55 protein-coding genes (1 of these 55 only partly in view) are annotated in these 56,466 nt (G+C 61.4%); 31 read left to right on the forward strand and 24 right to left on the reverse strand.

Annotation, left to right across the window (positions count from 1 at the left end; genetic code table 11):
• The first annotated feature begins 336 nt into the window (after positions 1-336).
• The 3 genes from NKJ84_RS18745 to NKJ84_RS18755 all read left to right on the forward strand — a co-directional run bounded on the left by NKJ84_RS18745 (position 337) and on the right by NKJ84_RS18755 (position 2,319).
• A complete protein-coding gene (locus NKJ84_RS18745; RefSeq protein WP_352507764.1) occupies positions 337-585 on the forward strand; it encodes a plasmid stabilization protein in 249 nt (82 codons plus the stop codon).
• On the forward strand, positions 582-995 hold the full coding sequence (locus NKJ84_RS18750) for a type II toxin-antitoxin system VapC family toxin (protein ID WP_352507679.1): 414 nt from the start codon (positions 582-584) through the stop codon (positions 993-995). The genes NKJ84_RS18745 and NKJ84_RS18750 overlap by 4 nt, the downstream gene beginning before the upstream one ends.
• Positions 996-1,239: 244 nt before the next feature.
• Positions 1,240-2,319 carry an AI-2E family transporter gene (locus NKJ84_RS18755; protein ID WP_352507680.1) on the forward strand — a complete coding sequence of 360 codons (1,080 nt, stop codon included), beginning with the start codon at positions 1,240-1,242 and terminating at the stop codon, positions 2,317-2,319.
• A gap of 145 nt (positions 2,320-2,464) precedes the next feature.
• On the opposite strand, the gene NKJ84_RS18760 is transcribed toward NKJ84_RS18755, so the two are convergent.
• Complete coding sequence (locus tag NKJ84_RS18760; RefSeq protein ID WP_352507681.1) at positions 2,465-3,457, reverse strand: Tim44 domain-containing protein; 993 nt, start codon at positions 3,455-3,457, stop codon at positions 2,465-2,467.
• A gap of 363 nt (positions 3,458-3,820) precedes the next feature.
• Between NKJ84_RS18760 and NKJ84_RS18765 the strand changes: the two genes are divergently transcribed.
• From NKJ84_RS18765 to NKJ84_RS18785, 5 genes are all read left to right on the forward strand, one after another.
• On the forward strand, positions 3,821-4,540 hold the full coding sequence (locus NKJ84_RS18765; protein WP_502895628.1) for a FadR/GntR family transcriptional regulator: 720 nt from the start codon (positions 3,821-3,823) through the stop codon (positions 4,538-4,540).
• Positions 4,541-4,552: 12 nt separating this feature from the next.
• Positions 4,553-5,758, forward strand: coding sequence for a mandelate racemase/muconate lactonizing enzyme family protein (locus tag NKJ84_RS18770; RefSeq protein WP_352507682.1), 1,206 nt, complete (start codon positions 4,553-4,555; stop codon positions 5,756-5,758).
• 39 nt (positions 5,759-5,797) lie between these two features.
• A complete protein-coding gene (locus tag NKJ84_RS18775) occupies positions 5,798-6,781 on the forward strand; it encodes a sugar ABC transporter substrate-binding protein (protein ID WP_352507683.1) in 984 nt (327 codons plus the stop codon).
• A 201-nt stretch (positions 6,782-6,982) separates the two neighbouring features.
• Positions 6,983-7,963, forward strand: coding sequence for an ABC transporter permease (locus NKJ84_RS18780; protein ID WP_023678771.1), 981 nt, complete (start codon positions 6,983-6,985; stop codon positions 7,961-7,963).
• Positions 7,964-7,965: 2 nt separating this feature from the next.
• A complete protein-coding gene (locus NKJ84_RS18785; protein WP_352507684.1) occupies positions 7,966-8,697 on the forward strand; it encodes an ATP-binding cassette domain-containing protein in 732 nt (243 codons plus the stop codon).
• A gap of 51 nt (positions 8,698-8,748) precedes the next feature.
• Here NKJ84_RS18785 and NKJ84_RS18790 read toward each other — a convergent pair whose 3' ends face one another.
• From NKJ84_RS18790 to NKJ84_RS18835, 10 genes are all read right to left on the reverse strand, one after another.
• Positions 8,749-9,747, reverse strand: a complete 999-nt coding sequence (locus tag NKJ84_RS18790; RefSeq protein ID WP_352507685.1) for a sugar-binding transcriptional regulator — start codon at positions 9,745-9,747, stop codon at positions 8,749-8,751.
• Positions 9,748-9,846: 99 nt separating this feature from the next.
• Complete coding sequence (locus NKJ84_RS18795) at positions 9,847-10,902, reverse strand: hypothetical protein (protein ID WP_352507686.1); 1,056 nt, start codon at positions 10,900-10,902, stop codon at positions 9,847-9,849.
• Positions 10,903-11,985, reverse strand: a complete 1,083-nt coding sequence (locus tag NKJ84_RS18800; protein WP_352507687.1) for an ABC transporter ATP-binding protein — start codon at positions 11,983-11,985, stop codon at positions 10,903-10,905.
• Between the two features lie 77 nt (positions 11,986-12,062).
• Positions 12,063-13,388, reverse strand: a complete 1,326-nt coding sequence (locus NKJ84_RS18805; protein ID WP_352507688.1) for an iron-containing alcohol dehydrogenase — start codon at positions 13,386-13,388, stop codon at positions 12,063-12,065.
• Entirely contained in the window at positions 13,381-14,907 is a 1,527-nt protein-coding gene (locus NKJ84_RS18810; protein WP_352507689.1) for a xylulokinase, read from the reverse strand. The genes NKJ84_RS18805 and NKJ84_RS18810 overlap by 8 nt, the downstream gene beginning before the upstream one ends.
• Before the next feature lie 65 nt (positions 14,908-14,972).
• Positions 14,973-16,502: an ABC transporter substrate-binding protein gene (locus tag NKJ84_RS18815; protein ID WP_352507690.1), complete on the reverse strand. Its 1,530-nt coding sequence runs from the start codon at positions 16,500-16,502 to the stop codon at positions 14,973-14,975.
• A 47-nt stretch (positions 16,503-16,549) separates the two neighbouring features.
• The gene (locus NKJ84_RS18820; protein ID WP_352455511.1) at positions 16,550-17,449 is read right to left on the reverse strand and encodes a carbohydrate ABC transporter permease; all 900 of its coding nucleotides are present in this window, start codon (positions 17,447-17,449) and stop codon (positions 16,550-16,552) included.
• Entirely contained in the window at positions 17,449-18,360 is a 912-nt protein-coding gene (locus tag NKJ84_RS18825; RefSeq protein WP_352507692.1) for a carbohydrate ABC transporter permease, read from the reverse strand. Before NKJ84_RS18825 ends, NKJ84_RS18820 begins: the two co-directional genes overlap by 1 nt.
• 324 nt (positions 18,361-18,684) lie before the next feature.
• Entirely contained in the window at positions 18,685-19,731 is a 1,047-nt protein-coding gene (locus tag NKJ84_RS18830; protein ID WP_352507694.1) for an NAD(P)-dependent alcohol dehydrogenase, read from the reverse strand.
• A 132-nt stretch (positions 19,732-19,863) separates the two neighbouring features.
• On the reverse strand, positions 19,864-20,703 hold the full coding sequence (locus NKJ84_RS18835; protein WP_352507696.1) for a hypothetical protein: 840 nt from the start codon (positions 20,701-20,703) through the stop codon (positions 19,864-19,866).
• Positions 20,704-21,229: 526 nt separating this feature from the next.
• Between NKJ84_RS18835 and NKJ84_RS18840 the strand changes: the two genes are divergently transcribed.
• Positions 21,230-21,496 carry an AbrB/MazE/SpoVT family DNA-binding domain-containing protein gene (locus tag NKJ84_RS18840; protein WP_352507697.1) on the forward strand — a complete coding sequence of 89 codons (267 nt, stop codon included), beginning with the start codon at positions 21,230-21,232 and terminating at the stop codon, positions 21,494-21,496.
• A complete protein-coding gene (locus tag NKJ84_RS18845) occupies positions 21,493-21,891 on the forward strand; it encodes a type II toxin-antitoxin system VapC family toxin (RefSeq protein ID WP_352507698.1) in 399 nt (132 codons plus the stop codon). The genes NKJ84_RS18840 and NKJ84_RS18845 overlap by 4 nt, the downstream gene beginning before the upstream one ends.
• A gap of 159 nt (positions 21,892-22,050) precedes the next feature.
• Here NKJ84_RS18845 and NKJ84_RS18850 read toward each other — a convergent pair whose 3' ends face one another.
• Entirely contained in the window at positions 22,051-22,842 is a 792-nt protein-coding gene (locus NKJ84_RS18850; protein WP_352507699.1) for a class I SAM-dependent methyltransferase, read from the reverse strand.
• Positions 22,843-22,985: 143 nt separating this feature from the next.
• Here NKJ84_RS18850 and NKJ84_RS18855 point away from each other — a divergent pair, with 143 nt between their 5' ends.
• From NKJ84_RS18855 to NKJ84_RS18865, 3 genes are read left to right on the forward strand one after another with little or no spacing between them, the layout of a single operon-like run.
• Positions 22,986-24,095, forward strand: coding sequence for an ABC transporter substrate-binding protein (locus NKJ84_RS18855; RefSeq protein ID WP_352507766.1), 1,110 nt, complete (start codon positions 22,986-22,988; stop codon positions 24,093-24,095).
• A complete protein-coding gene (locus NKJ84_RS18860; RefSeq protein ID WP_352507701.1) occupies positions 24,085-25,164 on the forward strand; it encodes a FecCD family ABC transporter permease in 1,080 nt (359 codons plus the stop codon). The genes NKJ84_RS18855 and NKJ84_RS18860 overlap by 11 nt, the downstream gene beginning before the upstream one ends.
• Positions 25,158-25,997 (forward strand): ABC transporter ATP-binding protein, encoded by an 840-nt coding sequence (locus NKJ84_RS18865; RefSeq protein WP_352507703.1) that lies wholly within the window; start codon positions 25,158-25,160, stop codon positions 25,995-25,997. Before NKJ84_RS18860 ends, NKJ84_RS18865 begins: the two co-directional genes overlap by 7 nt.
• Positions 25,998-26,083: 86 nt before the next feature.
• Here NKJ84_RS18865 and NKJ84_RS18870 read toward each other — a convergent pair whose 3' ends face one another.
• Positions 26,084-26,962 (reverse strand): GNAT family N-acetyltransferase, encoded by an 879-nt coding sequence (locus NKJ84_RS18870; RefSeq protein WP_352507704.1) that lies wholly within the window; start codon positions 26,960-26,962, stop codon positions 26,084-26,086.
• A 236-nt stretch (positions 26,963-27,198) separates the two neighbouring features.
• On the opposite strand from NKJ84_RS18870, the gene argE reads away from it, so the two are divergent.
• From argE to NKJ84_RS18895, 5 genes are all read left to right on the forward strand, one after another.
• On the forward strand, positions 27,199-28,323 hold the full coding sequence (gene argE / locus NKJ84_RS18875; protein WP_352507705.1) for an acetylornithine deacetylase: 1,125 nt from the start codon (positions 27,199-27,201) through the stop codon (positions 28,321-28,323).
• 16 nt (positions 28,324-28,339) lie between these two features.
• Entirely contained in the window at positions 28,340-29,263 is a 924-nt protein-coding gene (locus NKJ84_RS18880) for a 2-hydroxyacid dehydrogenase (RefSeq protein ID WP_352507707.1), read from the forward strand.
• 14 nt (positions 29,264-29,277) lie between these two features.
• On the forward strand, positions 29,278-29,634 hold the full coding sequence (locus NKJ84_RS18885) for a cupin domain-containing protein (RefSeq protein ID WP_352507708.1): 357 nt from the start codon (positions 29,278-29,280) through the stop codon (positions 29,632-29,634).
• Between the two features lie 172 nt (positions 29,635-29,806).
• On the forward strand, positions 29,807-30,850 hold the full coding sequence (locus NKJ84_RS18890; RefSeq protein ID WP_352507710.1) for a tartrate dehydrogenase: 1,044 nt from the start codon (positions 29,807-29,809) through the stop codon (positions 30,848-30,850).
• 18 nt (positions 30,851-30,868) lie between these two features.
• A complete protein-coding gene (locus NKJ84_RS18895; RefSeq protein ID WP_352507712.1) occupies positions 30,869-32,344 on the forward strand; it encodes an NAD-dependent succinate-semialdehyde dehydrogenase in 1,476 nt (491 codons plus the stop codon).
• Positions 32,345-32,476: 132 nt separating this feature from the next.
• Here the strand turns inward: NKJ84_RS18895 and NKJ84_RS18900 are convergent, their stop codons facing one another.
• On the reverse strand, positions 32,477-33,166 hold the full coding sequence (locus NKJ84_RS18900; RefSeq protein WP_352507713.1) for a haloacid dehalogenase type II: 690 nt from the start codon (positions 33,164-33,166) through the stop codon (positions 32,477-32,479).
• Positions 33,167-33,594: 428 nt separating this feature from the next.
• On the opposite strand from NKJ84_RS18900, the gene NKJ84_RS18905 reads away from it, so the two are divergent.
• Positions 33,595-34,971 carry an aspartate aminotransferase family protein gene (locus tag NKJ84_RS18905; RefSeq protein WP_352507715.1) on the forward strand — a complete coding sequence of 459 codons (1,377 nt, stop codon included), beginning with the start codon at positions 33,595-33,597 and terminating at the stop codon, positions 34,969-34,971.
• Positions 34,972-35,164: 193 nt separating this feature from the next.
• Here the strand turns inward: NKJ84_RS18905 and NKJ84_RS18910 are convergent, their stop codons facing one another.
• From NKJ84_RS18910 to NKJ84_RS18935, 6 genes are all read right to left on the reverse strand, one after another.
• Positions 35,165-35,491, reverse strand: a complete 327-nt coding sequence (locus tag NKJ84_RS18910; protein WP_352507717.1) for an HVO_A0114 family putative DNA-binding protein — start codon at positions 35,489-35,491, stop codon at positions 35,165-35,167.
• Between the two features lie 62 nt (positions 35,492-35,553).
• Complete coding sequence (locus NKJ84_RS18915; protein ID WP_352507718.1) at positions 35,554-35,904, reverse strand: ribonuclease toxin HepT-like protein; 351 nt, start codon at positions 35,902-35,904, stop codon at positions 35,554-35,556.
• Positions 35,905-36,006: 102 nt separating this feature from the next.
• Positions 36,007-36,327: a nucleotidyltransferase domain-containing protein gene (locus NKJ84_RS18920; protein WP_352507720.1), complete on the reverse strand. Its 321-nt coding sequence runs from the start codon at positions 36,325-36,327 to the stop codon at positions 36,007-36,009.
• Positions 36,328-36,558: 231 nt separating this feature from the next.
• Positions 36,559-37,035, reverse strand: a complete 477-nt coding sequence (locus NKJ84_RS18925; RefSeq protein ID WP_023718597.1) for an Lrp/AsnC family transcriptional regulator — start codon at positions 37,033-37,035, stop codon at positions 36,559-36,561.
• A 10-nt stretch (positions 37,036-37,045) separates the two neighbouring features.
• The gene (locus NKJ84_RS18930) at positions 37,046-38,119 is read right to left on the reverse strand and encodes a tartrate dehydrogenase (RefSeq protein ID WP_352507721.1); all 1,074 of its coding nucleotides are present in this window, start codon (positions 38,117-38,119) and stop codon (positions 37,046-37,048) included.
• An 82-nt stretch (positions 38,120-38,201) separates the two neighbouring features.
• Entirely contained in the window at positions 38,202-39,527 is a 1,326-nt protein-coding gene (locus NKJ84_RS18935; protein WP_352507722.1) for an NAD(P)/FAD-dependent oxidoreductase, read from the reverse strand.
• A 157-nt stretch (positions 39,528-39,684) separates the two neighbouring features.
• Here NKJ84_RS18935 and NKJ84_RS18940 point away from each other — a divergent pair, with 157 nt between their 5' ends.
• From NKJ84_RS18940 to NKJ84_RS18965, 6 genes are all read left to right on the forward strand, one after another.
• Positions 39,685-39,873 (forward strand): hypothetical protein, encoded by a 189-nt coding sequence (locus NKJ84_RS18940; protein ID WP_352507723.1) that lies wholly within the window; start codon positions 39,685-39,687, stop codon positions 39,871-39,873.
• A 432-nt stretch (positions 39,874-40,305) separates the two neighbouring features.
• Positions 40,306-41,970, forward strand: coding sequence for an ABC transporter ATP-binding protein (locus tag NKJ84_RS18945; RefSeq protein WP_352507724.1), 1,665 nt, complete (start codon positions 40,306-40,308; stop codon positions 41,968-41,970).
• Positions 41,971-41,993: 23 nt separating this feature from the next.
• A complete protein-coding gene (locus tag NKJ84_RS18950) occupies positions 41,994-43,664 on the forward strand; it encodes a peptide ABC transporter substrate-binding protein (protein ID WP_352507725.1) in 1,671 nt (556 codons plus the stop codon).
• Positions 43,665-43,746: 82 nt separating this feature from the next.
• Positions 43,747-44,697 carry an ABC transporter permease gene (locus tag NKJ84_RS18955; protein WP_352507726.1) on the forward strand — a complete coding sequence of 317 codons (951 nt, stop codon included), beginning with the start codon at positions 43,747-43,749 and terminating at the stop codon, positions 44,695-44,697.
• A gap of 32 nt (positions 44,698-44,729) precedes the next feature.
• A complete protein-coding gene (locus tag NKJ84_RS18960; RefSeq protein ID WP_352507767.1) occupies positions 44,730-45,608 on the forward strand; it encodes an ABC transporter permease in 879 nt (292 codons plus the stop codon).
• 102 nt (positions 45,609-45,710) lie between these two features.
• Positions 45,711-46,961: an NAD(P)/FAD-dependent oxidoreductase gene (locus NKJ84_RS18965; protein WP_502899792.1), complete on the forward strand. Its 1,251-nt coding sequence runs from the start codon at positions 45,711-45,713 to the stop codon at positions 46,959-46,961.
• Positions 46,962-47,102: 141 nt separating this feature from the next.
• Here NKJ84_RS18965 and NKJ84_RS18970 read toward each other — a convergent pair whose 3' ends face one another.
• Entirely contained in the window at positions 47,103-48,041 is a 939-nt protein-coding gene (locus NKJ84_RS18970) for an ornithine cyclodeaminase family protein (RefSeq protein ID WP_352507728.1), read from the reverse strand.
• A gap of 54 nt (positions 48,042-48,095) precedes the next feature.
• Between NKJ84_RS18970 and NKJ84_RS18975 the strand changes: the two genes are divergently transcribed.
• From NKJ84_RS18975 to fghA, 6 genes are all read left to right on the forward strand, one after another.
• Entirely contained in the window at positions 48,096-49,133 is a 1,038-nt protein-coding gene (locus tag NKJ84_RS18975) for a GNAT family N-acetyltransferase (RefSeq protein ID WP_352507729.1), read from the forward strand.
• A gap of 11 nt (positions 49,134-49,144) precedes the next feature.
• Positions 49,145-50,323, forward strand: coding sequence for an alanine racemase (locus NKJ84_RS18980; protein ID WP_352507730.1), 1,179 nt, complete (start codon positions 49,145-49,147; stop codon positions 50,321-50,323).
• Positions 50,324-50,379: 56 nt separating this feature from the next.
• Positions 50,380-51,654, forward strand: a complete 1,275-nt coding sequence (locus NKJ84_RS18985) for an NAD(P)/FAD-dependent oxidoreductase (protein ID WP_352507731.1) — start codon at positions 50,380-50,382, stop codon at positions 51,652-51,654.
• Entirely contained in the window at positions 51,651-53,105 is a 1,455-nt protein-coding gene (locus tag NKJ84_RS18990; protein WP_352507732.1) for an aldehyde dehydrogenase family protein, read from the forward strand. Before NKJ84_RS18985 ends, NKJ84_RS18990 begins: the two co-directional genes overlap by 4 nt.
• 279 nt (positions 53,106-53,384) lie before the next feature.
• Positions 53,385-53,603 (forward strand): hypothetical protein, encoded by a 219-nt coding sequence (locus NKJ84_RS18995; protein WP_352507733.1) that lies wholly within the window; start codon positions 53,385-53,387, stop codon positions 53,601-53,603.
• A 369-nt stretch (positions 53,604-53,972) separates the two neighbouring features.
• Positions 53,973-54,824, forward strand: coding sequence for an S-formylglutathione hydrolase (fghA, locus tag NKJ84_RS19000; RefSeq protein WP_352507768.1), 852 nt, complete (start codon positions 53,973-53,975; stop codon positions 54,822-54,824).
• 22 nt (positions 54,825-54,846) lie between these two features.
• Here fghA and pqqE read toward each other — a convergent pair whose 3' ends face one another.
• The 3 genes in view from pqqE to pqqC are tightly spaced (each overlapping or abutting the next) and all read right to left on the reverse strand, a layout consistent with a single transcriptional unit that may run on beyond the window.
• Positions 54,847-55,968 carry a pyrroloquinoline quinone biosynthesis protein PqqE gene (gene pqqE / locus NKJ84_RS19005; RefSeq protein WP_352507735.1) on the reverse strand — a complete coding sequence of 374 codons (1,122 nt, stop codon included), beginning with the start codon at positions 55,966-55,968 and terminating at the stop codon, positions 54,847-54,849.
• A complete protein-coding gene (gene pqqD / locus NKJ84_RS19010) occupies positions 55,965-56,261 on the reverse strand; it encodes a pyrroloquinoline quinone biosynthesis peptide chaperone PqqD (protein WP_352507736.1) in 297 nt (98 codons plus the stop codon). Before pqqD ends, pqqE begins: the two co-directional genes overlap by 4 nt.
• Positions 56,258-56,466, reverse strand: partial view of a pyrroloquinoline-quinone synthase PqqC gene (pqqC, locus tag NKJ84_RS19015; RefSeq protein WP_352507737.1) — the final stretch only. Its footprint extends 547 nt past the window's final position; the window shows 209 of its 756 coding nt (coding positions 548-756); its start codon lies off the right edge, out of view; the stop codon is at positions 56,258-56,260. The genes pqqD and pqqC overlap by 4 nt, the downstream gene beginning before the upstream one ends.

Consider the following 56,466-nt stretch of genomic DNA (forward strand, 5'->3'; position numbering starts at 1 on the left):
TCCGATGATCTGCTCTTCAGAGAAGCGGCTACGTTTCATGTCCTGGTCCTCTCGATGGGCCAGAACGAACTTCAAACCGGATTAGATCAGAGGGGCAAGGTCAAACTCGATCCGGCCGGCTCAGTCGCCGCATTCTTGGCTGACGGGACGAAGCACAACGCTATTGCGCGCCTCCATCAATCGGGTCGCCATGTTCGGCCTGACATTTTATCTTCTGTTTTATTTTCTCCGCGACCGCCAACATGCCCTGCAAAGATTGGCTTTGACATCAAGCCATCAGCAGCCGTCTTGCTAGCAGAGCGGATGAGCCTATATAACAGTGCCAAGGAGTCCGATATGGCCGAACCGCAACTCTCAGTCCGCAGCGCTAAGGCGCGTGATCTTGCACACCGGCTTGCCCGCCGTGAAAACCGCTCGATTGCGGACGTGGTCGAGCGCGCCCTCGAATCCTACGAGGTCCGCGAGGCCGGTCGCGAGCCTGCTTCTGCCTTCTATCTGCGTCTTTCAGCGCAATCCGGCACAGACATCGACCTTGAGGCGGTGATCCGTGAGAGTCGCCGGCCGAATCGAGGCGTCGAGCTTTGATCTTCGTCGATACCAACGTCGTTTCCGAAACGTTGAAAAAGACCCCAGACGAGGCAGTCATTGCCTGGCTGATCCGATACGATGCCGAACTCGCGCTTCCAACCGTGACGATTGCCGAGATCGCCTTCGGCATCCAGAAGATAAGACCGGATCAACGTGCCGAACGGCTGGACCAAGGGTTGGCCGACTGGCGCCGGCGTTTCGCAGACCGCATCTTCGGTCTGACAGAAGAAGCTGCGCTGGTTTATGGGGAAATTATGGGTGCTGCTGCTCGCCAGGGACGCGGCATGTCGGCACCCGATGGCATGATCGCGGCGATCGCTCGAGCAAACGGTGGCCGCCTCGCCACGCGCAATCTGACTGACTTCGAGACGGCAGGACTCGTTCTGACATCTCCGTGGGAGTTCTGAGACGTTTTCCTGTCGTCGCTTTTGTTCAAGCCCCATCTGCCAGTCACGAGCTGAAAGGCCGTCAAAGCGCAGGCGAGCGACATCAGGTTCGATTGCATGCCGTCAAAATCCCCTCAAGATCACCTCGAAGCGCCTCCTCGGCAGCCTCGCCGTAAGGCTCCCGCAACCGACGCTGCCCTTTTTTTGAGAAACCAATTAGGCTCGCTGGGCTTGCGAGACACCGAGAGGGGCTGATCTGAAACAGATGCCGGACGTGAAACAATTGAGATTGCTCGGCGTTCTGGCAGCCGCAGCGATCGGTCTATATGTCTGCTATCTGCTTGCGTGGCCTTTTTTGCCGGCGTTGACCTGGGCTCTCGTCCTGGCAGTCATTCTGTCTCCGGCTCATCGTTGGGTTGAGAGACGGGTCGGAAATCGAAACCTGGCAGCGCTGATATCGGTAAGCGTCGCGGCGATTGCCGTCGGGCTGCCGCTTGCACTCGTCGCACAACAGCTCGTTCGCGAGGCGGTAAACGGAGCGACTTATCTGCAGGAGGTCATCCGTGGTTGGGATGCAGACGGCTTCATGTCTGGCTATCCCACGCTTTCGGTCATTGCCCAATGGATCGAGAACCAATTCGATCCGGCCGGCTCCGTCGCAGCATTCGTACAATGGCTGACGGGACAATGCACATCGCTGTTGCGTGGCTCCATCTATCAGGTCGCGATGTTCGGGCTGACATTTTATCTTCTGTTCTATTTTCTGCGTGATCGCCAACATGCCCTGCAAGCCGTTGCGGGCCTTTCGCCCCTGCGCGCTCCGGAGACAGCATACATCTTGTCCCGCTTTGCGGAGACCGTCCATGCAACACTGCTCGGCACCGTGTTCGTCGCCGCCGTCCAGGGAACATTGGGTGGCCTGATGTTCTGGTGGCTCGGCCTGCCGACCCCAGTCTTTTGGGGCCTTGTCATGGGACTTCTTGCCATAGTGCCTGTGCTCGGGGCATTTGTGATCTGGGTGCCCGCAGCGGTCTATCTCGCGCTGGAGGGGGCTTGGGCCAGCGCGGCGATATTGACCGTCTGGGGCGGCGTCATTGTCGGCGGCATCGACAATCTGCTCTATCCGATGCTTGTCGGGAATCGGTTACGCCTCCACACGGTCGTGGCCTTTGTCGGCTCGGTCGGCGGCATTGTCTTGTTTGGGGCATCCGGCCTTGTCCTCGGCCCCGCGGTGATCGCCATCACCATCAGCCTCATTGATGTTCTGAAGAACCGATTGACCGATCGGCCGGAGTCGGCGCCGCCGCGCCCTACCGAGCTACCGCATCAGCCCGTGACGGATTGACCACGAAGACAGGGCTGCTCATGAGTTCCGTGTTCTGACCGCACCGTACTCAAGATCAAGCGGGCGGAAGGGGCGGGCTGGCCCTCGAGCGGTAGCGAGAAACGTGAACAACTCTGGGCCAGACATTTCAATCAAGGCAAGCACATCAGCTCGGCTGCTGTATTGCGGCGAGCTTCCAGTCCCCGCTGTTCTGGCGCATGAAGGTCCACAGTTCGGTTGTCTCGGTCGGCTGATCGGCTTGACCCTCAACGATCTTGCCGCTGCTGCGATCGCGGGTCACGTCGCGAGACTCATAGCGCAAAGCAGCCGTCGCGTAGTCGCGGTCACCCTCCCGCCAACTTTCCGCAATATCGGCTTCCAACAGGCTGACGTCCGACACGTCGTTCCTGACGCCCTTTTTGGCATTGTCGGCAAGTTCCTCGGACAGATAGGACACCATCTCGGGCGTCGCCAACCGGCGCAAAGCAGCATGATCTTCGCGCCCGAATGCCTCCTGAACTTCCGTCAGCCGTTGCTGGAACGTGTCGAGGTCGGTTTGCGTGAGTGTGATCTCATCGGAAGCGTTGGCTTGGCTCGTTCCGCCAAATCCTGACCCGATGCCTGGAATGGGGAAAGCTGTAGCGTTGCTCGGCTCGGGCCCAGCTGCAGCGTTTCGCCCAAAGCTCCCCGTACCCCGCGAGGCACCGGCCGTAGCGGGCGCTGGGTTGTATGCCGATTGCGAGCGGAAAAAGCGGATCGCCAGCATGATCCCGCCGCCGATCAGCAGTACTTGGAGCAAAAGACCCAACATGCCGGCCAAGCCGCCGAACCCATGGCCCAGAAGAACGCCGATCAAACCGCCGAGGAGCAGCCCACGCATCATCGATCCGCCGAGGCCGTTGAAGAAGCCTGGGCGCTGGAATGCCTGCGGCTGACGGGCCGCATTGTTCGTTGCCGCACTAGGCGTCATCGAGCGCTCGACCGGTGCGGCCGGTTGCGGCGCGACTCTGGTCGGCGGGACCGGCTGGAAAGTGCGCATGCCGCGACTGCCGAAGCTGCCGCCACGGCGCGCATCGGCGTGATCCACAGCGACTATGGAAAATGCCAGGAACAATCCGGCGAACAAAACTGCAAACCGTCCCCAACGCGAAATCAGCATAGGCAAATCCTCAAGTGACACTCTGTCCACCCATATGGGGTGCGTCGATCGAAATATCAGTGAATAGTCCGCTGAGATATTTTCCGACGGCATGGTCGGGCGCCCGCCGGGGTTCACGATGAGACTGTCCAGCCTGCCCAAGCGAGATGATTGCCTGTCCGATCATGCAGGCGCGCCGCACCCGGCCGACCGCCGTCTGTCGCATCAAGAGCAGCGGATATGCAAGCGTCGGGTCACCGCTCTCCCGGCGACGATGCCGACGGTCTCCCGGCAATGACTTGAGCTTGACATACAGCTTTTCTAGGTATTATCAACACATCTGCAAAACCTGCCATACAGGTTTGCCTCTGAACTGGAGATCGCGTGAGCACGGTGGTAGCCGCAAAACATTCCGACGCAGCGAGCCTGGTCAGCAATACGATCGGCGAAATCACGCGCCACATCCGCACGCATGAACTCGGACCAGGCGACCGGCTGCCCAGCGAGGCCGCGCTTTCGAGGCAATTGAGCGTCTCGCGTACTGTGGTGCGCGAGGCCTTCAGCTCGCTCGCCGCGATGCGGCTTATCGACCTCAGGGCAGGCAGGCGGGCTACCGTCGCCGAGCTGGACTATGGCGCCATGTCGCTGGTGATCGAGCATGGTGTCCACACCGAGCAGATCACGGTGCAGCAAATCTACGACGTGCGCCGCACGATCGAGACCCGCACCGCCATGCTGGCGGCTTTGCGCAGAACCGCCGACGAAGTGGAAAGGATCAGGGCGCACGCGCTTGCCATGCGCGAGAATTTCCAGCGACCGGAACAGGTCATGGAGCACGATCTCGCCTTTCACCTCGAAATCGCCAAGGCGGCAAAGAATCCGGTTTTTAGCCTCATCGTAGGCGCGTTCGAGCGCGTATCGCGCCAGACCTGGCCGATCGGCTGGCGCAGCCGCCCTTCGGATGCCGAGCAGTTGGAGATGATCCAGATCCATATCGAGCTCGCCGAAGCAATCGAGACCGGTGATCCCCAGTCTGCTCGCGACCTGATGGCGAGGCATTTTGACGAGAGCGTCAAGGCCCTGCTGGCGGCCGGCATCGCCTGAGGACGGGGCGCAATGAAGATCGCTAAACTGGAAACGCTGCGGCTCAAGGAGCGGCCGAACCTTCTCTGGGTCCTGGTTCACACGGACGAAGACCTCGTGGGACTGGGCGAGACCTTCTTCATGGCCGAGACCGTCGAGACCTATTTGCACGAATATGTCGCGCCGCGCGTGATCGGTCGCGACCCCTTGCAGATCGACCTGCTCGCCGCCGATCTTGTCGGCTATCTCGGTTTCCGATCGACGGGCGCGGAAGTCAGGGGCAATTCCGCTTTCGACATCGCGCTTTGGGATCTGTTTGGAAAGGCCACGGGTCAGCCGATCACACAGCTCCTCGGCGGGTTCACCAGGCACGAGATCAGGACCTACAACACCTGTGCCGGACCCGAATACATCAAGAAGGCCACGGGCCAGACGACGGCCAACTACGGGCTCGATAAGCCCGGCGACGCCTATGATGATCTGAACGGCTTCCTTCACCGCGCCGACGAACTGGCGCATTCGTTATTGGAGGAAGGCATCACGGCCATGAAGATCTGGCCGTTCGACATGGCCGCCGAGAAAACGCGCGGCCAGTATATATCGCAGCCCGACTTGAATTCCGCGCTGGCGCCATTCGAGAAAATCCGCAATGCGGTCGGCGACAAGATGGACATCATGGTTGAATTCCATTCAATGTGGCAGCTGCTACCCGCCATCCAGATCGCTCGCGAGCTTGCCCCCTACAAGACCTTCTGGCACGAAGATCCGATTAGGATGGACAGCCTGTCCAGCCTGAAACGCTATGCCGAGGCTTCGCTGGCGCCGATATCGGCTTCGGAGACGCTCGGTTCCCGCTGGGCCTTCCGCGACCTTCTCGAAACTGGAGCGGCCGGTGTCATCATGCTCGATATCAGTTGGTGCGGCGGGCTCTCGGAGGCGCGCAAGATCGCTGCCATGGCTGAGGCATGGCACCTGCCGGTCGCGCCACACGACTGCACCGGTCCAGTGGTGCTCGGCGCATCGACCCACCTGTCGCTGAATGCGCCGAACGCGCTTGTCCAGGAGAGTGTCAGGGCCTTTTACAAGACCTGGTACCGCGACCTTGTGACCGCTTTGCCGCAGGTGAAGAACGGCATGATCACCGTGCCTCCCGGACCGGGCCTCGGCATGGAACTGAACCCGGAAATCGATCGCGCCTTCACGGCGCTTCGACGGGTGACTGACGCATCGACTCTCTGAAAATGAACCTGAAGCAGCTTTCTACGGAGGAGGAGAACCATGAAGAAGCTACTTATCTCGGCAGCCTTGGGAGCAGTACTGGCTGGAGGCTCGGCAATCGGCTCACGCGCACAGGAGCCGATGAACATCGTCTTCACGCATCATTCGTCGGCGTCGAACCCGTTCTGGCAGGCGGTGAAGAAGGGGTTTGACGACGCCTGCGCCAAGATCCAGGCCAATTGCCAGATGGTTTTCACGCAGACCGAAGGCTCGATCGAGCAACAATCGGCCAACATGCAGGCGGCACTCGCGGCAAAACCGGACGCGCTGATCACCTCGATCGTCGACAACAATGCTTTCGACCAGATCATCGCCGACGCCCGCGCTGCCGGCGTCACGGTGATCGCGTCCAACGTCGACGACACCGAGGGTGCAGCCGGCAATGCCCGCCAGGCCTTCATCGGCCAGGGCTTCATTCCCGCCGGCTACGAACTCGGCAAGAAGATGTCCGAGTTCTTCCCCAAGGAAGGCAAGATCAGGGCGCTCGTCGGCGTCTCCGCGCCCGGTCAGAACTGGTCGGAACAGCGCGCTGCCGGTGTCATGAAGTTCCTTGAGGAATACAAGGCCGCGAATGGCGGACGCGAAGTAGTCATCGAACGGCTCGACACCGGCACAGATGGCGCCGTCGTCGCCGATCGTGTTGGCGCCTATCTGTCTGCCCACCCGGACACCACGGTGTATTTCGACACCGGCCTTTGGCATGCCTACGTGGCCCAAGTGCTGATCGATCGCGGCATCGAGCCGGGCAAGGTGCTGATGGGCGGCTTCGATATCGTCTCGGAAGTCCTGCAACAGATGGAAGCGGGTTATATCCAGGTCCAGGTCGACCAGCAGCCCTACATGCAGGGCTTCATGCCGGTGATGGAATCCTATCTCGCCAAGAACGTCGGTTTGCTGCCGGCAGACATCGACACCGGCAAGGGCATCATCGTCAAGGAAGACGTGCCGAAGCTCAAGGAACTGGCCGCAAAAGGCGTGCGGTAGGCGGCGAAGCCGGCGTCCTCTCCTCGTTCTTTACGGGAGGGGGGTAAGGGTGGGGGCAGGCCGCGTGGCCTTTGGGCGTTTTAGCTCCGCCCCTCATCCTGCCACCGCATCTCTCCGTCAAATACGGTAGAAGACAGACTGCCGCCATACCGCTTGTCGATGCGACAAGCCAGCGGAAACAATCCCAAGCCGGAGCGATCGATGAAGCGCTTGATGAAGATCTACCTGGAGAAGCCGGAGCTTGCGGCCGTCGTGTTCCTGCTCCTCCTCCTCCTTGTCTTTCAGATACGCTCGAACGGCGTATTTTTGAACACACAGAACGTGCGCGGAATGCTTGGACTGCTGCCTGAAATGGGGCTGGTCGCGATCGGCGTGACCCTGCTGATGATATGCGGCGAGTTTGATCTTTCCGTGGGCTCGGTCTTTGCGCTGACCCCGATGACGATGGCGGTGATGCTGGCGGCCGGCGTGCCGTTCGCGCCGGCCTTTGCCGCCGGCCTCGCGATCGCCGCCCTGATCGGCTTCTTCAACGGGTTCATAACGATTCGTTTCGCGATACCAAGCTTCATCACCACGCTTGGCATGCTGTTCATCGCGCGTTCGCTGACGGTGGTAATCTCCGGTGGCTTCCCTCCTGTCATTCCGGCCAACGCTCTGCCCAAATGGCTGTTTACGATCTATGTGGGGCCAGGCGACCTCTTTCGGATGTCGTTCTTCTGGTTTGTCGCCGTGGCAATCCTGGCGACGGTCCTTCTGTCGCGCACGAATTTCGGCAACTGGGTGCGCGCCACCGGCGGCTTTCTGCCTGCCGCGCAATCGATGGGCATCCCGACGGCCCGGGTGAAGGTCGCCTGCTTCATGATCTGTTCTGTGCTCGCCGGCTTTGCCGGCACCATTCAGGTGATGCGGCTCGGCGCGCCGCTGCCCTCGATCGGCGAGGGGCTGGAGTTGCAAGCCGTGTCGGCTGCCGTCATCGGTGGCGCCTCGCTGGCTGGCGGCATCGGCACTATCTTCGGCGGCATCATAGGGGCTGCCCTTATCCGTGTCATCGACAACGGACTGGTGCTGAGCCAGGTTGACGCCAACTGGTTCAAGATGGCAATCGGCTTCCTGACGATCTTCGCGGTCGTCGTGAATGCCTGGCTGCGAAAGCGGGGCAGGGCAATGAAGGTGGAGACCTGATCGTGGCGGCACCCATCATCGCGATCAAGGGCCTCCAGAAATGGTATTCCGGCGTCCACGCCTTGAAGAACGTCACTCTGGACATTTATCCAGACGAGGCCCTGGGCCTTGTCGGCGACAACGGCGCCGGCAAATCGACGTTGATCAACATCCTGTCAGGCACCCAAAAGCCCGATGGCGGCGAGATCAGGATCGAAGGTGAACCGGTCCGATTCTCTAACCCGCGCGACGCCATGGGTCGCGGCATCGAGACGATCTACCAGTACAATTCGATGGTGCCGACCATGACCATCGCCCGCAACGTTTTCATCGGACGCGAGCCGGTGAAGGGCTCGGTTTTCGGCATCGGCATCCTGGACCAGAAGCGCATGCGTGATGAAAGTGTCAAGGCGATCGCCGACGTCGATCTGCATCTGAGGTCGCCGGACGCGCTGGTCGGCGAACTGTCGGGCGGCCAGCGCCAAGGCGTGGCGATCGCCCGGGCCATGCACTTCAAGTCGAAAGTCATGATTCTCGACGAGCCGACCAATCATCTTTCGGTGAAGGAGACGCGAAAGGTGATTGGCTTCGTTCGCGCGCTCAAGGCCCAGAACATCACCAGCGTCTTCATCAGCCACAACATGCATCATGTTTTCGAATGCTGCGACCGGGTCGTGGCCATGGCGCGTGGAGAGATCGTTCTCGACAAGCGGATCGGCGAGACTTCGATCGAGGAAATCCACGAGGTTCTGTGACGCGAAGAAGCGATCAGTCGCGAGCCGCTCTGCTGTAGAGGTCAGTCTGCGCTACGGCTTTTGCGCAAGGATCGCCTCAGCGGTTTTCTCGTCGGTGATCAGCACATCGACGACTCCCAGACGCAACACGGCGCGCAGCACCGGAACCTTGTCGAGGCCACCGGAGGGGAGGATCACAGTGTCGATGTCGCGCAGATGTTCCGGCGCGAGGCCGATAACGCGATTGTTCAGCGGGTGATCGACGAGTTGTCCGTCGGCGCCGATCCAGTGGCCGCAAATATCGCCGACGGCTCCCGCTTCGCGGAGCGATTTGAGATCATCATCGCCTACCAGTCCGATCCGAAAGATGGTGGCGTCCTTGTGCACCGCGCCCACCGAAACGAAAGCGGCGTCAACGTCGCGGGCATGGGTGAAGGCGTCTTCCAGAATGGACTGGCGCATAAGCAGATCGCGCGTGGCCTCCGTGTCCGTGAACACCGGTGCTGCGATGTAGAAGCATTCCGCATCGAAAAGCGCCGCGAGCCGCGAAGCGATCTCATAGATGTTGATCGCCGATCCGCGCGTGAGCCCACCAAGCAGGGAAACGACCGACATTCCTTTGACCGGGCGTACGGTCACTGACCGCAGACTAAGCTGGAGCGTCCGTCCCCATCCCACGCCCACCGATATCCCGTCGCGGATTCTGAGCGACAGGGCCTCACCGGCGGCGGCTGCGATGACCTGTGGCACCAGCGCAGGATCGGGTGGTGTCGGAACCACGATTGGATCCGAGACACCATAGGCGTCCCGCAGCCGGTGCTCCAGCTCGATGCAGTTCGCCACCTTCGAATTGATGCGAATCTGAACGATCCCCCGCTGGCGCGCATGCGCCAGCATCCGGTTGACGCGAAGGCGGGTCAGGCCAAGAGACTTGGCAATTTGCGCCTGCGTGAGGTCACCGACGTAAGCAAGCCAGGCGGCGCGCACGAGCAGCCCTTCCTCACGATCAGCCGTGACCGAACTCGTTACAGCTTGGCGGCCGTCGCGCTTCTTTCGTGCGGGTTTCTCCATCAGATCATCCTGTCCACTCCGCGGCAGCGGGTCCAGAGCGGGCTCGGCCGAGCCATGTGCTCATCGATATGAGGCATCAATCGAGTTTCCCCGGCTCCGCTAGCCTCGATGATAGCGGTCGAAGGACAAAACCAGCGGAGCATCGTGACAAACCGCGTCGATGATGGCCCTCGTCAGCGGCAGGCGATCATGGGGAAGTACACCCCGGGCCATCATATTCTTCAAAGTCGGACCAAGGTCCAGCGCCAGTTGCGCTCCCTCGACCGTGTCCGAACTCATATGTTCGCGCTTCGCCACGGAATAGGGCAGGCCGCGGCCAAGCAGGCGCCCCATGCGACCGTTACGGCCCGCCTGGCAGGTCACATAAAGATCGCCGGAGCCTGCCAGCCCCAGCACTGTTTCGATTTTTCCGCCCAGAGCATCGACCAGAATCGCCATCTCCGCGAGAGACTGCGAGAAAAGTGACGAGGCAAGATTGTGCATGAGCGCACCATTGTGCGCCTTGCCGTCGCGCTCCAGCAGTCCGACGGGAGCCCCAACTGCGAGTGTGTAGAAATTCTTGAAAGCAGCGCAGATCTCGACGCCGACGAGATCGGATGACGATCGCGCATGATAGAAAGGCGCGCGCAGAATGCGCGACGCCGCGGCCACCTGGTCGGGATCGTGTCCGGCAACGATCACAGACGTATCGCGCTGTGCCGCCAGTTCGCCGGCAATACACGGTCCGCCGACGGCCATCACCGGGACTGACAAGCCGGTGCGTTGCTCGATCTCGCGGGCAAGCAGATGTGGCAGGATTTCCACGCCTTCGTCGCTTGCGGCAAGTCCTTTCGTAATCATCAGTATCGGCAGGGGCGACTTGATGCTTTCTGCAATTCGCTCGATCGCCCAAGGAATGCCGGCCGACGAGACGCCGAGTACAAGCAGATCGGGTCCATCGTTCATCGCTGCCCCGAATTCGGTCCAGGAACAGGCGGTCACCACATCAGGCAGAGTGATGCTGAGGCGTGGGTGATGACTTGTGCTGGCCACCGAGCCGACGATCTTCTCATCGAGATGGGTCCCGACAAGAGTGATGCGGTTACCAGCGTAAGCGGCCGGAAGCGTCATGGCAGAGCCCATGACGCCGGCGCCGAGGATAACGACCTGGGCCATTCAGGTTCTTCCCTTGTCCAGCCGCTCGCCGCTATCTTGGTCGAACAGGTGGATTCGCTCAGGCGCCGGCTCCAAATGGATCACAGCTCCAGGAGAGGGCTCCATGCGGTCATGCAGCACCGAGCAGATCGCGGTGTTGCCCATGCTGGCAAAGATGTGGATTTCAGGGCCGGTCGGCTCGACAACCGTAATCCTCGCCGGGATGCCGCGCCCGTCGGCCACGGGTCGAAGATGTTCGGGGCGAATGCCGTAGATCACCTTTTGGCCGGGCCGGACCGCAGCCCCTCCTGGAAGTGGGAGGGATAGCTCGTCGGTCCGCACCACCCAGGCGTCGCGCTCGGAAGCCACCTCGCCATGGAACATGTTCATTGCAGGCGAGCCGATGAAAGAGGCGACGAAGAGGTTTGCCGGGCGATCGTAGACATCGAGCGGGCGCCCGATCTGCTCGATATGGCCGTCGCGCATGATGACGATGACATCGGCCATGGTCATGGCCTCGATCTGGTCATGCGTGACATAGACGGTGGTTGTCTTCAGCCGCTGGTGGAGTTCCTTGATTTCGGTGCGCATCTGCACCCGCAGCTTGGCATCGAGGTTGGACAGCGGCTCGTCGAACAGGAACACAGTTGGGTCCCGCACGATGGCGCGGCCCATGGCGACACGCTGCCGCTGGCCGCCCGAAAGCTGGCGAGGGTACCGTTCCAGATAGGGAGTCAGGTTGAGGATCGATGCCGCCCACCCGACCTTCTGTTTGATTTCTTCGTTGGGGCGCTTCTTCAACTGCATGGAAAAGGCCATGTTGTCGAAGACGGTCATGTGCGCATAAAGCGCGTAATTCTGGAAGACCATCGCGATGTTGCGGTCTTTGGGATGAAGCGTGTTGACGACCCTGTCGCCTATGGCGATTTCACCGGACGTGATGGGCTCGAGACCGGCTATCATGCGCAACAGTGTGGACTTGCCGCAGCCGGACGGCCCCAACAGAACGACGAACTGGCCATCCTCGATCGAGAGATCTAGTCCATCGATAATCGAGAGGGCGCCATAGTCCTTCTTTATGTTGCTGATGGTGACAGACGCCATAAATTGCTACCCTTCGATTGCCCTTGCCGGTTGGATCTCATTTTCGCCATGCGAGCCATTGGCGATCGGATGCGCTCTCACCATTCGCTGTCCAGAAATTCTTCCAAGAGTCCTGCATCGGCGGCCAGATTGACAAAGGACCAGCGGCCGCGGATTTCTCGCGAATGGCGAATGGCATCGTGCCAAAGCGCGCGCGGCAGGCCTAGTTCCGCGCCGGTGACCGGCCCCCCCGCAGCCTTCAGTGCTGCCTCCATGCGGGCGACCGGCATTGCCATTGGCCGAACCTCCTGGCGCAGGGCCGGCCAGATTTCCGCGAGTTTCCGGTTGAAGATTTCCGTCTGGCTGGCGTCGAGTGCTGTCTTCCTCATCTCGGCAATGCAAAGTGGTCCAAGCTGCGCTCCATAGCGTGCCAGCATCGCCGCCTCGTCGATGACGGTTGGCTTTGCCTGCGGCGGCTCTTGCATGTCCAGCAGCCGCGCTTGCAGACGCGCCATGACCAGCGAGGCAACCCCGACCTGCTGGCCGTGCGTGGTGCCTGGATGATGTGCTTGCGCGAACATGTCGACCCAATGGGAGATCTGGTGCTCCCCCATGGACCCGGGATGGGAAACGCCAGCAAAGCACACGCCCATCGAGCACAGCGTCAGGACGCGCTGGAGATGCCCGACGGCGGTGATGTCGTGCCTGGCAAGGCCAGGCGCATGGGCCAGCATCTGTTCCTCATCGCCCGCCTGAAGCAGATAAGGCACCTCGGAATAGTAAGTGCCGAACAGCCGATGCGAAGCCCACCAGTCGATCTGGGCGGTGGAGCGGCAGAGGCTGTCGCCAAGCCCGGCGGCGCTGAGCCAACTGGGTGCTGCAGCCGACACGCCAAGGTCCAGGAAGATGCCTCGCGGAGCATGCGAGGGCAGCGAGATCTTGAGCCCTGAAGCCAACGTCACCGACGCTGTCGAGGCGCCATAGCCATTCATCGAGGCCGCCGTGCCGAAGACGGCATAGGGCCGCTGGTCGAGGAAGGTTGCATGCTTGCAGCTGTCGTTGAGGACGCCGGCCCCGACGGCCACGACGCCTTCGGCGTGACGCGTCTTCTCCCTGACCATCTGGATCGTTGCCTCATCGCAGTCGAGGCCGTCAGGCAGCACGATTTCGTCGATTTCGGCGATGGCACGCAGCGCCTTCGCGACGCGCCTGCCCATCACATCGACGGTGTTGATGTCGGAGACCACGGCGATGCGGCTGCCTAGCGCCAGGGGCGCAACGAGATCCCCCTCGCGGCCCTCCGTCGTCTCCAGCAATTCGATTGTCTGGAACGGCAGGACCGCGGCTGCGCCTGTCTTGGGATCTGTCCAGCGTCCTGCGACCACGTCCTCGATCAAGGCGTTCCAGTTGCTCGTTTCAGCCATGATCGGTCTCCATGAAGGCCGCGAGACGCTGGTTCCAGGTTGAAAGCATTGGCCAAAGATCGGCATGGATCGCAAGAAGTTCGGCGTAGAGCGCGGCCCGTTTCGCGTCCGGTTCGAAGGTTTTGGCCGGCTCGCTGGCCATTGCGAGCGACGCTTCGGCGATGGTGGAAAACCAGCCCACGCCCTTTGCCGCCGCCATCGCCGCGCCAAGCGAGGAGGCTTCGACGGTCGTCGAACGCTTTATGGGATGATCGAGCGCATCCGCCAGAATCTGCATCCACAGGTCGGACTTCGCTCCTCCGCCGATGGCTATGAATTGGCCGATGGTCTGGGCGGCCGCTGCGGCGGCCCGCTGACTTGTCGCGGCCTGATGCAGCGCTATACCTTCCAGCACGGCACGATAGATGTCGCCGCGGCTGCTCGAGCCGGACAGCCCGGCAATCACACCACGGGCCGTACTGTCCCAGTGCGGGTCCATGACGCCCTGCCAGTAGGGAAGAAGCATTATGCCGCCTGCGCCGATCGGGCTGGCAGCGGCTTCGGCCTCGAGCGCTGCCAGGCCGCTTGCGCCATGCAGATCGACGCCAAGCATTTCGCGCGCCATCCAGTCGACGAGAAAAGTGCCGGCGCGAAGGCACGTCTCGTAGATATAGCCATCATCGGCGACCGCCGTCTCGGTGCGGAAGGCCTGGTCATGGACGTAGTCCGTGCCAAAGCTGCCGGAGACGACCGCCGTGCCGAGATTGATGTAAGCGCATCGCGGCTGCAACACGCCAGCGCCCGTTCCGGCGCATTGACCGTCGCCGCCGCCGGCGACGATCGGCGTGCCCTCCCGCAGGCCCGTCAGTATGGCGGCTTTCGAAGTCAGTTGGCCCAGAACCGTGCCGGGCTTCGCCAGGTCCGGCATCATTCCCCGCGCGACGCCCGCGGCGTCCAGTATTTCGTTAGACCAGTCCATAGCTCGCATATCGAGTATGCCCATCGGGTCGGCGGATGCGGTGGACGTCACCCACCGGCCGCTCAAGCGAAAGACCAGATAGCCATGGACTTCGGCCATTCGCTCCACGCGGGCAAAAATCTCGGGCTCTTCCTCGCGAAACCAGATCATGCGGTAAAGGCAAGGAATGACGTCCAGCGGCTTGCCGGATATTGCGTGGACGCGTGCCGCGCCGAAACTCTCGCCGAAGCGGCGTGCCTTCTGCCGGGCGCGCTCATCGAGCCAGAGCGTCGCCGGCCCGACCGCCTGGCCCTGCTCGTCGAAAAGGCCGAAGCTTTCGCGCTGGTTGGCAATCGCAAGGGCGGCAATGCGTGCCGGCGAAACTGTTGCTACGACAGCGCGAAGCGCCGTCACCGTCGAGGCCCACCACTCGGCCGGATCCTGCTCGAAATAGCCCGGCCGCGGGTTGGACATTGCAAGCGGTGCACGACCTTCGGCCACGGCCAGCCCATTGCGGTCCCAGGCGATCGCCTTGGTTGCCGAGGTCGAGGAATCGATGCCGATGACGAGATCCGGAACCATTGCCGCCACATTGCCAAAGGGCGAGGGCGGTGGAAGCCGCCTTCGCCCAAATCACCGACGAGTCGCTAAAGACCGGCGTCCTTGACTTTGCCGTCGACAATGCCGGCGATGGCATCGAGGCACGCCTTGGCATTGCCGCCATAGTCTTGGCCCGTAAGCAATTTGCCGAGCTCAACCGGAATGTCGTTGTTCGACAGATCCGCCCAGATCGGCATGTCCGGCTCGGATCCCATCTGGTTGTCGATCGTGTATTTGATCGCGTCGAAGTGGCGTGTCGTTCCAGGCCCGACGACGGCCTTCGCCTTCACGCGAGGATCGGTGAAGGAAGAATTGCGCATCGGCGAGGCGCCGCCGCCGAGCGTCGACACCCGCGCCATCACATCCTTCGAGCAGACCCACTGCATGAACAGCCATGCTGCTTCCTTGTTCTTGGAATATTGCGACAGCGAAATCGTCGAGCCGCCCTGGTGACCAACGGCCGGGATTTCGTTGAAGCCGCAATCGGCGGCGGCGCGACGACCGGGAACCTCCTTGGGCGCGGGCAGGGCCTCGAACAGGCCTTTGACCTTGGAATCGTTGGCGTCGAAGCCGGGGAAATCTTCGCCCCAGGTGATTGCCATCGCCGCCTGCCCCTGTGTCAGTGCCTGTCCCTGGCCGTCCCAGGTCCATGTCGTCGCCGAGGGCGGCGAGTTCTTGACCAGCTCCTGATAGAATTGCAGCCCGGCCACGCCGCGCTCGTCATTGCCGACAAACTTCTTGTCTTTGTTGAAGATCGACCCGCCATGGCCCCACAAGGCGAAGGTCCAGTCGCATTCGAGCGAATAGTGGCCGGACTTCGCCTGGCACGCGGTGCCGAAGATGCCGTTGCTTTTTTCTGCGTCAGTGAGCGCCTGCACGGCCTTGAGGTAGGCGTCGAGGTCTGTCGGCAGCGCAATGTTGTGTTTGTCGAAAAGATCCTTGCGGTACATCAGGATGAAGATCGGAATATCGAATGGAATTCCGCACTGTTTGCCGTTGTACATGGCGATGCCGTCGACCAGTGGCTTGGAGAAATCGTCCCAGTCGAAGTTGGGCATCGCCAGGTCTTTGTTCTGGTCATAATACTCGCGCGGATCGACGACATCCTGGGCAAATGTCGCCATCCAGGACTGGTCGAGATAATAGACGTCGTACGTGCCCAGCTGGCCCTGCACGTCTTGCGTCGCCTTGGCGAGAACCTGCTCCAGCGGCACGATTTCGACTTCCACCTCAATGCCGGTTGCCTTGGTGAATTCACCCGCGACAAGCTGGTTGGCGACGATCGTTGGCGGCGTCGCTTCCGAAGTGTAGCGGATTTTGGTGCCGGCATACGGTTTGCCGACATCGGCCAGCCACTTCAACATATCGGCGTCCTGGGCGCGGGCTTCTTCAACCCCGAGGCCCAGGATCCCGCGATTGGTGCGGCCGCCACCTAGCATGGCTGATCCGAAGGCAGAAAAGCCGACACCGGCGAGCGCCATCTTCCTCATGAAGTCGCGTTTGGTTATTCGGCGCGCCGTAAAGTCGTTGCAGGTATCGGCGACGAATGTCTTCTTGTCGTGTTCTCTGAAGCTCATGATCGTTCCTCCGTTGCTTTTTTGTCGTCGTTCTTCTCGCCTGCGCCTCACTCCTTCAGGGACCCGAGGGTGAGGCCGCGGACCAGATGCCGTTGAACCAGCAGGATAAAGATGAAGCTGGGTATGATCGCGGACGTGCCGAGCGCTGTGATGTAGCCCCACTCGGTTGCGGTCGAGGTGACAAAGGTCGAAATCTTCACCGGCACGGTGCGGATCGACGTCGTTAGGAACAGTGAGAGCAGGAACTCGGTCCACGAAAAGATGAAACACAGCACAGCCGTCGCAGCGATGCCGCCCTTGACCATAGGAAGGACCACGCGCCGGAACGTCTGCCAGCGCGTCGCGCCGTCGATCAGTGCCGCCTCATCGACCTCGCGCGGGACGTCGTCGAAGAACGACTTCAAAAGCAAAACCGCCAGCGGCAGATTGATCAGACTGTGAACGAGGATGAGCCCCGTATAGGTATCGCGCAAGCCGAGATCGCGGAACATGAAAACGATCGGAATGACGATCGCGATTGGCGGCATGAAGCGCTGCGAAAGAATCCAGAACAGAAAGGACTGCTGGCCGCTGAACTGCATTCGCGACAGGCAATAGGCGGCCAGAGTTGCCAGCAGCAGCGTCAGCGCTGTCGATCCGACGGCTATGACGGCGCTGTCGAGCAACGACTGGCGGGAATCGTAGGAACTCGCGCCCCCCTTGATGACCCCGGCCGCTTCGCCGCCCTGTTCCATGCCGATGTCGACGCGCGAAACGCCAAGCAACGTCACGCGGTAGTTGTCCGGCGTCGGCGTGAAACCGGTGTAAACCGGTCCGCTGCGATCGAAGATCGCCGAATAGGGTTTGATGGACGACAGGGCCCACCAAGCGATCGGGAACATGAAGATCGCCACCACCAGGACGGCGAGCACGTCACGGGCGATCGTTTGGGCGCGCGACGACTCCATCAGAACCTCACCTTGAACAGCCTGACGAAGAGGTTCGACACGACAATCAAGACGACGAGCACGATCAGCGACAGGGTCGCGGCATAGGGGAAGTCTCCGGTGAAGTAGATTCGCCCCGCGTAGAATGAAAGCGTCTCGGTGGCCGTGCCTGGCCCGCCAGCGGTGATGATGTAAACGTAGTCGTAGATGCGAAAGAGATCGACGCCGCGGATCAGCACCGCGACCGCTATCACCTTGCGCAGCATCGGCAATGTGAGCCGCCAGAACGTCTGGATGCCGTTGGCACCGTCGATCGCCGCGGCCTCGAAAGGTTCCTTCGGCAGCGCCCTGAGCCCTGCCAGGATGATGAGCACCATGAACGGCGTCCATTGCCATATGTCAGCCAGCAGGATCGCCGCCAATGCGGTTCCCGGCTGCGTCAGGATCGGCTGTGCCGGCGAGACCAGGTCGAGGGCATACAGGTAAAACGACAGGACACCGAAAGAACCGTCCTGCATCAGCAGGAACATCATTCCGGTTACCGCAGGCGGCACCACCAGCGGCAGTGTCATCAGCGCCCGCAGCACGCCGTAACCTTTGCGATCGGTGTCAAGCAGAAGCGCGATGAGGATGCCGAGCGCAAGCTGAACCGCAAGCGCGACGAAGGTGTAGATCAGCGTGGTTTCCAGCGAATGCCACATGCGCGCATCCGAGAAGGCACGCGTCCATTGGTGGAGCCCGGCGAAGTCAAGTTGCCGGGAGACGACATTGCGTTTGTGAAACGAAAGCCAGACTGAATAGGCGAGGGGATAGATGCCGAAAACGAGAAGCATCACCGTGATCGGCGCGAGCCAGGGGAAAGGATGCTCGGCCGTCATGAACCGGGGCAGGGCCCATCTGGGCGTTTCGCGGGTCACGGCCAGCGTGCTCACGCGCAAATCTCCGCTCGGTCACAGAGACGCATCGGCCTTCTCCCTATCGGCCAGATTGTGCCAACTTGAACTTTTGTAAGTTTGTTGTGTCTTTTGTTAAGAACGTGTCGGACGGCCGCCGATTTGTCAAGTGTCGGTCCCCTCAGCGCTCAAGGGATTTACTCGTGGTCCTACAGGATGCCGTCATCGCCGGGTATGGAGTTGTTCTTGGAGGGAGCGCCGCCGGTAAATGCCCTTGTGTCAGCATCAAAAGCGCACAGGGCCGCCGCCAACTTTGGCAGCCCAAGGAACGATCGGGAGGACAGCCCGGAGCTTTGGAACTCGCTAATCCGGCAATCGGATCTGAAGCTTTACGTCCGCCGGCCGGGCTTCGACTGCGCGGTCGAAAGCGGCAATGGAATCTTCGAAGGGGAAGGTCGCCGAAATCAATGGTTTGAGATCGACCCGGCCCGATCCCATCAGTGCGATCGCCCGGTCATACTGGTGGGCATATCGGAACACCGTCTCGATGCGGATTTCCTTGGTAGAGGCCGTAGCGATGTCGAACGCCACCGGCGCGACCGGCAGGCCGACCACCACCACGGTACCACCGGGCCGCGGCAGATCGAGCAACGTCTCCCAGGCTTTGGTCGAGCCGGAACATTCAAAGACGACGTCGGTGCCCCAGCCGTCGGTCAGGCGCTTGACCTCCGCCGGCAGGCTCTTGTCGCGGATGTTGACCGGGATCACACCCTGGTAGCCGGCGGCAATGTCGAGCTTGGGTTGGGCGAGATCTGCAACAACGGCGCGGGCGCAGCCGCCGGCGAGCGCGGCGATCGCCACCATCGTGCCGATCGGCCCGGCGCCAATTACCACCGCGGTGTCACCCGGCGCAATCTTCGCTTTGGCCGCCGCCTGCATTCCGACAGCGAAGGGCTCCACCATCGCGCCTTCGGCGAAGCTGACATTGTCGGGCAGTTTGAAAGTGTAGTTGGCGGGGTGCACGACATAGGGCGTCAGCACGCCGTGGATCGGCGGCGTTGCCCAGAACCTGACCGCTGGATCGATGTTGTAGAGGCCGAGCCGGCTTGCCCGCGAATTGGGATCGGGGATACCCGGCTCCATGCAGACGCGGTCGCCGACCTTCAGATGCTCGACGCCTTCCCCCGTTTCGACGACGGTGCCGGCGGCTTCATGGCCCAAGACCATCGGCGCTTCGACCACGAACGGGCCGATGCGGCCATGGGTGTAGTAGTGCACGTCGGAGCCGCAGATGCCCACGGTATGGATCTTGATGCGAACTTCGCCCGGGCCGACGGTCTGTGGCAGATCGATGTCACGCAGCTTGAGTTCGTGTTGGCGTTCGAGGACAAGGGCGCGCGCGTTCGTCATCGACGTAGTCTCCTCTAAAGCCGATCGTAGGGGCCTTTAACCGTCTACGGGTACACACACCGTCCATCTATGCATCATTGTTCTCCGGGCTGGCGCTGTGGCCCCGATAGACGCCATCGAGCGCAGGCGGGTTCAGTTGGTGCTGGTTGTGGGGGTGAACCCGCACTGCTTCTGTTCCATATCGATCTGCTTCGTGATGCGGACGGCGTTCTGTGCGTAGGCCTCCGTCACGGAGCCACTATTCACGGTCTTGCCCTTCAGCGGACTCACGCCTGCGCAGAGGTGGAAAACATGCGGCTCGGCGGACTTCGCGGCTCCGGCTTCCGGCGCGATCCAGTAGACGACATCCTGACCGGCGGGGTGGCTCGCGTCCCGCGTCGCCGCCGTCACCGCGGCGGTGTCCGTCGCGATCGCCTGCGCCTGAGCGGCGACATCGGGCGAACAGGCGGTGGTGGGCTGCCCCGACTTGATCTGGGCCGCGCATGCGTTCATATCCTGGGTGTACTGCTCGACCGACGGGGGTTTGAAACTGATCCCCATGACCGTCGCGAGCACGGCCAGCGCAGCGCCGACGCCGCCGGCAACCTTCTTGGTCCGCGGATCCATGTTTTTGTCGGTGAGGATCAAGAAAACCAGCGGAAGGAAGGCAATCAGCGTGATAATTGCGCCGAGCTGGTTTTGGAAGAAGAACCTGGCCGCGTCGGATGCACGGGCCGGATCGTGCCTGTTGGCCGCCTTCCACAGCAAGTTGCCGGCGATTGCGAAAATCGCGATGCCGACCAGAAGGCCGATGACCAGCGGCAGGTGTGCCTGGTCGAACTTGTTCTGGCGAAGCAGCATGATTCCGTAGACCTCGCCGCCAATGGCGACGATCCACGAGAGTGCGGCGAAAAGGCGAAGACGCGTGGCGGAGGACTTCTGGCCCTGCGTCGCTTGCCAATCCTTGGTAACGTCTGGCTTGTTGTCGGTCATTGACCAGATCCCCTGATATCGACACTTCTGCGGGGCGTTAGACCAGAAGGCCAACCCGCCCGGCGCAGCAGCATTGAACGAGCGCCACCTGCCTTAGCGACGCGACGAAATGTGAGCGCCACGGCAGGCCTCATCTCCATTCATAATTCATATTGCGCATGAGTGAGTCCGTCCAGACCCACGCAGGCAGACGCCTATGGGCGAGGGCTCCGTTCTTCTTGATCTCTGGCTCGAACTTGATGTAGCGGACTGACAACTTACGGCCAATAAATGCGACGTAGAGTATCTGCTCGGCAAAGAGGGCTCCTGTACAACTCCGACGTCGCAGGGCAGATCAACCGGTTCGGCCAACATCAGAATCAGTCGAACGAGGGGGCGAGCGCAAATCCACGATCCCTGACGGCTTTCTAGAAGGCATCAATGCCATTCAGTCGCCGCATGGACGCCAAGCTTTGGCCCCCGACCATCTGCATTGATAATAATGCAGATTTGCATTATCATAGCGCGAGAACAGGAAATGTTTAACATGACAACGTTGACAGTGACGACAAGGGGACAGGTGACGTTCCGCAAGGACGTGCTGCAACATCTGGGCATCAAACCGGGCGAGAAGATCGAGCTTGATCTGCTGCCCGACGGTCGGGCGGAATTGAGGGCTGCACGGGCGAAGGGGTCGTTCCGGGACCTCCACGGCTTCCTCAGAGGCAAGACGAACGGCCGGGTGCTCAGCATCGAGGAGATCAACGAGGCGATAGCGGAAGCGGGCGCTGCGGCCGCGTCCGGCAAGGAATGAGGGTTACGGCCGACACGAATGTGCTGTTGCGCGCCTATGTCGCCGATGATGAGGCGCAGGCAGCCATTGCCGTCGACCTGCTGGCCAAAGCGGACATCGTGGCCGTGAGCTTGCAGGCCTTGTGCGAGTTCGCCTGGGTTCTGGCCCGGCAGTACCAGACAGAGCGCGAAAATATTGCCGCGGCGATCCGGGCGTTGCTGAACACCGCGAATGTTGTCATCAACCGGCCGGCAGTTGAGGCAGGGCTGTCAGTCCTCGATGCCGGCGGCGATTTCGCGGACGGCGTGATCGCTTTTGACGGCGGCTGGCTTGGCGGGGAGATTTTCGTCTCGTTTGACCGGAAGGCCGTCAAACTGCTCTCGGCGCAGGGACAATCCGTACAGCTTCTTTTCTAAGTCTCTTTCCGCGGTGGTCTTTCGCCCTGTGCTGTCGCGTCTTTAGAGACCACTGCGAGCAATCGGATTCTGTCTGCGGTACGGATGTCAGATCAGAATGGCGGGGTGAGAGCCGACGATCGCCGATAGGTGATTGTGGAAATCGTTGGAATTGCCCAACTACCAGGCCGACTTGGTCGCGCAGATCGCGTAGCGATGCTGCGTCGAGCGTTCCAGCGCCCTGAGGAAGTTCATGTGCCGTGCCTGCGCGCGATGAATCGCGCCGAGCCGGGTGTCGACCACAGGCATCTCAAAGCCAGCCTCCACCAGAAGCGCGCAGACCTCGTCCGCTTTGGCGCCACGCGAAAAGTGCAACCGTGACAGGATGCTGCCATGGCGGTCCGCCATCACCTGATCCAGTTTGTGGACCGGCCCGACCGTCCGGCCAACGGCCCTTTCCAGGACTTGTCGCAGAGAGGTTACCCAGGTCTTACTGACGCAATCACCATCAATGATCAGCAGCCGTCCGCCAGGCTTGAGCAGCGAGAACCATTCGGCGAACGCCGCTCGCGGATCCACCAACGTCCAGACGAGATGACGGGTGACGAGGACGTCGTAGCTTTCTCCGTTTTCACGGGTTCGCTCGGCGTCCCCGATCAGAAACCGGATGCCGCTTTCCCTCTGCGTCGCCTTTGCACGCGCGCGGGCAAGCATGGCCTCTGACCAATCGAGCCCGGTCACGGCATAACCCAGGTCGTGCATGAGATGGGATATGACCCCGGTGCCGCAAGCGAGGTCGAGAGCGCGACGCCCATCCCCGCGCCCCAAGTGCTTGAGTATCAGCCTGTGCCAGGCCAGGCGTTCCCGCTGTGAGAAGATTTCATGCCCCACCGAAAGGTCGAATGTCCCGGCGCGCGTCGACCAATAGTCGCGTATCTCGTCCCGCAGCGAATAATTGGGCTCGCCCGCCATTCCAGACCCCTTGTCGTCGTACCAGTCTGGAATGGCTCTAAAAGATATTTCTTGAGAATTGAAGTCATCTTTAATAAGGCACCTCTGGCTAATCCATTTCAAGAGAGGGCGCGATGAATTTCGGAAAGATCCCAGCAGCGACGATGGCGGCCGCTATCGTCGCTCTGTCGATGACGCTGGCCGCCAGGGCCGAAATGGTTGCAGTGACTGACATCACGGGCCGCCAGGTCAAGGTGAACGTCCCTGTCGAGAGGGTAATCCTGGGTGAGGGCCGGCAGGTCTATCTCGTCGCGGCGCTCGAGACCGAGGATCCGTTCAAGCGCATCGCTGGCTGGCGCGAGGATTTCAGCCAAGCGGATCCGGACAGCTACGCCGCCTATCTGGAAAAATTCCCAAGGATGGCGAATATCCCCACGTTCGGCGGTTTCAAGGACGGCACTTTCGACGTCGAGCAGGCGATATCGCTCAAGCCCGACGTCATCGTGATGAACATCGAGTCGAAGCAGGCCACGGAAGACGCCAAGTATATCGAGAAGCTCACCGCTGCCGGCATTCCATTGGTTTATGTCGATTTCCGCGAGCGTCCCTTTACCAACACCGAACCTAGCATGCGCCTGTTTGGCAGGCTGTTCGGCAAGGAGGAGCGCGCCGAGGAATTCATCGCCTGGCGCGCCGCCGAGATCGCGCGCGTTACCGACGTAATCGAGAAGGCCAAGCCGGAAAGGCCCAAGGTCTTCATCGAACGCGCCGGCGGCTATTCGGACGATTGCTGCATGAGCTTCGGCGACGACAATTTCGGCAAATTTGTTGAGATGGCAGGCGGTGACAACATCGCCAAGGACATCATCCCCGGCACCTTCGGCACACTCAATCCCGAACAGATCATCGCCTCCGACCCGGATCAGATCATCGTCACCGGCGGCTCGTGGGAAGCCTATGTACCGGGCGGTGCCTGGGTGGGCGTCGGCCCCGGCCGTGATGAGGCGGAGGCGGTGCGCAAGCTGAAGGCGCTGACCGAGCGGCCGGCGCTGACCGGCGTGAAGGCCGTCGAGGACGGCGCGGTGCATGCCATCTGGCATCAGTTCTACAACAGTCCTTATCAGTTCGTGGCCATCCAGCAGATGGCGAAGTGGCTGCACCCCGATCTTTTCGCCGACCTTGATCCTGAAGTGACCTTCAGCGAGTTGCACAAGAAATTCCTGCCCATCGCATACAGGCCCGGCCACTGGGTCTCGCTGACCGATGTCGATTGAATCGACGGCCGTCAGCACCGCGCTCGACAGCACCGATGGACGAGGGCGTTACCGCGCCCTCGTTTGGCGGCGGCAGTTGATCCTTGCCGGCCTCGGCGCTGCCCTGCTCTTCAGCCTGTGCGTCGACCTTGCGGTCGGTCCCGCCCGCTACGACCTCGGCGAGGTCGTGCGGGCCCTTGTGTTCCCCGACACCGTGCCGCTGCAGGTGCGCGTGGTGCTCTGGGACATCCGCATGCCGGTGGCCCTGGTGGCGATTGTCGTAGGGGCGGCGCTCGCCGTGGCCGGCGCGCAGATGCAGACCATCCTCAATAACCCGCTGGCGAGCCCCTTCACGCTCGGCATATCCGCCGCCGCGAGCTTCGGCGCTGCGCTTGCGCTTGCCTTCGGAGTGAGGCTTGTCCCCGCCGCAGTCGAGTATGTAGTGCCGATCAACGCCTTCGTGATGGCGATGCTGGCGGCCTTCCTAATTCATGTGCTGAGCGTCAAGCGCGGCGTCAGCGCGGAGACCATCGTGCTGCTCGGCATCGCGCTGGTTTTCACCTTCAACGCGCTGCTCGCGCTCGTCCAGTTTTTCGCGTCGGCGGAAGCGCTGGCGGCAGTCGTCTTCTGGACAATGGGCAGCCTCACCAAGGCCACCTGGCCTAAGCTTGCGGTCACCACATTCATCCTCCTCGCAGTCTTACCCATTTTCGCCCGGCGCGTCTGGGCGCTGACGGCGTTGAGGCTCGGTGAGGACAAGGCGGCCAGCTTCGGCGTCAAAGTCGGTCGCCTGCGGCTCGAGACGCTCATCCTGGTGAGCCTCCTCGCCGCCATTCCCGTCGCCTTCGTCGGCACCATAGGTTTTGTCGGCCTCGTGGGCCCGCACATCGCGCGCATGGTCATCGGCGAGGACCAACGCTTCTTCCTGCCCGCCTCGGCCCTCGCGGGCGCGCTCATCCTGTCGGCCAGCTCGGTCGTCAGCAAGTCGCTTATCCCGGGGACGGTTTTCCCGATCGGCATCGTCACCTCGCTGATCGGCATCCCCTTCTTCATCTCGCTCATCCTGTCCAGCACGAGGCGCTCATGGTGACGATCCGGCTTGAGGCGCTCGGCGCGCGCTACGGGACGAGCCTCCGGCTTCGGGATGTGACGACGCCAGTGTTCGAGGGCGGAGACATTGTGGCTGTGATCGGTCCGAATGCCGCCGGGAAGTCGACGCTCTTCAGGCGCATCGCCGGCCTCCTGCAAGGACCGGGAGCAATGCATGTCGAGGGGGCCATTCGCGGGACGAGCGGCATCTGCTACATGCCACAGGAAACGTCCGCCAACGCGGTGCTCACCGTCTATGAGTCAGTGTTGCTCGCCCGCAAGCAGGGTAAGGGCTGGTCTGTGGGCGACGATGATCTGGCTCGCATCGACGAGACCCTTGCGGCGCTCGGCATCGCCGACATCGCTTTCCGCAACATTGGCGAGCTTTCCGGCGGCCAGCGGCAACTCGCCAGCCTGGCACAGACGCTGGTGCGCGAGCCGGAGGTCCTGCTGATGGACGAACCGACATCAGCACTCGATCTGTCGCGGCAGGTGGAAGTGCTCGGTCTCATGCGGGAACTTGCCAGGGCGCGAGGCATGGTCGTGCTGATCGCCCTGCACGACCTCAATCAGGCCCTGCGCTTCAGCGATCAGACAATGGTCATCGCGGACGGCCGGCTGGTCGCATGCGGGCCAACGCGGGACATCATCACCTCACATCTGCTGCGGGACATTTATCATCTCAACGCGCGCATCGAGCCGTGCTCGCGCGGCATCGGCCATGTCATCGTGGATGGCGTGGCGGATGGGCGTCGGACGCTCATAATGCCGGCAGCGGAGACCGAATCCGGGCTTCGGAGCAGATTCGAGGCGGCAGCCGTTCCGGCCGCGTGACGGCAACCATTAAGCCGGTTGATCGACGCCCGCACTGATCGACCTGGTCCTCTGACCGCTGGTTGAAGGCGAGAGCGTGCTTGCATTCAACTCAAGGCGTGGCCCGCCAATCCATAGACCCAAGGCCCATTGTCTTCCCGGTTCAGAAAGCGGCGCCCCTTGGACATGGTCGTAACGGTCTCGGCAATGCCGAGGCCGCACTGCTGGAGAAACGCGGCAAACACGCCATCCTTCTCGCGGGTGTCGACGCGGGCAAATCGTCCTGCCAGTCCCTTCAGATGCACGGCTGTAAGATGGACCGCGTCGAAATCGTTTCCCGCGACCATCGGGCCGATCACGTGACCACGCCCGAACTCGCGACACATGGAATAGCCAACGATCTCGCTGCCGCGGCTCAAAGTGCAGATTGAGGCATCGGCCGCGAGCAACGTGAGCAGCCTCTCGCGGTTTGTCCCAAACGCGCGCGTATCCAGCGCCGTGATCTCCTTCAGCCTGTCGCTCGACAGCGCCTGCAATTGACCGTCCAGGGACGGCACTGTTGGGAGGACCGGTGGGACTTCCCCCTGGCGCATGTATACAGTCGCCTCGGTCGTGAAACCGAGCGAGACATAAAGAGGATAGGCAGCATGGGTAGCATTGAGTGCCAAGTTGCGATCGCCGCACTGCTCGAGGACTAGGTCCATGAGCCACCGGCCGCCTCCTTGCGCTTGCGTGCGGGGCGTTGTGATCACTACGCCGATGGTGGCGAAGTCGTCCCCGTGAGGAAACCACATCGCGCTGCCGAAAACGCGTCCAATACCATCAACGGCAACGATGCCCTGGCCGGCGCGACGCAGTAGGTTCCAATCCTTCGGCCGATGAGGCCAGCGGACTGAGATCGACAGCGCGTGCAGCAGCTCAACGTCGACATCATTGATGTCCCGCGCGACCAGTTCGAAGGATTTCAGGCGTACTGATCTCTGCATCTCAGTCGATCCTTCAACAAATGCGCAAGGCACGCGGTGTGACGTTGTGATCGATCGCCATGTCGCGACATGCCTCTTTTGCCGTAGCATTATACGGGAAAGCCAGCAGGTTTCGCTGGTTCGAGGTGCTTTTTCGCAATCTTCGGCCAAAGCATGACGCAATTCGGCAGCGAACTCTGCTGCCTGCGGATACGCTGGTTGCACCCGGTGATAATGTGCGATTAGAGCGGACCGCCATGAACGTGGAAGAAATCCTCGCGACGCTGATTGGATTTCCCTCTGTTGTGGGCACGCCAAACCGCGCGATCGTCGATTGGATCCGCGACTACTGTCAGGCAGCCGGAGCCGAGGTGACGGTTCTGCCAGGTCCCGAGGGCGACCGGTCCAACCTCTTCGTGACGATCGGCCCGCGCCAGGGTCGGGGCTACATCATCTCCGGACATATGGATGTCGTGCCGGCCGGCGAGCCGGAATGGAGCTCGGACCCGTTCGTCCTGCGCGGAGAGGGCGGCAGGCTATACGGCCGCGGCACCACCGACATGAAGGGCTTCCTCGCCTGCACATTGGCCGCGCTCCCAGGACTTGCTGCGATGAACCTGCGGCAGCCAGTTCATCTCGCATTCTCCTATGACGAAGAGGCGGGGTGCCGTGGTGTGCCGCATCTCCTGGCCGCGTTGCCGAGCTTATGCGAGAGGCCGCTTGGCGCCATTGTCGGCGAGCCGAGCCGGATGCAGCCTGTGCGCGCGCACAAGGGGAAGGCCGCCGCGCGGCTCGAGGTGATGGGGCGATCCGGCCATTCCTCACGCCCCGATCTCGGACTCAATGCTGTGCACGCCATGGCCAGCGTCATCACATACGCCGTGGTCTACGGCCAGTCCCTCGCCGACGGGCCGCTCGATAAAAATTTCGAGCCCCCATATTCTTCCTTGCAGGTGGGCGTCATCGCCGGTGGACAGGCGGTCAACATCATCCCTGGCCAATGCACAGCCGATATCGAGGTGCGCGCCGTGCCCGGCGTTTCTCCAGCCTCCCTGCTTGAGCCTGTCAAGACCCGGCTTTTCGCCCTGCGAGACAGCGGCTTCGATGTGGTGTGGCACGAGTTGAGCACCTATCCCGCCCTCGCGCCCGCGAACGGGAGCGCGCTAGCGGCCGTTCTGACCGAGCTGACGGGGCAGGAGCCGCTCACAGCCGTCAGCTTCGGCACGGAGGCCGGGCTTTACCAGCAGGCCGGCATCGACGCGATCATTTGCGGTCCTGGCGACATCGGCCGTGCCCATCGTCCCAATGAGTATATCGAGATCGGTGAACTCGCCGCTTGCCGGAAGATGATCGAGGGGCTCGGCGCGCGTCTTGCGGCCTGAAGGAAGGGCGGTCGCCATGGCGTTTCTTTTCAATTCCGATGCGGCGCGTGCTGCGGTCTTCCGCGAGATATTCGCGCGCGAGCTCCCGGATCTGGTATTCTTCCATTCCGGAGACGAGATGGAGCCGGAGAAGGTGCGCTATCTCATCACCTGGACGGTGCCGGACGAGATCTCGCGCTACCGCAATCTGGAAGTGCTGTTTTCCATCGGCGCGGGCGTCGACCAGTTCAAGCAGGACGGAGTGCCAAGCCATGTGAAGCTTGTGCGCATGGTCGAGGACGGCATCATACGCATGATGCAAGAATACGTCGCGCTCGGCGTGTTGGCGCTCCACCGCGAGATGCCCGCCTATCTTGAGCAGCAGAAAAAGTGCTTGTGGAAACCGATTGCCGCTCGACAGGCGGCCGAACGCCGGGTTGGCTTTCTCGGCCTTGGCATGCTGGCCCGCGCGGCTATCGAGCGCTTGAAGCCGTTCGAGTTTCAGCTTGCCGGGTGGAGCCGCAGCGAAAAGCGGATCGAGGACGTCGCCTGCTTTCACGGCACGGACCAACTCGCGGGCTTTCTGAAGCAAACGGATATTCTCGTCTGCCTGCTCCCGCTCACGGAACAAACGCACGGCATGCTCGATGCGGAGTTCTTCGACTTACTGCCCGCCGGGGCGCAGCTGCTGCATGTCGGCAGGGGTCCGCAACTGGACCAGACCGCGCTGATCGACGCGCTCGACACCGGTCACGTATCTGCGGCGATGCTTGATGTCACCGATCCAGAACCGCTCCCGGAAAACCATCCGCTGTGGTCGCATCCGAAGGTGATGATAACGCCGCACATCGCCTCGGTGACGCAACCGCATACGGCGGCACAATCCGTCGTCGACAACATTCGGCGCCACCGCGCCGGAGAAGAACTGATCGGCCTCGTCGATCGGACACTCGGCTACTAACAAGGAAACATCACATGTCACTTCTGATCACGATCGACACAGTTCCAGACTTTGCGCCGAAGGAGGCATTACCGGCTCCGGAGCGGCTCATTTCCGGCAATCCATCCTTCAAGACCTGGGCGCAGGATGCCTCGAAAGGTGAGAAGGTTCTGACCGGCGTCTGGGAGGCGACGCCCGGCGAGACGCATTCGATCAAGGGCACTATCTACGAGTTCTGCCATATCATTTCGGGTCTCGTCGAAATCGAGGAGAAGGGCGGTGAGACCAAGACCTACCGCGCCGGCGACAGTTTCGTGATGAAACCCGGTTTCGTCGGCGTCTGGCGCACGATCGAGACCGTGCGCAAGATCTACGTCTGCGTTGATGACTGAGTTCAGTGCTCAAGGTCTGGCCGAATAGCGCGCGGCGGTTCCAGAACAATCGGCTTTCCAGGTTCCGCCTGACGCGATTCGACGCCGTCGGAGGGCTCAACCTCGACGGAAAATGCGGCGGGCGGTCAACTACTGTTTCCAGTGACGCCAGTGCGAATGAGGACCTCCATCCATGAAGACCTACAAGATAGCGCTGATCCCCGGCGACGGCATCGGCAAGGACGTGACGCAGGCGGCATGGCAGGTGCTGCAGGCGGCGGCTAAGCAGGGCGGTTTCGTCCTTGATGACACAAGATTCCCGTGGTCGTGCGCCTACTACCTGGAGACCGGTGCAATGATGCCGTCAGACGGCATCGATACACTCCGAAAATTCGATGCGATCTATCTCGGCGCTGTGGGCTGGTCCGCGGAAGTGCCCGACTCAGTATCGCTTCACGGACTGCTCCTGCCGATCCGGAAAGGCTTCACGCAGTACGCCAACATACGACCGCACCGGCTGTTGCCGGGCGTTCAGGGGCCCCTCCGCTCCGATGGTTTCGATATCCTGTGCATCCGCGAGAATACGGAAGGCGAATATTCCGGCGCCGGTGGGCGCGTTCATTCCGGCACGGCCGATGAGGTCGCGGTTGAGACTGCGATCTTCACGCGTGCGGGTGTCGAACGGATCATCCGTTTCGGTTTCGAACAGGCGCGGGCGCGTCGCAAGAAGCTCGCATCTGTCACCAAATCCAACGCGCAGAAACACTCCATGGTTTTCTGGGATGAGGTCACGCGCGAGGTGGCGAAAGACTATGCTGATGTGGAGGTCTCGCACTACCACATCGACGCCATTGCCGCCCGGATGGTCCTGGCGCCGGAAAGCCTCGACGTAATCGTCGCATCGAACCTTTTCGGCGACATCCTCACGGATATTGGAGCGGCCATTCAGGGAGGGCTGGGTTACGCCGCCTCCGCCAATATCAATCCCGATCGCAGCGCGCCTTCCATGTTCGAGCCGGTCCATGGTTCGGCGCCCGACATCGCGCATCTCGGCGTCGCCAATCCGATCGCCGCGATCTGGTCCGGTGCCATGATGCTCGAGCATCTGGGCGAGGGGCACGCTGCGGCGGAAGTAATGTCGGCAATCGAGTCCGCAACCGCGCGGGGGATTGGCACGATCGCAGGCAAGGACAGGACTGAAACGATCATGCAGGCCGTGCTGGTGGGATTAAGCTGAAAGGGCAGAGGAAAGACCATGAATGCGATGACGAAGATTGGCATGTTCAACGACTCCGACCTTTTTCGTCAGCAGGTGCTGATTGGCGGTGTCTGGCGGGATGCGGAAACGAAGGGCGCGGTCGATGTCATTGACCCTGCCAGCCAAAGTGTTCTCGGCACCGTTCCCGCAATGGGGGAGAACGAGACGAGAGCGGCAATCGCTGCCGCGGCCGAGGCCTTCAAAGGCTGGAAGAAAAGGACGCATGCCGAGCGTGCAGGATTTCTGGAGCGCTGGCACGACCTCATCCGCCAGCACGAACAGGATCTCGCGCTCCTGCTGACGCTGGAACAGGGCAAGCCGCTTGCCGAGGCGTTGGCAGAAATCCGCTATGGCGCATCTTTTGTGAAATGGTTCTCCGAAGAAGCGCGCCGGATCGGTGGTTCGACCATTCCCTCACCCACGGCCGATCGCCGCATTCTGGTGCTGAAAGAACCCGTCGGCGTCTGCGCCATCATCACGCCGTGGAATTTCCCCAACGCAATGATCGCACGCAAAGTAGCACCGGCGCTGGCCGCAGGTTGTACGGTTGTCATCAAGCCGTCGGAATTTACGCCATTCTCGGCGCTGGCGCTCGGCGTTCTGGCGGAACGGGCAGGTATTCCTGCAGGCGTGATCAACATTGTGACCGGCATGCCCGTCGAAATCGGCAACGAACTGATGGCCAATCAGACGGTGCGCAAGATCTCGTTCACCGGTTCGACCCGCGTCGGTGCGCTGCTCATGCGTGGCGCGTCCGATAGCATCAAGCGGCTGAGCCTGGAGCTTGGCGGCAACGCACCCTTTATCGTCTTTGACGACGCCGATCTGGATAAGGCAGTTGAAGGGGTGATCGCATCCAAGTTCCGCAATGGCGGTCAAACCTGCGTCTGCGCGAACCGGATTCTTGTGCAGGAAGGCGTTTACGACGCCTTCGCCGAAAAGCTGAGCCGGCGCGTCACGCGGATGAAGGTTGGCGCAGGGACAGATGAGGGCACTGAGATCGGCCCGATGATCAACGCAGCCGCGATCGACAAGATCGAGCGTCACATCGCCGATGCTCAGGCGAAAGGTGCGCAGATCATAGCCCAAAGCGAGACGATGCCGGAGGGTAAGCAATATGCACGGCCCGTCGTGCTGGGAGAAGCTACTACGGGGATGCTCCTGGCATCGGAAGAGACGTTCGGTCCAGTGGCGCCGCTTTTTCGCTTCGAGACGGAGGAAGAGGCCATCGCCATTGCGAACGGTACGCCGTTCGGCCTTGCCGCCTACTTCTACACCGACAACCTCAAGCGCTCATGGCGTGTTGCCGAGGCGCTCGAGTTCGGTATGGTCGGGCTCAACACAGGCATGATCTCGACCGAGGTTGCGCCTTTCGGCGGTGTCAAGCAATCGGGAGTGGGGCGCGAAGGATCGCAGCTCGGCATCGAGGAATATCTCGAGGTCAAGGCGCTTCATGTTGGCGGGCTTAACTAGTTATCTTGCACGCAGGTGGAAACACTTGCAGCCCTAAAGCATTGGAACCACAAGAAAGGGGCGGTGAAAACCGCCCCTTTCTTTTCGCGACCAAGCGCCTCGTCTGGTGCGACTGCGCCAGCAAAAAAATGTTCAGGCGAACTCCCGAACGGGCTCCAGTCCGACGGCGCCGGCCAGACCGCCGATATCCTTGATTTCGGTATATTCGTAGAAGGGGTTCGCAGGCTCATGGCCGCGGTTCACCCAGACCTTGCTCTTGATGCCAAGATCATAGGCCGTCATGAGATCGTAGCGGAATGAAGACGACACATGTGTAATGTCCTCTGGGCCGCAGCCGAGCTTGTCGAACATATATTCGAAGCCCTTCATCTGGGGCTTGTAGGCGCCGGTCTCCTCGGCCGTGATGACCATGTGAAAGGGTGCGCCGAGCTTCTCCACATTCGACATGATCAGGCTCTTCATGGAGTTCGACAGGATCACCAGCGGAATCTCCTTGGCGACCTTGGCCAGGCCCGCCGGGACATCCGGGTGCGGACCCCATGTCGGCACTTCCGCATAGATGCGCTGGGCATCTTCGGGCCGGAATGCGACGCCGTTGCGCTTGCAGGTCCGTTCCACGGAATTGTGCACGACCTCGCTGTACGGCTTCCAGGCGCCAAGAACCTCGTCGAGGCGATAGGCCGAGAAATCCTTGATGAACTGCGTCATCCCAGTTGGGGAGAGCTGCGCGCCGTATACGCGTCTCGCCGCACCGGCCATGTCGAAGTTGGTCAGCGTACCATAGCAGTCGAAGGTGATGTATTTCGGTCTGAACTGGGTCATGGGCGTCGATCCTTCCAATCGTGTCGGCACCGCGTGCCTTTAACAGCAAGGATCATAATGAGGACCGCAGAAGACTAGTCGCCGCATTCGAGCGCCCTGAAGCAGATTGTTTTGTATTGCGTGAGAGCTTTGGCAGGGAGTTGCGCCTGAGTTCGTTTTCGAGCTTCGGCGGGAGCGCGATCTCTCAGCCGTGCTGGCATAAGATGCGGTGCCAGCGGCAAAGGAAAGTCAAAACGCCCATCGCTCAGGTTCTGGTCGGGAGGAACTGCTGTCCGCGGCGGCCTATCTTCGGCCTAGGCGAATTCAGGCCCGAAATGATCCGTGACCGCGCAGCAGATCACGCTGGAAAACGAGCTGAAGGACGAAACCGCACCACACCGGACTTACGCTCTCGTAAGTCAGGCCCTACGCTGAATCGGAGGAAGCAAATGCTGGCAAACTCACTGATCGAACTCGATCGCGCACATCTGGTTCACCCGTTTTCATGCTATCGGAGCCACGAGAAGACGGGCGTGCGGGTGCTCAAATCCGCCAAAGGCGCAACCGTGACCGATGCAAGCGGGAAAACCCTGCTGGACGGATTCGCCGGCCTATGGTGTGTAAATATCGGATATGGCCAGGAAAGCGTCATTGAAGCAGCGGCAAAGCAGCTAAGAGAACTTCCCTATGCGACGGGATATTTCGGGCTCGGATCCGAGCCTGCCATTCGCCTTGCTGCCAGGCTTGCCGAGTTGGCGCCCGGCGATTTGAACCATGTCTATTTCACGCTTGGCGGCTCCGACGCAGTCGACAGTACGATCCGCTTCATTCGCTATTACTACCATGCCAAGGGTACGCCGCAAAAGGACCAGTTCATCTCGGTGGAGCACGGCTACCATGGATCCTCGACGGCAGGGTCAGGTCTGACCGCGATCCCGGCTTTTCACGCAGGTTTCGGCGTGCCTTACGACTGGCAGCACAAGATTCCCTCCCACTACGCCTATCGCAATCCAGTCGGTTCCGATCCGCAGGCGATCATCGGCGCATCGGTCGCGGCCCTGCGGGCCAAAATTGCAGAACTCGGCGCGGGCCGCGTTGCGGCCTTCTACGCCGAACCAATCCAGGGTTCGGGCGGTGTCCTCGTTCCACCGACAGGTTGGCTGAAGGCTCTGCACGCCGTGTGCAAGGAAAACGACATTCTGTTCATTGCCGACGAAGTTATCACTGCGTTTGGCCGCACAGGCCCTCTCTTCGCCTGTGAGGAAGACGAGGTCGTGCCGGATTTCATGACCACGGCGAAGGGACTGACCTCGGGCTACGTGCCGATGGGCGCCGTCTTCATGTCGGACCATGTGTACAATACGATCGCGGACGGAGCCGGCAAAGCGGCTGTCGGCCATGGCTATACCTATTCGGCCCATCCCGTGAGCGCGGCGGTCGGGCTCGAATGTCTGCGTCTCTATGAAGATGGCCTGCTCGAGAATGGGCGGAAGGTGGGGAAGCGGTTGATGGAAGGCCTTCGCTCGCTCGCCGACCACCCGCTGGTTGGCGACGTTCGCGGTCGCGGCATGCTGGCAGCAATCGAGTTGGTCACCGACAAGGCACGCAAGACACCGCTGCCGGCGGCGGCCGATCCGGGGCGCCGCATCTTCGAGCGCGCGTGGGCGAACGGCCTTGTCATCCGCGCCTTCAACAGCGGCATCCTCGGCTTTGCGCCGCCGCTCTGCTGCACCGAGGACGATATTGATGGAATCCTCGAACGCACGCGGATGACGCTGGACCAAACCCTCGAAGATAAGGATGTGCGGGCAGCGATGAAGGCATGATCAGCGGGCGCATTGCATTGACCAGGGCTAAACTCACGCCGCCCGGGTCTTTCGCATGTGTCCCGGCCTAAGTATCAGCCCAGACGCTTCTTTCTCCGCTGTACGAACGCTTGGCTCGGCGTCACCGAGGCTTCACGTCCGCCACTTGCCAAACCTGGTCAGCGGCGCACCCACTGATCGACTTTTGCCCCTGTCACCCATCGCGCAGCAAAGATGATGGTCGGGCGATTTGTCTCCACGAATCGTCGTCCTCGCATCGGCCATTCTGAAGCTCAGCGAGGTCGATCGTGACTCGTTGCACGGCGAGTTCGGGTCTCTTCGGCCTGGAGCCCGCCATTGAGACAATTCCCGCCCGCTCAAGGGCCGCCAAGGAGCGGGATACGTTCGGCTGCGGACGCGCCGCCAACCTGCACAGCTCCGTGATGCTTTGCGGTCGATACCGATGGATCAGCGCCACCAGCCGACAATTCTCAGGGGTCAACGCCCGCAGAATCTCTTCCGGCGCACACGACTGAGCCATTGTTCAGGGACCACCCGGCCCCCTGAGCCGTCGCCGCCGCCATCACTGTCGTGCGTGTTTTCCTAAGTAAGAGTGCTTTCCAGGTGAACAATGGCCTCGAGGAAAGACGGAAATGCCTCTTTTACCCTGTCGAGGCTTTCCTGCACCTTGTCGGTTTTCAGGTCAAAACCGTACCGATGCCTCACCAGGTGACGGAATCCGTTTAACTCACTCAAGGACTGATAAAGCTCGGGGTCGAGCACAGCCGGCCGGATGCCTGCAATTTCCGCCGACATCTGATCGAGCACGTCCTGGTGCATCGTAGGCCCTTGGAGAACGAGGCCGTCTATGTCGTTGGAGAGGCTGAGCAGGATGTCCTCGATGCTGTTGTAGACATTGTGGACTCCCAGCGAACTGCTGCGATCGCGCCCCATTTGCCGAGTGACAGCTCACTCCGATTCGCCAGATATTCCTCGCTTGCTGCAGTTCCTTCGCAGCGGTCGATTTTTGGCGACAGTTTTGCGAACGCCGGATGCTTAAACGCTGCCATTAAGCAATTCCTGCACTCGTTCGGACGAAACGTCTGAGGCAAAGATCAGGTCATAAGGAATGTTCGTTCCCCGAAGCTGGTCTGCGACCAAGCGCTCCACCATGGCCCGGCGCGCGGGATCAGTGCGTCCGTGCACCAGCAGATCTACGTCAGAGTGGACGCGGAAACGGTTTTTCGCGAGGGATCCGACAACAGAGATATCGACGCCGCGGGCTTTGGCGTTCCGGAGAATACGCGATACACAGGCTTGCGCAGTCATCCGGCGATCGTCAGCTCTTCGGTGGATCAAAGTGTCAATCTTGTTCATCTTTTCGCCTGTTGCCTTTGCTCCAACTGTGACCCGAGGGGAGATTGTCGCAACTCCGCAAGCTGTGCGCGCTACCTGCCTATACATGATTCATATTCACGCCATTTGACGACAGGGTGGCAATGACGGCCTCCCCCGAAACGGACATCGTCATTCGACAAATGCCGCGCGCAACAAGATGGAGCTTGGCACGAGCGCCCGCTGCTTGAGGACCGAGCCGGAGCTGCATTCTCATTTGTCGAAAATGATGTCGAGAGGCAAATGGGATTTCACGATCGGTGACTTCAGCACGACGAAGCTGAAATATTTGTCGATTCCGATATCCAATTCGATCATGCGCTCCATAATCGTCTGGTACTCGCTGATGCCTGCTGTGACAAACTTCACAAGATAGTCGTATCCGCCTGAAACCAGATGGCATTCGATGACCGAATCGACTTTCTGAATTGCGGTGAGAAATCTCGCGAAGTCGTTCTGTTGATGGTGCTTGAGCGTGACTTCGGTGAAGATGGTTAGAGTCTGTCCGAGCTTGGACACATCGATCTGGGCGGAATAGCCGGTGATGAAGCCTTCCGCCTGAAGCTTCTTCACCCGCATCAGGCAAGGGCTCGGCGAAAGGTTGACAAGGTCGGCAAGCTCGACATTCGTGACTCGCCCGTTCTTTTGCAGTTGGGATAAGATCTTGATGTCGATCTTGTCGAGCTTCATTGGAAACCTGTCACATGTTCGAACCGCGGATCGCTCGGCAGACGGCGTCCGTCACTTCCTGCGTGGTCGCTGTCCCTCCCACGTCCGGCGTCAGCACGCCTTCACTCGTCACCGTTTCCACAGCGCTCATCAACCGCACGGCCGCTGCGCTCTCGCCCAGATGTTCGAGCATCTGGGCAGCGGTCCAGAAGGTGGCGACCGGGTTGGCAATACCCTTGCCGGCGATGTCGAATGCCGAGCCGTGAATTGGCTCGAACATCGAGGGATAGCGACGCTCGGGATCAATGTTGGCGGTCGGTGCAACGCCGAGACTGCCCGCGAGCGCGCCTGCAAGGTCCGACAATATGTCGGCGTGAAGATTGGTGGCGACGATCGTATCGAGGCTCCGAGGTTTCAACGTCATACGCACTGTCATAGCATCGACTAGCATCTTGTCCCACGCGACGTCAGGGAACTCTTGCGCCACCTCGGCTGCGATTTCGTCCCACATTACCATCCCGTGACGCTGAGCGTTGGATTTCGTAACCACGGTCAGGAGCTTTCGCGGCCGTGACTGCGCCAGCCGGAATGCATAGCGCATGATGCGGGTGACGCCGACGCGCGTGAAGATCGCGACCTCGGTTCCGACCTCCTCGGGGAGGCCGCGATGGGCGCGGCCGCCGTGGCCCGAATACTCGCCCTCGGAATTCTCCCGCACGATCACCCAATCCAGATCGCCAGGGCCAACACCCGCCAGAGGCGAAACAATCCCGGGCAATATTCTTGTTGGCCGCACGTTCGCGTATTGATCAAAGCCTTGGCAAATCGGCAGCCGGAGGCCCCAGAGCGTGATATTGTCGGGCAAGTCGGGAGCGCCTACCGCGCCAAAGAAGATGGCGTCGAAGCGCTTCAGTTGCGCCACGCCATCTTCGGGCATCATCCGACCATGGGCCTTGTAGTAATCCGAGCCCCAGTCGAAGTGCTGGACGCGCAGCTTGAAGTCGCCGCAGCGTTGCTGCAGCGCCTCAAGCGCCTGGAGACCTGCGGCAATGACCTCTGGCCCGATCCCGTCGGCAGGAATGGCGGCAATCTCATATTCGCGCATCGTCAGTTCCCTGTTTTTGGTGCTGGCCGCATGGTGCCTCAATCTCGTGTGCGACCGATTGTACCTTGGCAAGACGGTCTTCTCAGAATTCAGCGACCTTGCCCCACGCAGCGGTCTTCAGACGCTCGGGCCTATAAGGACGCGGATCGACAATAGGCTCGCTGCCTGCGATGATGTCGGCGATCATATGCCCCGCACCGGGGCCAATCCCGAAGCCGTGACCGCTGAATCCCGCCGCCAGGATGAAGCCCGGAATCCCCTCCACTTCGCCGACTGCGGGAATGCCGTCGGGTGTACTGTCGATATAACCCGCCCACACATCGGAGATCGCCACCCGTTGGAGTTCGGGGATCAATTCGCAGGCTCTCCGATATGTCAGCCGAATCTGCCCCATGTCGGGCTTCGGGTCGAGAATCCGGTTCCGTTCCATTGGCGTGATGTCGTCGAGGGTCCATTTGCGCAGGCTTTCGTGGCCCTGACGCCAGCCCTCGAAGGCGCCCGGGGCGAGATTGCGCCAGCGGCGGGCGAACATAGGTACAAACTCACGGCTGAACCTGAACTGTTGCGGCGTTGGATCGACACGCGCCCGCCCGCTGATCGCCAGCGTGTATCCACCGTTGCTGCGCCGCGTCAGAGAGATGCGAGCGGTATGCAGGGCATCTGGCAGACCGTTTGCGCCTGGCGCCACGGCCAGAATGGACTGACGCACGGCAGCTTGCGGAAAACGCACACCGAGCTGGTTGCAGAAGGAAGACGCCCACGCGCCCCCGGCCATGACCACGGTCTTTGTCCGGATGCTACCCGCTTCGGTCACGACAGCGCTCACCCGGCCGGCGCTCAATTCCAGCCCGCGCGCCGCGCAGTGCTGATGTACGGTGCCTCCCGCCGCCATGATGCCGCGCGCTGCAACCGGCACTGCCTTGGAAGGGTCCGCCGTTCCGTCGGTTGGCGAGAACACGCCACCTTTCCATTTGCGGCGCGTCGCTCTGCCCCGTTCGGTGGCTTCTTCCGCGCTCAGCATGTGCGTGGTGACGCCGACCGTTCTCGCAAAATCGCGCCACTTCGCCCAGCCTGCCAGCTCATTTTCGTCTTGTGAGAGATAGAGGAGCCCGCAGCGGCGAAAGCCGGTGTCTTGGCCGGTCTCCTGTGCTACCTTCTCCCAGAGGTCGAGGCTCTTGGTCGCCATCGGCAGCTCACGCGCATCGCGGTTCTGCTGGCGGCACCAACCCCAGTTGCGGCTGGACTGCTCGGCCGCGATACGCCCCTTCTCGACCAGGGCGACCTTGAGGCCGCGGCGCGCCAGATAGTAAGCGCTGAACACGCCCACCACCCCGCCGCCGATGACGACGACGTCCGCCTCGCGAGGGAGGGAAGGGCTGCAGTCGATGTGCATGAGCGGCGCGGGCATGGATGGGACTCCGGTAATTTGAACCATCCTAACCTGCCGCCCGCAGAGGCAGACTGCGGAGTTTGTGCCTGGACGGAATTTCCTGCGTTTAGCAGCCCCCAGGACAGGCAATTATTGCGCTAAGAGCTCGCTGCGTGGGCAAGCTGGAGTACATTTCATGCAGTCGCGTCATCTGCGGCATGGGCGGCATACGGCGCAGTCGTCGACCTTGATCGGCAGCGCCTTGGCCGACATTGCGATGGGCCGCACGGTCACCAATCCGTTTGGGCGCCATGGCCCGCAAATGGTGTCGATGTACACCGGAAATCTTTGGTCCTATCCCTCATGGCCACGTATTGCCGAATAAAGGATATGGTTGCCTGATCCCGGTTTCCGCGCCGAAACGGGAACAGAGTGAAATGCCGAACTGGATGTTCTTTTCAGAAGTTCCTGCCGCGCGAGGGCCAAGTTTCGAAGACTCTGCGGAAACAGAACAGTCAGACTGGCTGCAAGAACGGAGCAACCCTTCCTTTTGGCAGGCAGGCTCCAGAGGACATTCGACAGGCAAGGCTTGCTCCTTCGGAGAGTTCTCCAAGAAAAAGGGAACAGAGTCCGGTACACGGATCGGATTTCATAAGGGAGCCGCCAGGATGAGCAGAACCCGTCTCTCGCAGCCTCAGCGCGCGAAGCGCCGAGAACGCCGGACTACGGCCGCTAGGGTGAGGCGCTTCTGCTCAAAGGGCGATGAAGCGGTCCGCAACAGGGTGGACGCGCTCGGTTGAAAGGGGAGGTGATCTCGATGATCGCAAGCATCCAGGCTGTAGCCCCCCACGATGTGGCGCTTTCGGTGCGCGACCTCACAGTGAATTTGCCGCAAGGCATGGAACGGACCCATGCTGTCAAGGATATTTCCTTCGATCTGAAACGCGGCCAGATCCTTTGCATCATAGGCGAGTCCGGATCGGGTAAGTCGGTGACGGCGAACGCGATCATGGGGCTTCTGCCGAAGGTGATCCGGCTCTCATCGGGTGTCATCCAGCTGGAAGGGATGAACATCGTCGGCATGTCGCCAGACAAGCTGCGCAACCTGCGTGGACGGGTCGTGTCGATGATCTTTCAGGACCCGCTCTCGGCGCTCAATCCCCTGATGACGGTGGGCGCGCAGATTGACGAGGTCATGGCAGCGCACGGCTTCGGCACGCCACAAACCTGTCGCAACCGCGCAATCGAACTGCTCACTGAAGTAGGCCTGCCAGATCCCGAACTCATGTATTACCAGTACCCGTTCCGGCTTTCGGGCGGGCAGCGGCAGCGCGTCATGATCGCCATGGCCTTGGCGCTTGAGCCGACGGTGCTGATTGCCGATGAGCCGACCACCGCGCTCGACGTCACCACCCAGGCTCAGATCCTGCAACTGATCCGTGACATTCAGCGGCGCAAGGGCATGAGCGTGATGTTCATCACCCACGATTTCGGCGTGGTGGCCGAGATCGCCGACAGCGTCGTGGTGATGGAAAAGGGCCATGTCGTCGAACAAGGCAGCGCCGAGCAGGTGTTGAAGTCGCCCAAGCACCCTTATACCCAGCGCCTGATCGCAGCCGTACCGCATTTGACCGGCGAAGATCGCCCCCGTCCGGACGCTGCCAGCAAGGAGCCGATCCTGAAGGTTGAGGGTCTGGTGAAGACCTATCGCGGTGGCAGCGCGCTGTTCGGCGCGCAACGGACTGTGACAGCGGTCAACGAGGTTTCGTTCGAACTGGCGCCCGGCCGCACGCTTGGGGTCGTAGGCGAGAGCGGTTCGGGGAAATCGTCGCTGGGCCGGCTGCTGATCAAGCTGCTGGACAATGACGGCGGCGAGATCTTGTTTCAAGGCTGTGACATAGCCAAGCTTTCCGAAGCGAAGTTCCGCCCGCTTCGACCGCGGATCCAGATGATCTTCCAGGATCCCTTCGCTTCTCTGAACCCACGCTCGACGGTCGGTCACATCATGACGGTAGGCCCGCTGGCGCACGGGATGCCTTATGTCCAAGCGCGCGATGAAGCGCGTGCGCTTCTGGCCCATGTCGGTCTCGATGCCGGCGCTTTTGGCCGCTACCCGCACGAGTTCTCGGGTGGGCAACGCCAGCGCATCGGCATCGCTCGTGCGCTGATGTTCAAGCCGAAGCTGTTGATTGCCGACGAGGCGGTCTCCGCACTCGACGTGTCGATCCAGGCACAGATCCTGCAGCTTCTGGACCAGATCCAGCGCGAGACGGGCGTGTCGATGGTCTTCATCACGCACGACCTGCGCGTCGCCAGCCAGATCTGCGACGAAATCGCAGTGATGCAGAAGGGCCGGATCGTCGAGCGCGGACCGCCCTCGCAAATATTCCTGAACCCGCAAGCAGCCTACACGCGCCAACTGGTAGCGGCGATTCCAGGAGAGCGGCCGGGCAATGCCCGTCCAGTAGCAGCAAACGCATAAGAAATAACAAGAGAGGAACTACCATGACCAAAAATTCATCGACTACGTCCAACTACTCGAGGCGCGAAGCGCTGCGACTGATGGCGATAGGTGGGGCTGCAGGCCTCATCGCGCCCAATCTGTTGGGCAAGCCCGCCTTCGCCAAGACCCCTCCGGCAGGGCCGGCCGGGCGCGTCGTCGTCGGCCTCTCCCAAGAGCCGACCGTGTTCAATCCGCTGATGGCGCATATCGAAGTCGATGACGCGATCCATTTCTCGGTTTTCGACGCGCTGGTCCGCATGGATCCCCAAGGTGGCCTACATCCAAACCTCGCGGCCGAGGTGCCAAGCCAGAAGAACGGCGGCATTTCGGAGGACGGTCTCAACTGGCGCATCCGGTTGCGTGACAATGCCCGCTGGCACGACGGTGAGCCCTTCACGGCCGAAGACGTGAAATTCACCCTTGAGCTCATCACGAACCCGAAGTTTCGGGCTTGGCGCACGAGCGGCCATTCGCTCGTGCAGGACATCACAGTGGTTTCGCCCACCGAGATCACATGGCGGATGAAGGAGGCCTTCGCGCCCTATCTTTCGTTCTTGGCCGAAACCTTCATCGTGCCCAAGCACATTCTGGGGAAAGAAGCCGATCCGAATACAGCCGCGTTCAACCAGGCGCCGGTCGGCACCGGAGCATTCAAATGGGGCCAGCGTGTTGCGGGCGATCATATCGAGCTCGTCGCCAATCCTGAGTACGCCGGCGAAGGTCCCTATGTCGAGCAGCTCATCTTCAAATACATCCCCGACATGACCGTGCTCTACACTCAGTTCAAGAGCGGCGACGTGGACCTTGTCGATCAGTCGTTCATCACCGCCGACCATTATACTGAAGCCCGCGAACTACCAGACCGCGTAGTGACACTGGAGACAGGGGCATCCCTGGAGTCGATCTACCTCAATTTGGGCCGCCCGCAGTTCAAGGACCTGGCAGTGCGCCAGGCGCTCTACGCCGCGTTGGACAGGAAGGCGATTGTCGACACGATCTATTACGGGGTGGGTACCCTCACCGAGACCTTCATGCCGAAGGAGTCCTACTACTATGACCCGAACCTGCCGGTTCAGGAATTCAATCTGGACCGGGCGCGCCAAATCCTTGATGAGGCCGGGTGGGTGCCGGGGCCGGATGGAATCCGGGCCAAGGATGGGGTGCGACTGTCCTTCTCCAACTCGACAACTTCCGGCAACAACCTGCGCGAGCAGACGCAGCAGTTCCTGCAGCAGACGTTTGCCGAGATAGGCGTCGAGATGACCATCTCGAATTTGCCGGCTGCAGTCATGTGGGGCGAGTTCTGGCTGAAATCGCAATTCGACACCGCCATGGTGGGCGTCACCTATCTGATTGCCGCCGACCCCGACGCCACAAACCGGCTCCATACGAAGGCAATCGCCGCTCAAGGCGGACACGGTTCGAACACCGGGCAATATTCCAATCCTGAGGTCGATGCCCTGCTCGAAAAGGGTGCTCGCAGCTTCGATCCGGAAGAACGGCGCGCGATCTATAATCGTGTGCAGGAAGTCGTGCGCCACGATCTGCCCTTCCTGCCGCTGTTCGCGTACACAATCGTCCTCGGGCGCAAGAAGGGGCTGGACGGCTTCGAGCCCAACGCCAACACCCGCACCGCGTCGTGGAATGCCGCGGCCTGGAAGTGGAAGGCCTAGACGCAGTTGCCGCCGCCCAGCCCGATTCCGCCGCGGCGGCGGCAACAGACTAAAATCATCAACCCACAATGGAGGGACTCGAATGCGCGGCTTCCTGCTCAATCGCCTCTTGCAGAGCCTGGTGCTGCTTGTGATCGTTTCGATCATCGGCTTCGGCATTCTGAATCTCCTTCCCGGCGGCCCGCTAGCCCAATTCGGGCTTGATCCCGGAATGACCCAGCAGGATATCGAGCGTCTCAAGGGGCTGCTGGGCCTCGATCGCCCTATATGGATCCAATATCTGGACTGGGCATGGCGGCTGGTGCGGGGCGACTGGGGCCACTCCTTCCGCGACGGAGCGCCGGTCTTGGAGGTCATCGGCAGCCATCTCTTTGCCACGCTGCTGCTGATGGGTTCCTCAACCGTGATTGCAATCTCCATTGGCGCCTGGATCGGAATCCGCGGCGCCACGCGCCGCTACTCGCTGTTCGACTATCTTGCAACTGTCGGCGCCATGGTCGCGTTGTCGGTCCCCACCTTCTGGTTCGGACTCGTCGGCATCTACGTCTTTTCCCTGAAGCTGGGCTGGCTGCCCGCGGGCAATATGTCCGAGATCGGCGATGCCTCGATCCTGGGCTATCTCCACCATCTGATCCTGCCAAGTATCGTGCTGTCGCTGGTCCATGTCGCGATCTGGAGCCGCTACATGCGGACGGCGACTCTCGACGCCATTAGCCAGGATTTCGTCAAGACGGCCCGGGCCAAAGGCTTGAGTGAACGCCGGATTCTGATGAAGCATGTCGTCGGCAACGCACTTTTGCCGATGATTACCTTGGCCGGGATGCAGCTTCCCAGCGTCCTCACTGGCGCACTCGTGACCGAAACCGTCTTTACCTGGCCAGGAATGGGACGGTTGTTCCTCGATAGCCTTGGTTACAGCGACTATCCGGTTGTGATGGGGCTACTGATGTTCTCCGCCATCCTCGTTCTGCTTGGAAACCTGATCGCCGACATTGTCGTCGCTATTGTCGATCCGCGCATTCGCCTGGCTTGAGCGCGCAACTTCCCCGACAGGAGACAGCCGATATGACCGCTCTCACCGCAAATGCAGCTCCAAGCCGATGGAGAAACAACCGTGCGGCACTTCGTTTCATGCGGCATCGCTTGGCGCTGCTTGGGTTGGCGATGATCATCTTCCTGAGCCTTGCTTGCGTCCTCGGCCCCCATCTCCTGCCTTATGACTCACTGTACATCGATCTGCGGGCCCGCTTTGCCCCTCCGCTGACGGACTACCACTTTCTAGGTACCGATCCGCTTGGCCGCGACGTGGCGGCAAGGCTTTTGATGGCGGGACGAATCTCGCTGCTGGTGGGTTTCTTTGCCATGGTTTTGTCGACGCTCATCGGCACGCTGGTCGGCGTAATTGCCGGCTATCGCGGCGGCTGGGTCGGGGCCATGCTGATGCGCACGGTCGATGGTTTCCTGTCATTCCCATCGATCTTTCTGCTGCTGGCGCTGGCTGCCGCACTGAAGCCCAGTCCTGTGATGATCACCGTCATTATCGCCCTCACCAGTTGGATGGAGGTTGCCCGCATAGTCGAAGCGGAAGTCCGCTCGTTACGAGAACGCGAGTTCGTCCTGGCCGGGCGAATGGTGGGATTGAGTGGCACCCACATCATGTTCCGCGAGATACTGCCCAACGCCATGGGGCCGATTATCGTTGCTTCCACCTTGACGGTCGCGCGCGCCATTCTCATGGAAGCCTACATCAGTTTCCTCGGCTACGGGATCCAGCCGCCACTGCCCAGCTGGGGCAACATGCTCAACGGCGCCCAGCAATATCTGGGCAGCGCACCCTGGCTGGCAATCATTCCCGGAGCTGCAATCACGATCGCGGTAACCAGTTTCAACTTCATCGGTGACGGGCTGCGTGATGCGCTCGACGTCCGAGACGACCACATCTGAAGTTTCACCGACCGTAGATCACCCCAGCGAGAAGTCAGCCCCGTGCAAGAGCCTCATATCGCCGACAAGAACACACCCTACTGGTGGGAAGCAGCGCCCGTCATGCCGCTGCCGCGGCAGCCCCTCGCAAAGAAGCTTGACGTGGCAATCGTCGGCGCCGGTTATGCCGGTCTTTCGGCCGGGCTTGTGCTGGTGCGCGAAGGACGCTCGGTCGCAGCTTTTGACGCAATGAATCCGGGCGAGGGTGCTTCCACCCGCAACGGCGGGATTACGAGCGCGAGCATCCGGCCCGACTATGCTACGATCACCCGGCGCTTCGGGGAAGAGAAAGCCATGGCGATCGAGGCCGAGGGAAAGGTCGCACGCGAATTCCTCTACGACTTCATCAAGACCGAAGGGCTCGACTGCGACTTCCGACTGGTTGGCCAATTCAAGGGCGCTTTCGGATATGAACAGTATGAGAAGATGGCGCGCGGCGCCGAGACGCTGGCGAAGAAACTGGGGATCGAGTCCTACGCGGTTCCGCATGCCGAGCAGCGAAGTTATATCGGCACCGACTTCTACCGCGGCGGAACCGTTCGGATGGACATTGGCGGGCTGCACCCCGCAAAATTCCATGCTGAGCTCCTTCGGGTGGCGCTCGCATCCGGGTTGACGGTCCATTCGCATACAGTGGTCAAGTCGATGGAGAGGAACGGTTCGGGGTTCCGCGTCGCGACTTCGGCGGGGACGGTGGACGCACGGCAGGTTCTGGTCTGTACCAACGGCTATACCGACGGCGCTGCTCCCTTCCTGCGCCGCCGCCTGGTTCCGGTCCGCAGCCGGATCATCGTCACCGAGGAACTTGCGCCCGATGTCATGGCGCAACTGATGCCGAAGCTGATGACGGTCACCGAGAACCGGCAACTCGGTTTCTATTATCGTCCCTCGCCCGACGGAAAACGTATCCTGCTGGGGGGCCGTGACAGTTCCCGCTTCGGCGATCCGGCGGCGCCGAAACTTCTCCTTCGCAAGGGCCTGGTGAACCTTTTCCCGGAGTTGGAGAACGTGCGCCTTTCGCATTGCTGGTTCGGCAATGTGGCGATGAACCGAGACATGCTGCCCCGCATCTTCGAGAAGGACGGCGTGGTCTATGCAACTGGCTTCTGCGGTTCGGGCGTGGTCTGGGCGCCATGGATTGGCATGCGTGCGGCCCACAAGTTGATGGGGCATGGCGAGCAGTCGCGCACTGCGTTCGACTTTCGACCGCCTTCGGCCGTCCCGCTCTATCGTGGCAATCCGTGGTTCATGCCGGCGATTATCCAGGGCTATCGGTTGCAGGACCGTCTCGCCTTCTGGCGCGCCAGACGCTAGTCGCCGACATCGGGCGATCCGTGGTTCATGCGGGCACCCCTTTGGCGCGCCCGCCGCTGATACGACTGCAGGATCGCGCGCGGCCACCTTGTTGCCGTGTCGAAAAATCTGTCGGGACTGGGGACTCGGTGCGAAAACTGATCAGCGGTGGGACGCCTTTGCGCGGATCAGCGCGTCGGCCATGTAGAGGTCCTGCAGGGAGATGCCGGAACTGTCGAAGACCGTGATCTCATTGTCGAAGTGGCGTCCGAGCGCACGCCTTTCAACAACGTCGCCGATTGGTGTTACCGCAAGCACGCCGGCGTCGATTTCGTCGCGCACGTGTTGGAACTCGCCGATCTGGACGGACTGGGAAAGCAGATCACAAAACAGACGTGCCTTGCGAAACAATTCGCTCGGCAATTCGCGTTTGCCCGGAGCATCCGACCCGATGCTGACGATATGGGTTCCGGGTCCCACCCAAGCGGCATCGAACAGCGGTTCGCGTGCGGGTGTCGCCGTCACCACGATGTCGGCCGTGCGCACGGCTTCTTCCGGCAAGGCAGCGCGCGCCTTCAGTCCCCTTTCGCCGATCTGATCGACAAAAGCGTCGCGCCGCGGCGAAGGCCGGGCCACGACCAGCACTGTTTCGATTGGGCGGATGCGTGCCAGCGCCATCACTTCGAAGCTCGCCTGGTTGCCGGCCCCGAAGATCGCCAGCACCTTGGCTTGCTTGCGCGCAAGAAGATCGGCCGCAACCGCGTCGGCGGCGGCCGTCCTGTAGGCGTTGACCTTCCCGGCCTCGACTACGGCACCGAGCCGACCTGTATGCTGATCGAGCAGCACGATGCTCGAGTTGTGGCGGGGAAGGCCACGTGCCGGGTTGCCCGACCAGAAGGAGCCAATTTTCACGCCGGTCAGCTCGCCCGACGAACCGGATTTGATTGAGAAGGTATTGGTCACCTCCTGTGTGCGCCCGAGAACAGCCGGAAAGACCCAGCTCTGCCGCGATGCTGCCGCCACGAGAGCCTCGCGCGCCGCCTCGAAAGCAAGTTCATGTGTGACGAGGGCGGCTGACTCCTCTTCGCTGATGTAGATCATCCAAAATTCCTCCTGGGCATCGCCGATCGGGCAACCACGAAGCTGCGATTCAAGGTGCCAGGTATTCCTCGCCCGATTTGCGCGATTTGGCATGCCGAGGAACTGCATAAAACGAATAATACCGCTGATTTGAAGGGGCAAAACAGCAGCGAAATCTGTCCGCCGGGCGCGACCCTAAGATCCGACGTCAATCCGACTCTGGATCAACTGACAGCGTTGCACCTTATGGCCTTTGAGCATGACAGAGATATCGTCAGCGCCCCGATCGAGCTGATGGAATTGGAAACCCGCCATTTGCCGGGCGCACTGAAGCTGTCGCAGGAGATGGCCTGGCCCTACCGTCAGGAGGATTGGGAATTTGCCCTGATGGTCGGCAATGGCCTGGTCCTTGAGCGGGCAGGACAGGTGATTGGCACGGCCATGTCCTGGAATTACGGACAGTCCTATGCCTCGGTCGGGATGATCATAGTTACTGGCTCCGCGCAAGGCGGTGGCAACGGCGCCCGGCTCTTTGATGGATTGCTTGAGGCGACACTCGGTCGCAACCTGCTGCTCAACTCAACCGAAGAGGGGCTGGCGCTCTACAAGCGACGCGGCTTCACTGCCTGGGGCACGGTGCTTCAGCACCAGGGCTCGCTGGCTGTCACCGTGACGCGGAGTACCCGCGACGACGTCCGTCAAGCGACAGCCTCTGACCTAGCGGCGATCCAGGCCTTCGACGAACGGGCCACAGGCATGCCCCGGCTGGCGATGGTGGCTGCGCTCGCCGATGTGGGCAACGCATTGGTCATCGAGCGTAGGGGACGGATTGCAGGCTACGCTGTCGCGAGGAGGTTTGGCCGCGGCTATGTCGTCGGCCCTTGTGCAGCCGAGAGCGACCACGACGCGCGGCTTCTGATCCTGGCCCAGCTTTCGAAGCTTCACAATCAATTCGTTCGCATCGACGTCTATGCCGAGGATGGATTGGGCGACTGGCTTGCGAGCCTTGGCCTGCAGCGGTCCGGCACTGCGACCGCCATGGTCAAAGGACAACGACCCGTCGCCGAGGGGCCAGCCCATATGTATGCGTTGGCAAACCAGTCGTTCACTTAGGAAACGAGATTATGAACAAGGTGGCCGCAAACCTGGCAGTGAGCGAGACGGCTAGGACGATCGACGCCTTGGTCACGCCGGCGCTGCTTCTCGACCGTGGGCGGCTCGGACGCAACATTCAGCGCTTGGCTGAGCGCGCCAGGAAGCTTGGCGTGGTGCTGCGCCCGCATATGAAGACGGCCAAGAGCATCGATGTCGCCCGATACCCGCTTCACCGCGAACCCGGACCGATCACGGTCTCGACCATCGCCGAGGCGGAGTATTTCGCGGGCCATGGCTTTCGAGACATGACCTATGCGGTCGGCATCTCGCCGGCCTCGGCCAAGCGGGCCATGGAGCTTTGTCGCCGCACCGGCGCTGGTGTGAAGCTGTTGCTCGATTCGGTCGAGCAGGCCGATGCCCTAGCCAGCGTCCGCGAAGCCACCGGTATGACCCCATCTGTTTTCATCGAACTGGACTGCGATGACCATCGCGGTGGCTTGAGGCCGGACGACCCGAAGTTGCTCGACGTGGCCGGCAGTGTCGTCGCGGCCAGTGCCAAACTCGTCGGCGTTCTCGCCCATGCAGGCGAATCCTATGGCTTGAACACGCCCGATGCGCTGGTCAAGGCAGGCGAGAACGAGCGTTCAGCCACGGTGCGCGCCGCTGAAATCCTGCGCGCCCATGGCCATGCCTGCCCGATCGTCAGCGTCGGCTCGACGCCGACAGCGCATTTCGCCAGCAATCTTGAGGGGGTCACGGAGCTGCGCGCCGGGGTCTACATGTTCTTCGACCTGGTCCAGCACGGCGTTGGGGTGTGCGAACTCGACGACATCGCGATTTCCGTATTGGCCACGGTGATCGGGTCCAAGCCGGAAAAGGGATGGGTGCTGGTCGACGCTGGATGGATGGCGCTTTCGCGCGACCGGGGAACCGCAAACCAGCAGATCGACCAGGGTTACGGCGTGGTCTGCGACGAAAAGGGGCGGGTGCTTGAAGATGTGATCGTGGCCCAGGCCAGCCAGGAACACGGTATCCTCGCCATTCGTGCCGGTTCTGGAAAGTCCATGCCCGAGCTGCCGCTCGGGACTCGGGTCCGGATTCTGCCCAACCATGCGTGTGCGACGGCCGCCCAGCATGATTTCTACAGCGTCGTCAACGGGGCCAGCCCCAAGATTGAAGCACGTTGGGAGCGGATGCGCGGCTGGTAGGCGCGCGACTAGGCTCGGATGTCGCCCCACTCAAATCAACACCGGTGGTCAAGAAAATGAAGTTTACCTCTTACTGGCTGGATACGTCTCAGCCGTTCAATGAAGGGTCGTCCAAACCGCTCGAAGGCCACTACGACGTGGCCATTGTGGGCGGCGGCTTGACCGGCTCCTCCGCCGCGCTGGCCCTTGCCAAAAAGGGCGCCCGGGTTGCCCTGTTGGAGGCCGAAACGATCGGCAATGCCGCGTCCGGCCGCAATGGCGGCATGTGCAACAACGGCTTTGCCCAGAACTATGCAATCATGGCTGGCAAGCACGGCAAGCCTGCCGCAAATGCGCTCTATAAGGCTTTCGACGCCGGCGTCGATATGGTCGAGCGGTTGGTGCAGGAAGAGAAGATCGACTGCAGCTTCTCCCGCGTCGGTAAGCTCAAGCTTGCCGCCAAGCCCGAGCACTACGACATGCTGGCGCGCAGCCAGGAACTACTGGCTGCCAATGTCGATCCCGACACCAGGATGATCGCGCGCGAGGACCTGCGAACCGAAGTCAGCACCAACCGCTACCATGGCGGGCTGCTCTTTCCCAAGAGCGCGGCCATGCATGTCGGCCGGTTCGTCCGGGGCCTCGCGACCGCCGCTGCCCGGCGTGGCGCAGAGGTCCATGAACGCTCGCCCGTCACTGCGATGCGAAAGGTTTCAGGCGGGCATGAGGTAACGACGCCAAAGGGCAAGATCGTCGCGCGGCAGGTCCTGTTGGCAAGCGGCATTTCCCAGGTTGGCCCGCTCGGCTGGATCCGCCGGCGCATGATCCCGGTCGGCGCATTTCTGATCGTGACCGAGCCGCTGTCGCCTTCGCAACTCGAGCGCCTCATGCCGACCCGTCGCAATGTCGTCGACACGCGCAATCTCGTTGTCTACTGGCGGCTCACGCCGGACAATCGCCTTCTGTTCGGCGGGAGGGCGCGCTTTGCCGTGTCCAACCCTCAATCCGACGAAAAAAGCGGCCGGATACTCAAGGCGGCGATGGTCGAGGTCTTTCCGGAACTGGCCGGCACCCGCATCGACTACTGCTGGGGCGGCATGGTCGATATGACCCGCGATCGTCTGCCGCGCGCCGGAGAGCGCGATGGCATCTATTACTCGATGGGCTATAGCGGACACGGGACCCAGATGTCGACGTTGATGGGCACCATCATGGCCGACGTCATGGACGGGCGCCCCGAGCTCAATCCCTGGAAGGATTTCGACTGGCCAGCGATCCCCGGTTATTTCGGGCGCCCCTGGTTCCTGCCGATTGTTGGCGCCTATTACCGCATGAAGGACCTTGTAGGGTGATGACGCCTCTCGAACACCTGGCCCGCAACGGCCACCTGGAGAAGTTCTTCATCGACGGTCAATGGGTTGAGCCGAGCGGCACCGCGACGGGCGTCGTCGTCAATCCCGCCACAGAAGAGGTTGTGAGCCAGTTTCCGCTTGGAAATGGCAAGGACGTTGACGCGGCCGTTGCAGCGGCCCGCCGGGCATTCGCCACCTGGAGTCGGACCACGCCAGAAGACCGCGCGGGTCTGCTCGGTCGCCTGCAAGCGCTGCTCGAGGCGCGCGGCGAACTGCTGGCTCAATGCCTGAGCCTCGAAATGGGCGCGGCGATCGGCTATGCGCGCAGCGCCCAGGTGCCGCTGGCGATCACGCATGTTAAGGTCGCTCGCGATGTGCTGACAGACTTTTGCTTCGTCAAGCAACGGGGGCAAACCGCCGTCACCCACGAACCGATCGGTGTCTGCGCCCTGATCACTCCGTGGAACTGGCCACTTTACCAGATCACCGCCAAGGTTTCGCCGGCGCTCGCTGCAGGCTGCACGATCGTGCTGAAGCCGAGTGAGCTTTCTCCCTTGGACGCCCTGCTATTCGCCGAGGCAATCGAGGAAGCCGGCTTCCCTGCCGGGGTTTTCAACCTCGTGCAAGGTGATGGTCCAGGCGTGGGTATGGGTCTCGCCTCCCATCCGGATGTCGACATGATCTCCATTACCGGGTCCACCCGCGCGGGCATTGCGGTGGCCCAGGCGGCAGCGACGACTGTCAAGCGCGTCGCGCAGGAGCTGGGCGGCAAGTCGCCCAACGTGATCCTGCCGGACGCAGATCTCGATCGCGCCGTTTCTCTGGGCGTATCCGCCGCCTTCCGCAATCTCGGCCAGTCATGCAGCGCCCCGACGCGCATGATCGTGCCACGCCCGCGGCTCTCCGAGATCGAGGCAATCGCCAAAAGGGCCGCAGCCCAGATTGTCATTGGCGATCCTCTTTGCGAAGCCACTACTCATGGTGCAATCGCAAACCGTGCCCAATTCGACCGCATCCAAACCATGATCGGCGTCGGCATTTCTGAGGGCGCCAGGCTCCTCACCGGTGGACCGGGCCGTGCGCACGATCTGAACGTCGGGTTCTATGTGAGGCCGACCATCTTTTCCGACGTGCGCACGACCATGCGCATTGCCCAGGACGAGGTCTTCGGGCCAGTTCTCTGCATCATCCCTTACGACACAATCGAGGAAGCCGTCACCATCGCCAACGACACGGTCTACGGTCTGGGGGCTCATGTGCAGGGCCAGGATGTGGACGCCGTCAGGGACGTGGCCTCGCGGATCCGCTCCGGCCAGGTACATCTCAACTACCCGGCCTGGGATCCGCACGCCCCGTTTGGCGGTTTCAAGCGGTCCGGAAACGGACGTGAATATGGGATCGAGGGCATGTTGGAGTATCTCGAGGTAAAATCCATCCTCGGCTATTTCTAGGCGACATCTTCGCCCAACGCAGGGGCGCCCGTGGGCCGAGCCGAGCTCCTGGACCGGCTCGCGTACGTACCTGGCAATTTGACATGGCTCTGCAGCGCTAGCCATCTGAGAAACCGGTCGAGGCCGCTAGCCAGGCTTGGTCGATCCCAAATGCCGTCGAAATTAGAGATGTCTGGCCGTAGCGGTTCAGCCGATCGAGTGTGTACGTTTTCGTACATCGAATTGGAACACAACCATGGATAGAGTACCATCACTATGGGCAGCTATGGGGAGGGTTGGATGAGTAAGGTGCAGAGGGTCAGTCCGGTAGTAGAGCAGGCAATCGCCGCAGTCCTCAATAGGGAGGATCGTGGTGACACCATCTCGGTCACGGCGACATTAAACGCAGCACGGCAAGCCGCCCCTTATCTGGTCGCATCCGACGAAGAGCTGACCGAGGCGATCGTCGAGGCAGCAACTGCCCTGGGCCTGTCCGTGGCTTTCGACGGTCGGAAATAGCGTCGGCTCACAGGGTGGCTAAGAGTCGGAAAGTTGGTGTCGTGCTTAGGAGCCCTCCTATGAGGAGGTAACTATCACCCGCAACACTTTCTTGCTCGGTCCCTGGTCACGCATGCTGCGAACCCACGCGATGACCCGTGCGTGCTCGTCCGCCATAGCCGCGTCGAACCTGCTGTCGCCGCTGAAAAGGCACGGTGCATTTGCGCAGAGCTCGTCGTCCCGGAATCATTGATGAGGTACTGGGCAGTGTTGGCCATCCCGGCTCCGATCAAGAGCCCTGCGCGCCAGCCAGCCCACCAAGGTTGCCGCGACCGCCCACGACGTCGTAGAGGCTATGGTCGGCGGTCAAAAATTGGTGGAGAAGAATATATGCCAGAGCACCTGAAACTCGTCTCGACTGCCAAGTCGCATGGCGGTGCCCAGCACGTTTACTCTCATCTGTCGACGAGCTGCTCGTGCGAAATGACGTTTGCCATTTTCGTGCCTCCGCAGGCGCGGGAAAGGCGTTGCCCCGTGGTGTGGTACCTCTCCGGACTCACCTGCACCCATGCGAATGTAATGGAAAAAGGCGAATACAGACGTATTGCCGCCAAACTTGGCTTCATCGTCGTGTGTCCCGACACCAGCCCGCGTGGTGCCGACATTCCAGATGAAAAGGACAATTGGCAGTTCGGCACCGGCGCCGGTTTCTACCTCGACGCCACGCAAGAGCCGTATGCCAAGAACTATCGCATGTATTCCTATATCGTCGAGGAACTGCCAGCCGTAATCGGGCGCGAATTTCCCGCCGATATGGCGCGCCAGTCGATCTTCGGCCATTCGATGGGCGGGCATGGCGCGCTGACGATCGCACTGAAAAATCCCGCGCGTTTCAGAAGTTGCTCGGCCTTCGCGCCGATCGTGCAACCAAGCACAGCCGGCTGGTCGAAGCCGGCTTTCCAAAAATATCTCGGCCTGGATGAGGCCTCGTGGCGGCGCTACGATGCCACTTCGCTCATCGAGGACGGATACCGTTTCCCGGAATTCCTCGTCGATCAGGGGACGTCAGACGGTTTCCTCAAGGAGGGCCTCAGGCCTTGGCTGCTCGAAGACGCGTGCTCCAAAGCAGGCATTCCGTTGAAATTGCGGATGCAGGATGACTACGATCACTCCTATTTTTTCATTTCGACATTCATGCAGGACCATATGACGTGGCATGCCGAACGGCTTTCACGAGGCTAAGTCCGTAGGAATAGGTCGGCAGTCAGGCCGGCTCGGTGACGACGCCGATACGCCGGTAGACGAACAGTTCGTCCTTCGAAGGAACCGTCGCAGCGCGCTGGGCTTCGTCGATCAGCATTGCCATGCGCGCATGGATCGGCGATTTCGCGCAAGCCGGGTCCGTCACGGCGGCGTCGCCGGCGATTGCCATCGCCTGGCAGCGGCAGCCGCCCCAGTCGATCTCGCGCCGCTCACAGTTGCGGCAGGGCTCCTGCATCCAGTCCGTGCCTCGAAAGGCATTAAATGCCGGGGAATCGGTCCAGATCGCGGCCAGGCTGCGAGGTCCAAAACGCTCGAAGCTGAGCGACGGGATGGTCTGGGCGGCATGGCATGGCAGTACGGTGCCGTCTGGCGTCACCATGAAGGCGTCGCGCGCCCAGCCGCCCATGCACGGCTTGGGATAGATGGCGAAATAATCCGGCGTGACGAAATCGATGTTCATGATGCCGGTGAGCCGTTCGCGCGCCTCCGCGACGATCTCCGCCTGCCGATCGACGGCAGCACGCTCGGGCATCAGCTGATCGCGATTGGTCAGCGCCCAGCCGGCGTACTGCACGTTGGCTATCTCGAGACGCTCCGCATCCAGCGAAAGGGCCAGATCGATGAATTCCGGTACCTCCTCGATATTGTGGCGATGGATCGGCGCGTTGATGGTAAGCGGCAAGCCGGCCGCGCGGGCGCGGCGTGCCGTTTCCAGCTTCTTTTCGTGGCTGCCCCTGTGATTGCCGATGCGCTCGGTGGTCGCCGGCCGTGCGCCTTGAAAGCTCAGTTGCAGATGGTCGAGCCCGGCTTCGGCAAATGCCTCGATACGGCCATCCGCAATGCCGACGCCGGCGGTGATCAGGTTGGTGTAGACGCCACGCGCCGAAAGCCCGGCGATCAATTGCTCAAGATCGCGACGCAGCGTCGGTTCACCGCCAGACAGATGCACCTGGAGAACGCCAAGATCGGCCGCCTGCGAGAACAAGTCGAGCCAGCTCTGCGTGTCGAGTTCGCGATTGGCCTTCAGCAATTCGAGCGGGTTGGAGCAATAGGGGCATTGCAGCGGGCAGCGATGCGTCAGTTCCGCCAGCATGCCGATCGGGGGGAGAGGGGGCTCGCTCATAGCTTCACCAGCAGCTTGTCCGACCATTCCTGCAGGAAGGCAATGACATCGGCCGCCACAGCCTCCTGTTCCGCATCATAATCTGCGGCAAGGCCGGCAACGATGTGGCCGACCGTGGACCGCCCATCGCAGCGGCGCAATATGTCGAGGCTGATGTCGTTTGGCCAGAACACCTTTTCAGGCGAAAGCACGGCGAACCCCTGGCGCACGGGGTCATACTGTATGCGCACGTGCTTCGGCAGCGATGGAACCGACTGCGGCGACACCATGGCTCTTTCGCGCAGTGCCATCATGGGGCCTCCGGACGGAAGGCGCCGGGCGGGATATTGCCCGGCTCGCCATAGGCGTGTTGAAGCGCGTCGAGCATGGCCCAGAGTATATCGCATTTGAACACGAGTGCATCGATCGCCCGCTGCTGGCGTTCCGCCGTGTCGGCATGTTCGAGCACATAGGCAAGAGCGAAGTCGGCGTCGCGTGAGGCCTGTTCGGGCCGTCGGC

The sequence above is a fragment of the Mesorhizobium sp. M0048 genome, assembly GCF_040323405.1.
In the GTDB taxonomy this organism is placed as follows: domain Bacteria; phylum Pseudomonadota; class Alphaproteobacteria; order Rhizobiales; family Rhizobiaceae; genus Mesorhizobium.

Excerpts from the sequence above, each read along its gene's own strand:
- NKJ84_RS18745 (WP_352507764.1), top strand. The coding sequence starts at position 337 with ATGGCCGAACCGCAACTCTCAGTCCGCAGCGCTAAGGCGCGTGATCTT.
- NKJ84_RS18755 (WP_352507680.1), top strand. The coding sequence starts at position 1,240 with ATGCCGGACGTGAAACAATTGAGATTGCTCGGCGTTCTGGCAGCCGCA.
- NKJ84_RS18760 (WP_352507681.1), bottom strand. The coding sequence starts at position 3,457 with ATGCTGATTTCGCGTTGGGGACGGTTTGCAGTTTTGTTCGCCGGATTG.
- NKJ84_RS18770 (WP_352507682.1), top strand. The coding sequence starts at position 4,553 with ATGAAGATCGCTAAACTGGAAACGCTGCGGCTCAAGGAGCGGCCGAAC.
- NKJ84_RS18775 (WP_352507683.1), top strand. The coding sequence starts at position 5,798 with ATGAAGAAGCTACTTATCTCGGCAGCCTTGGGAGCAGTACTGGCTGGA.
- NKJ84_RS18780 (WP_023678771.1), top strand. The coding sequence starts at position 6,983 with ATGAAGCGCTTGATGAAGATCTACCTGGAGAAGCCGGAGCTTGCGGCC.
- NKJ84_RS18790 (WP_352507685.1), bottom strand. The coding sequence starts at position 9,747 with ATGGAGAAACCCGCACGAAAGAAGCGCGACGGCCGCCAAGCTGTAACG.
- NKJ84_RS18795 (WP_352507686.1), bottom strand. The coding sequence starts at position 10,902 with ATGGCCCAGGTCGTTATCCTCGGCGCCGGCGTCATGGGCTCTGCCATG.
- NKJ84_RS18800 (WP_352507687.1), bottom strand. The coding sequence starts at position 11,985 with ATGGCGTCTGTCACCATCAGCAACATAAAGAAGGACTATGGCGCCCTC.
- NKJ84_RS18805 (WP_352507688.1), bottom strand. The coding sequence starts at position 13,388 with ATGGCTGAAACGAGCAACTGGAACGCCTTGATCGAGGACGTGGTCGCA.
- NKJ84_RS18810 (WP_352507689.1), bottom strand. The coding sequence starts at position 14,907 with ATGGTTCCGGATCTCGTCATCGGCATCGATTCCTCGACCTCGGCAACC.
- NKJ84_RS18815 (WP_352507690.1), bottom strand. The coding sequence starts at position 16,502 with ATGAGCTTCAGAGAACACGACAAGAAGACATTCGTCGCCGATACCTGC.
- NKJ84_RS18820 (WP_352455511.1), bottom strand. The coding sequence starts at position 17,449 with ATGGAGTCGTCGCGCGCCCAAACGATCGCCCGTGACGTGCTCGCCGTC.
- NKJ84_RS18830 (WP_352507694.1), bottom strand. The coding sequence starts at position 19,731 with ATGACGAACGCGCGCGCCCTTGTCCTCGAACGCCAACACGAACTCAAG.
- NKJ84_RS18835 (WP_352507696.1), bottom strand. The coding sequence starts at position 20,703 with ATGACCGACAACAAGCCAGACGTTACCAAGGATTGGCAAGCGACGCAG.
- NKJ84_RS18840 (WP_352507697.1), top strand. The coding sequence starts at position 21,230 with ATGACAACGTTGACAGTGACGACAAGGGGACAGGTGACGTTCCGCAAG.
- NKJ84_RS18845 (WP_352507698.1), top strand. The coding sequence starts at position 21,493 with ATGAGGGTTACGGCCGACACGAATGTGCTGTTGCGCGCCTATGTCGCC.
- NKJ84_RS18850 (WP_352507699.1), bottom strand. The coding sequence starts at position 22,842 with ATGGCGGGCGAGCCCAATTATTCGCTGCGGGACGAGATACGCGACTAT.
- NKJ84_RS18855 (WP_352507766.1), top strand. The coding sequence starts at position 22,986 with ATGGCGGCCGCTATCGTCGCTCTGTCGATGACGCTGGCCGCCAGGGCC.
- NKJ84_RS18860 (WP_352507701.1), top strand. The coding sequence starts at position 24,085 with ATGTCGATTGAATCGACGGCCGTCAGCACCGCGCTCGACAGCACCGAT.
- NKJ84_RS18865 (WP_352507703.1), top strand. The coding sequence starts at position 25,158 with ATGGTGACGATCCGGCTTGAGGCGCTCGGCGCGCGCTACGGGACGAGC.
- NKJ84_RS18870 (WP_352507704.1), bottom strand. The coding sequence starts at position 26,962 with ATGCAGAGATCAGTACGCCTGAAATCCTTCGAACTGGTCGCGCGGGAC.
- argE (WP_352507705.1), top strand. The coding sequence starts at position 27,199 with ATGAACGTGGAAGAAATCCTCGCGACGCTGATTGGATTTCCCTCTGTT.
- NKJ84_RS18880 (WP_352507707.1), top strand. The coding sequence starts at position 28,340 with ATGGCGTTTCTTTTCAATTCCGATGCGGCGCGTGCTGCGGTCTTCCGC.
- NKJ84_RS18885 (WP_352507708.1), top strand. The coding sequence starts at position 29,278 with ATGTCACTTCTGATCACGATCGACACAGTTCCAGACTTTGCGCCGAAG.
- NKJ84_RS18890 (WP_352507710.1), top strand. The coding sequence starts at position 29,807 with ATGAAGACCTACAAGATAGCGCTGATCCCCGGCGACGGCATCGGCAAG.
- NKJ84_RS18895 (WP_352507712.1), top strand. The coding sequence starts at position 30,869 with ATGAATGCGATGACGAAGATTGGCATGTTCAACGACTCCGACCTTTTT.
- NKJ84_RS18900 (WP_352507713.1), bottom strand. The coding sequence starts at position 33,166 with ATGACCCAGTTCAGACCGAAATACATCACCTTCGACTGCTATGGTACG.
- NKJ84_RS18905 (WP_352507715.1), top strand. The coding sequence starts at position 33,595 with ATGCTGGCAAACTCACTGATCGAACTCGATCGCGCACATCTGGTTCAC.
- NKJ84_RS18910 (WP_352507717.1), bottom strand. The coding sequence starts at position 35,491 with ATGGCTCAGTCGTGTGCGCCGGAAGAGATTCTGCGGGCGTTGACCCCT.
- NKJ84_RS18915 (WP_352507718.1), bottom strand. The coding sequence starts at position 35,904 with ATGGGGCGCGATCGCAGCAGTTCGCTGGGAGTCCACAATGTCTACAAC.
- NKJ84_RS18920 (WP_352507720.1), bottom strand. The coding sequence starts at position 36,327 with ATGAACAAGATTGACACTTTGATCCACCGAAGAGCTGACGATCGCCGG.
- NKJ84_RS18925 (WP_023718597.1), bottom strand. The coding sequence starts at position 37,035 with ATGAAGCTCGACAAGATCGACATCAAGATCTTATCCCAACTGCAAAAG.
- NKJ84_RS18930 (WP_352507721.1), bottom strand. The coding sequence starts at position 38,119 with ATGCGCGAATATGAGATTGCCGCCATTCCTGCCGACGGGATCGGGCCA.
- NKJ84_RS18935 (WP_352507722.1), bottom strand. The coding sequence starts at position 39,527 with ATGCCCGCGCCGCTCATGCACATCGACTGCAGCCCTTCCCTCCCTCGC.
- NKJ84_RS18940 (WP_352507723.1), top strand. The coding sequence starts at position 39,685 with ATGCAGTCGCGTCATCTGCGGCATGGGCGGCATACGGCGCAGTCGTCG.
- NKJ84_RS18945 (WP_352507724.1), top strand. The coding sequence starts at position 40,306 with ATGATCGCAAGCATCCAGGCTGTAGCCCCCCACGATGTGGCGCTTTCG.
- NKJ84_RS18950 (WP_352507725.1), top strand. The coding sequence starts at position 41,994 with ATGACCAAAAATTCATCGACTACGTCCAACTACTCGAGGCGCGAAGCG.
- NKJ84_RS18955 (WP_352507726.1), top strand. The coding sequence starts at position 43,747 with ATGCGCGGCTTCCTGCTCAATCGCCTCTTGCAGAGCCTGGTGCTGCTT.
- NKJ84_RS18960 (WP_352507767.1), top strand. The coding sequence starts at position 44,730 with ATGACCGCTCTCACCGCAAATGCAGCTCCAAGCCGATGGAGAAACAAC.
- NKJ84_RS18965 (WP_502899792.1), top strand. The coding sequence starts at position 45,711 with ATGCCGCTGCCGCGGCAGCCCCTCGCAAAGAAGCTTGACGTGGCAATC.
- NKJ84_RS18970 (WP_352507728.1), bottom strand. The coding sequence starts at position 48,041 with ATGATCTACATCAGCGAAGAGGAGTCAGCCGCCCTCGTCACACATGAA.
- NKJ84_RS18980 (WP_352507730.1), top strand. The coding sequence starts at position 49,145 with ATGAACAAGGTGGCCGCAAACCTGGCAGTGAGCGAGACGGCTAGGACG.
- NKJ84_RS18985 (WP_352507731.1), top strand. The coding sequence starts at position 50,380 with ATGAAGTTTACCTCTTACTGGCTGGATACGTCTCAGCCGTTCAATGAA.
- NKJ84_RS18995 (WP_352507733.1), top strand. The coding sequence starts at position 53,385 with ATGAGTAAGGTGCAGAGGGTCAGTCCGGTAGTAGAGCAGGCAATCGCC.
- fghA (WP_352507768.1), top strand. The coding sequence starts at position 53,973 with ATGCCAGAGCACCTGAAACTCGTCTCGACTGCCAAGTCGCATGGCGGT.
- pqqE (WP_352507735.1), bottom strand. The coding sequence starts at position 55,968 with ATGAGCGAGCCCCCTCTCCCCCCGATCGGCATGCTGGCGGAACTGACG.
- pqqD (WP_352507736.1), bottom strand. The coding sequence starts at position 56,261 with ATGATGGCACTGCGCGAAAGAGCCATGGTGTCGCCGCAGTCGGTTCCA.